This window comes from Rhodococcus sp. NPDC060086, from assembly GCF_042730275.1.
Taxonomy (GTDB): Bacteria; Actinomycetota; Actinomycetes; order Mycobacteriales; family Mycobacteriaceae; genus Rhodococcus.
Genome location: NZ_JBHWWZ010000033.1, coordinates 1 through 51,302 on the forward strand (window position 1 = coordinate 1; position 51,302 = coordinate 51,302).

General features: G+C 65.6%; 33 protein-coding genes. 28 read left to right on the top strand and 5 right to left on the bottom strand.

The features are described 5' to 3' along the window. The 6 genes from ACFWB0_RS17620 to ACFWB0_RS17645 all read left to right on the top strand — a co-directional run. The coding region (locus ACFWB0_RS17620; protein WP_378491762.1) for a condensation domain-containing protein at positions 1-2,643 on the top strand (2,643 nt) is incomplete at its 5' end. Between the two features lie 206 nt (positions 2,644-2,849). Continuing rightward, positions 2,850-10,358, top strand: a complete 7,509-nt coding sequence (locus tag ACFWB0_RS17625; RefSeq protein ID WP_378491763.1) for an amino acid adenylation domain-containing protein — start codon at positions 2,850-2,852, stop codon at positions 10,356-10,358. A 223-nt stretch (positions 10,359-10,581) separates the two neighbouring features. Then, entirely contained in the window at positions 10,582-13,131 is a 2,550-nt protein-coding gene (locus tag ACFWB0_RS17630; RefSeq protein WP_378491787.1) for an amino acid adenylation domain-containing protein, read from the top strand. A 173-nt stretch (positions 13,132-13,304) separates the two neighbouring features. Further along, positions 13,305-19,133, top strand: a complete 5,829-nt coding sequence (locus ACFWB0_RS17635; RefSeq protein ID WP_378491764.1) for an amino acid adenylation domain-containing protein — start codon at positions 13,305-13,307, stop codon at positions 19,131-19,133. A 225-nt stretch (positions 19,134-19,358) separates the two neighbouring features. Beyond that, positions 19,359-33,023, top strand: a complete 13,665-nt coding sequence (locus ACFWB0_RS17640; RefSeq protein WP_378491788.1) for an amino acid adenylation domain-containing protein — start codon at positions 19,359-19,361, stop codon at positions 33,021-33,023. Positions 33,024-33,193: 170 nt separating this feature from the next. Next, positions 33,194-34,258 carry an alpha/beta hydrolase gene (locus ACFWB0_RS17645; protein WP_378491765.1) on the top strand — a complete coding sequence of 355 codons (1,065 nt, stop codon included), beginning with the start codon at positions 33,194-33,196 and terminating at the stop codon, positions 34,256-34,258. 85 nt (positions 34,259-34,343) lie between these two features. On the opposite strand, the gene ACFWB0_RS17650 is transcribed toward ACFWB0_RS17645, so the two are convergent. The 5 genes from ACFWB0_RS17650 to ACFWB0_RS17670 form a co-directional block, all read right to left on the bottom strand. Then, positions 34,344-35,384 carry an esterase/lipase family protein gene (locus ACFWB0_RS17650; RefSeq protein ID WP_378491766.1) on the bottom strand — a complete coding sequence of 347 codons (1,041 nt, stop codon included), beginning with the start codon at positions 35,382-35,384 and terminating at the stop codon, positions 34,344-34,346. A 100-nt stretch (positions 35,385-35,484) separates the two neighbouring features. After that, a complete protein-coding gene (locus ACFWB0_RS17655; protein WP_378491767.1) occupies positions 35,485-36,315 on the bottom strand; it encodes an ABC transporter permease in 831 nt (276 codons plus the stop codon). A 40-nt stretch (positions 36,316-36,355) separates the two neighbouring features. Then, the gene (locus ACFWB0_RS17660; RefSeq protein WP_378491768.1) at positions 36,356-37,207 is read right to left on the bottom strand and encodes an ABC transporter permease; all 852 of its coding nucleotides are present in this window, start codon (positions 37,205-37,207) and stop codon (positions 36,356-36,358) included. Further along, positions 37,204-38,214: an ATP-binding cassette domain-containing protein gene (locus ACFWB0_RS17665; protein ID WP_378491769.1), complete on the bottom strand. Its 1,011-nt coding sequence runs from the start codon at positions 38,212-38,214 to the stop codon at positions 37,204-37,206. Before ACFWB0_RS17665 ends, ACFWB0_RS17660 begins: the two co-directional genes overlap by 4 nt. A 140-nt stretch (positions 38,215-38,354) precedes the next feature. Continuing rightward, a complete protein-coding gene (locus ACFWB0_RS17670) occupies positions 38,355-39,044 on the bottom strand; it encodes a GntR family transcriptional regulator (RefSeq protein WP_378491770.1) in 690 nt (229 codons plus the stop codon). Positions 39,045-39,257: 213 nt separating this feature from the next. Between ACFWB0_RS17670 and ACFWB0_RS17675 the strand changes: the two genes are divergently transcribed. The 22 genes from ACFWB0_RS17675 to rplO all read left to right on the top strand — a co-directional run bounded on the left by ACFWB0_RS17675 (position 39,258) and on the right by rplO (position 51,241). Next, complete coding sequence (locus ACFWB0_RS17675; RefSeq protein ID WP_378491771.1) at positions 39,258-40,931, top strand: amidase; 1,674 nt, start codon at positions 39,258-39,260, stop codon at positions 40,929-40,931. Between the two features lie 450 nt (positions 40,932-41,381). Beyond that, a complete protein-coding gene (gene rpsJ / locus ACFWB0_RS17680) occupies positions 41,382-41,687 on the top strand; it encodes a 30S ribosomal protein S10 (protein WP_003938093.1) in 306 nt (101 codons plus the stop codon). A 39-nt stretch (positions 41,688-41,726) separates the two neighbouring features. After that, positions 41,727-42,380, top strand: a complete 654-nt coding sequence (rplC, locus tag ACFWB0_RS17685) for a 50S ribosomal protein L3 (protein WP_378491772.1) — start codon at positions 41,727-41,729, stop codon at positions 42,378-42,380. Continuing rightward, positions 42,377-43,060 (top strand): 50S ribosomal protein L4, encoded by a 684-nt coding sequence (rplD, locus tag ACFWB0_RS17690; protein WP_378491773.1) that lies wholly within the window; start codon positions 42,377-42,379, stop codon positions 43,058-43,060. The genes rplC and rplD overlap by 4 nt, the downstream gene beginning before the upstream one ends. Next, a complete protein-coding gene (gene rplW / locus ACFWB0_RS17695) occupies positions 43,057-43,362 on the top strand; it encodes a 50S ribosomal protein L23 (RefSeq protein ID WP_378491774.1) in 306 nt (101 codons plus the stop codon). The genes rplD and rplW overlap by 4 nt, the downstream gene beginning before the upstream one ends. A 38-nt stretch (positions 43,363-43,400) precedes the next feature. Further along, positions 43,401-44,237 (top strand): 50S ribosomal protein L2, encoded by an 837-nt coding sequence (gene rplB, locus ACFWB0_RS17700; RefSeq protein WP_378491775.1) that lies wholly within the window; start codon positions 43,401-43,403, stop codon positions 44,235-44,237. Positions 44,238-44,256: 19 nt separating this feature from the next. Continuing rightward, positions 44,257-44,538, top strand: a complete 282-nt coding sequence (gene rpsS / locus ACFWB0_RS17705; RefSeq protein ID WP_072699610.1) for a 30S ribosomal protein S19 — start codon at positions 44,257-44,259, stop codon at positions 44,536-44,538. Continuing rightward, positions 44,535-44,927 (top strand): 50S ribosomal protein L22, encoded by a 393-nt coding sequence (gene rplV / locus ACFWB0_RS17710; RefSeq protein ID WP_378491776.1) that lies wholly within the window; start codon positions 44,535-44,537, stop codon positions 44,925-44,927. The genes rpsS and rplV overlap by 4 nt, the downstream gene beginning before the upstream one ends. Further along, complete coding sequence (gene rpsC, locus ACFWB0_RS17715; RefSeq protein ID WP_378491777.1) at positions 44,927-45,718, top strand: 30S ribosomal protein S3; 792 nt, start codon at positions 44,927-44,929, stop codon at positions 45,716-45,718. Before rplV ends, rpsC begins: the two co-directional genes overlap by 1 nt. A 4-nt stretch (positions 45,719-45,722) precedes the next feature. Continuing rightward, positions 45,723-46,139, top strand: coding sequence for a 50S ribosomal protein L16 (gene rplP / locus ACFWB0_RS17720; protein ID WP_169685532.1), 417 nt, complete (start codon positions 45,723-45,725; stop codon positions 46,137-46,139). Then, positions 46,139-46,375, top strand: a complete 237-nt coding sequence (rpmC, locus tag ACFWB0_RS17725; protein ID WP_378491778.1) for a 50S ribosomal protein L29 — start codon at positions 46,139-46,141, stop codon at positions 46,373-46,375. Before rplP ends, rpmC begins: the two co-directional genes overlap by 1 nt. After that, a complete protein-coding gene (rpsQ, locus tag ACFWB0_RS17730) occupies positions 46,372-46,656 on the top strand; it encodes a 30S ribosomal protein S17 (RefSeq protein WP_054716694.1) in 285 nt (94 codons plus the stop codon). Before rpmC ends, rpsQ begins: the two co-directional genes overlap by 4 nt. Positions 46,657-46,955: 299 nt before the next feature. Next, complete coding sequence (gene rplN, locus ACFWB0_RS17735; RefSeq protein ID WP_378491779.1) at positions 46,956-47,324, top strand: 50S ribosomal protein L14; 369 nt, start codon at positions 46,956-46,958, stop codon at positions 47,322-47,324. Further along, a complete protein-coding gene (gene rplX / locus ACFWB0_RS17740) occupies positions 47,324-47,641 on the top strand; it encodes a 50S ribosomal protein L24 (protein ID WP_054805956.1) in 318 nt (105 codons plus the stop codon). The genes rplN and rplX overlap by 1 nt, the downstream gene beginning before the upstream one ends. 1 nt (position 47,642) lies before the next feature. Continuing rightward, entirely contained in the window at positions 47,643-48,209 is a 567-nt protein-coding gene (gene rplE, locus ACFWB0_RS17745; protein ID WP_378491780.1) for a 50S ribosomal protein L5, read from the top strand. 4 nt (positions 48,210-48,213) lie between these two features. Continuing rightward, positions 48,214-48,399, top strand: coding sequence for a type Z 30S ribosomal protein S14 (locus ACFWB0_RS17750; protein ID WP_072845931.1), 186 nt, complete (start codon positions 48,214-48,216; stop codon positions 48,397-48,399). Positions 48,400-48,565: 166 nt separating this feature from the next. Beyond that, the gene (gene rpsH, locus ACFWB0_RS17755; protein WP_378491781.1) at positions 48,566-48,964 is read left to right on the top strand and encodes a 30S ribosomal protein S8; all 399 of its coding nucleotides are present in this window, start codon (positions 48,566-48,568) and stop codon (positions 48,962-48,964) included. 14 nt (positions 48,965-48,978) lie between these two features. Then, the gene (rplF, locus tag ACFWB0_RS17760; protein ID WP_378491782.1) at positions 48,979-49,518 is read left to right on the top strand and encodes a 50S ribosomal protein L6; all 540 of its coding nucleotides are present in this window, start codon (positions 48,979-48,981) and stop codon (positions 49,516-49,518) included. Between the two features lie 2 nt (positions 49,519-49,520). Next, the gene (gene rplR, locus ACFWB0_RS17765) at positions 49,521-49,928 is read left to right on the top strand and encodes a 50S ribosomal protein L18 (protein ID WP_378491783.1); all 408 of its coding nucleotides are present in this window, start codon (positions 49,521-49,523) and stop codon (positions 49,926-49,928) included. A 31-nt stretch (positions 49,929-49,959) separates the two neighbouring features. Beyond that, positions 49,960-50,616, top strand: a complete 657-nt coding sequence (rpsE, locus tag ACFWB0_RS17770) for a 30S ribosomal protein S5 (protein ID WP_378491784.1) — start codon at positions 49,960-49,962, stop codon at positions 50,614-50,616. Then, positions 50,616-50,795: a 50S ribosomal protein L30 gene (rpmD, locus tag ACFWB0_RS17775; RefSeq protein WP_378491785.1), complete on the top strand. Its 180-nt coding sequence runs from the start codon at positions 50,616-50,618 to the stop codon at positions 50,793-50,795. The genes rpsE and rpmD overlap by 1 nt, the downstream gene beginning before the upstream one ends. Positions 50,796-50,797: 2 nt before the next feature. Then, positions 50,798-51,241, top strand: a complete 444-nt coding sequence (gene rplO, locus ACFWB0_RS17780; protein WP_378491786.1) for a 50S ribosomal protein L15 — start codon at positions 50,798-50,800, stop codon at positions 51,239-51,241. Positions 51,242-51,302: the final 61 nt, after the last annotated feature.

A 51,302-nucleotide genomic window follows, 5' to 3' on the forward strand; every position in this document is an offset into this window, starting at 1 on the left:
GTGGTGAAGTCGCCGCAGATCAGTTTCAACTATCTGGGGCGGGTGTCTGCTGCGGATGTGCCGGAGGAGTTGGCGGCGATCGGGTGGGCACCGACGGACGCCCTCGGCAAGCTCGACGTGACCCAGGACGCCGACATGCCCGCGAACGCGGCAGTCGACATCAACGCCGTGGTCAGCGACGGCCCGGACGGTCCTCAGCTGGGCGCGAACATCGCGTTCCCGGTGGGCCTGCTCGACCGTGACGACGTCGACGAACTCTCACAGCACTGGATTGCGGCGCTGAGCGCGCTCGCGCAGTACGCGACGGGGCCGGATGCGGGTGGCCTCACCCCGTCGGATCTGCCGCTTGTCGACCTCGATCAGGCCGAGATCGAACATTGGGAGCACCGGTACCCGGCACTCGGCGACGTGTGGCCGCTCTCGCCGCTGCAGTCCGGTCTGCTGTTCCATGCCTCGATGACCGACGAGAGTCACGTCGATGTGTACACGATGCAGGCCGTGCTGGATCTCGAAGGTGCTGTCGATGCCGAGCGTCTGCGCGGCGCCGGTCAGGCGCTGCTCGACCGGTACCCGAACCTGCGCACCGCGTTCGTCACCGACGACGAGGGCGACTCGGTCCAGTTGGTGCTCGACGAGGTCGAACTGCCTTGGAAGCAGGTCGATCTCGGGGCTGTACCGGCAGACCGCCGCGAGGCGGAACTGGCGGAGGTTCTCGCAGCCGAGCAGGCACGCCGGTTCGACATGGACACCGCTCCGCTGATGCGGTTCCTGCTCGTCAAGGAAGCCGACGACCGGTACCACCTCGCGGTCACGAGCCACCACATCCTGCTCGACGGCTGGTCGATGCCGTTGCTCATGCAGGACCTGATGGCGCTGTACGTGTTGCGTGGGGACCAGTCGCTGCTGCCGCGTGTCCGGTCGTACCGGAACTTCCTGTCGTGGTTGGCAGAGCAGAATCGGGACGACTCCCTCGACGCGTGGGCCGACATGTTGCGCGGGCTGGAGGATCCGACGATCCTGGCGCCGGTCGTCCGCGACGCGGACAACGACACGATCGCGAAGGTGTCGGTGCTGTACGACACCGAACGCACCGCGCAGTTGACCTCACTTGCGGGGCAACTCGGCGTCACGGTCAACACGTTCGTTCAGGCGGCATGGGCGGTTCTTGCCGGCAGGCTGACCGGACGGGACGACGTGGTGTTCGGTGCGACGGTCTCGGGGCGTCCCGCCGACCTGCCCGGTGTCGAGTCGATGGTGGGTCTGTTCATCAACACCCTGCCGGTGCGAGTGAACGCCGACCCCGACGAGTCGGTCGAGGCCCTGCTCACCCGTCTGCAGGCGGAGCAGGCCGGACTGCTCGATCACCATTACGTCGGTTTGTCCGACATCGAGGAGCGCACGGGCACCCCGATCGGATTCGATTCACTGTTGGTGTTCGAGTCGTATCCGATCGACCGCGAAGCGCTGTCCGACGCGGCAGGCTCGATCGACGGGATGACCATCACCGGTGTGGGCGTCAAGGATGCGACGCACTACCCGATCACGTTGCTCACCGTGGCGGACACCGCGATCGACTTCACGTTCAAGTACCTCGAGCGCTTCTTCGACGAAGCCGCCATCTCGCGGGTCTCCGAACAGTTCGTTCGGGTGCTCGACGCGTTCGTTGCCGACCCGGATTCGCCGGTGGGAGACATCGACCTGCTCGGTGCCGACGAGGCGGCGCGCATCGTCGAGGAGTCGGGGCCGGCGGCTCCGGTCGTCGTGTCGGCGGCGCGCACGCTGGCCACCGTCCTCGGTGAGGTCATCGAGGAGGATCCGTCCGCGCCGGCTCTGGCCGTACCGGCGGACGCCGGTACCGGCGAGGAAGGAAGAGAGTTCTCGTATCGGGAACTCGACGAGCGGTCGTCGCAGCTTGCACGTGTGCTCATCGCGCGCGGTCTCGGCACCGGCGACGTCGTGTCGATCGCGATGCCGAGGTCGGTGCACTCGGTGGTTGCGCAGTGGGCGGTCGCGAAGACCGGCGCTGCCCTGACAGTGGTCGATCCGCAGCGGTGGACCACTGCCCTGCAGTCGGGTGCGGTGCTGGGCTTGACCATCGCCTCCGTTACGGACGGCGAGCCCGTCGGAGAATGGCTCGTGGTCGATGGCGAGGGCGTTGCGCAGGACGTCGCAGCAATGCCGTCGGACCCCGTCACCTATGCCGATCGTGTGCGTCCGGTCGAGCCTTCGGACCCGGCGGTGGTTCTCGATTCGCGGACACTGTCGAACGAAGAACTGGTCGACCTGCTCGGCACCCTCCGAGATCGGTACTCGATGACCTACGAGTCCCGGAGCGTCGCGGTCGCGCGCGCAGGGATCGACGGCGCGGGTGCGGAGGCACTGGCGCTCGAACAGCTGCTCGTCACCGCCGCCGGGGCCGTCGTCGTCCTGGTACCCGAGGGCATCGTGGGTGGTGAAGACCTCGACGGCGTCCTCTACAACGAATGGGTCACGCACGCGCATCTGCCTGCGTCGTCCTTGGAGACCCTGGAACCAGGCCTCGAGGACCTCGCGGTGGTGGTGGTGCTCGACGAAGCTCCCGCGGGAGTTCTCGCACAGTGGCGGAGTGCACATCACGTGCACATCGCTACTGACCAGCACTGATACCCGTGGGGCCGCCGAGAGGCGGCCCCACGGTCGTCCATCGGCCGGACGCCAGTGCGCTCGACGGTAACGTCGAAGCTGCCCGGAGAGATCAACCAAGAGGTTACTAACGGGTAAGGAATGCTCGCCGATCCGGATGACTATGCTGGCTCGGTTCGGATCAGGCGAGCTCAGAGGTACCGAAAGCGAAGGGTGTGGGCTTTTACATGCGTTCACGACACGACGGCGGCTCGGATGGGGTTACTCCGGATAATGCCACGCAGTCGAACGACCCGCAGCAGACAGTACCCGAATCGAGCGCCGAGCGTCCGGCGGAAGGCACCCGCAGCCGCAATGCCGATCGCAGCGGCGGGCGTGCACCCCGCCAGGCGCGTGCCCCTCGGGCTCCTCGGGTCGAACGTGCTGCGCGTGGTGAGCGTCGTGGTGGGCGTGGTCGTGGTGTGGTGTTGCCGCAGTTGTTGGTGTCTGCGGTGGAGTCGTGTGGTGATGCGGTGGCGGTGGTGGCGGGGGGTCGGTCGTGGTCGTATCGGGAGCTTGATGAGTGTTCGTCGCGGTGGGCTCGGTGGTTGATTTCTCGGGGGGTGGGTCCTGGGGATGCGGTGGTGGTGGCGGTGCCGCGTTCGTGGGAGTCGGTGGTGGTGTTGTGGGCGGTGGTGAAGTCGGGGGCGACTTTTGTGCCGGTGGATCCGGGGTATCCGGTTGAGCGTGTGCAGTTCATGGTGGCTGATTCGGGTGCTGTGTTGGTGGTGACGGTGTCGTCGGTGGTCGATGTGGTGTCTGTGTCGTGTCCGTCTGCGGTGCCGGTGGTGGTGTTCGATGATGTGGGGTTGGTTTCTGAGGTGGGGGGGTTGTCGTCGCGTCCGGTGTCGTATGTGGATCGGGTGCGGTCGGTGGAGTTGGCGGATGCGGCGTGGATGATTTATACGTCGGGGTCGACGGGGCGGCCTAAGGGTGTGGTGGTGTCGCATGCTGGTGTGGCGTCGTTGATTTCGGCTGAGCGTGAGCATTTCGGGGTGGATGCGTCGTCGCGGGTGTTGCATGTGTGTTCGCCGAGTTTCGATGTGTCGTTGTTGGAGTTGTTGGTGGGGTTTTCGGCGGGGGCGTCGGTGGTGGTGGCTCCGGCGGGTGTCGGTGGTGGTGTGGAGTTGGCGGAGTTGATTGCGGCGGAGCGGGTGTCGCATGTGTTCATGACGCCGGGGGCGTTGGGGTCGATGGATCCGGTGGGGTTGGATTCGTTGGTGTCGGTGGTGGTGGCGGGGGAGTCGTTTACGCCGGAGTTGGTGCGGCGGTGGTCTGTTCCGGGTGTGCGACGTTTTTTCAATGCGTATGGTCCGACGGAGACGACGATTTTGGCGACGAGTTCGGCGGAGTTGGTGCCGGGTTCGGTGGTGTCGATCGGGTCGGCGATTGCGGGGGTGGGGTGTTTTGTGCTGGATGAGCGTTTGCGTCCGGTGGCTGATGGTGTGGTGGGGGAGTTGTATGTGGCGGGGGCGCAGGTGGCGCGGGGGTATCACGGTCGGGTGGGGTTGACGTCGTCTCGTTTTGTGGCGGATCCGTTTTCGGTGTCGGGTGGGCGGATGTATCGGACGGGGGATGTGGTTCGTCGTGGTGTGGGTGGGGTGTTGGAGTATGTGGGGCGTAGCGATTTTCAGGTGAAGGTGCGGGGTTTTCGTATCGAGTTGGGTGAGGTCGATGCGGTGTTGGCGTCGTTGCCGGGGGTGGGTTTTGCGGTGACGGTGGGGTCGGTGTTGGCGTCGGGGGAGTCGGCGTTGGTGTCGTATGTGGTGCCGGAGTCGGGTGTGGTGCTCGAGTCGGGTGTGGTGCGTGAGCAGGTGTCGGGGGTGTTGCCGGGGTATATGGTGCCGGCGTTGGTGGTGGTGCTCGATGAGGTGCCGTTGACTCCGGTGGGGAAGGTGGATCGGGGGGCGTTGCCGGAGCCGGTGTTCGCGGTGCGGGAGTTTCGGGCGCCGCGGTCTGTGGTGGAGGTGTCGGTGGCGTCGGTGGTGGCGTCGGTGTTGGGGGTGGAGCGGGTCGGTTTGGATGATTCGTTTGTGGATTTGGGGGGGAATTCGTTGGGCGCGACGCGGTTGGTGGCGCGGTTGTCGTCGGTGGTGGGTGTGCGGGTGCCGGTGTCGGTGGTGTTCGAGGTGGGGTCGGTGGAGGAGTTGGCTGCCCGCATCGAATCACTGGCGGCCGGCGACAATTCGGTGCCGCTGGAAGCGCGGGAGCGTCCGGATCGCGTGCCGTTGTCGTTGGCGCAGCAGCGCATGTGGTTCCTCAACCGCCTGCAGCCGGAGTCGTTCGTCGACAACATTCCGATGGCCATCAGGCTCTCCGGAAAGCTGGATCATGCCGCATTGCGCGCAGCGATCAACGACGTCGTCGCCCGGCACGAATCGCTGAGAACCGTATATCCGGAGATTGACGGTACCGGCTACCAGCAGGTTCATCCGGCATCGGAGGCCCGACTCGACGTGGCGTCCGACCCGCTGTCCGCAGACGAGGTACCCGATCGTATCGCGGAGATCGTGACCACCGGATTCGATGTCACTCGTGACGTTCCACTCCGGGTGCGTCTGCTCGAGGTGTCGGAGCGCGAGCACGTGCTGGTTGTGGTCGTGCATCACATCTCCGCCGACGGGTACTCGATCGGGCCACTGGTGCGCGACGTGATCACTGCATACGACGCACATTTCTCGGGGAACGAGCCGTCGTGGACTCCGCTGGAAGTGCAGTACGCGGACTACACCCTGTGGCAGCGGGAAGTGCTCGGCGACGAATCCGATCCCGACTCACTGATGTCGAAGCAGGTGGAGTTCTGGAGCCGGACCCTCGCCGACCTGCCGGAAGAGCTCCCGCTTCCCGTCGATCGCCCGCGACCCGCAGTGGCGAGCAACCGCGGTGCATCGCTGCGTGTCGATCTCGACCGCGACCTGCGTGCAGGTATTGCTGATCTCGCACGTCGCAGTGGCGCAACGGAATTCATGGTCGTTCATGCCGCACTTGCTGTGTTGCTCGCGAGGATGAGCGGTACCGAGGACATCGCGATCGGCACGCCCGTTGCCGGACGCGGCGAGGCCGCCCTGGACGACGTGATCGGCATGTTCGTCAACACGCTCGTGCTGCGCACCGAGATCGACGGTGGGGAGTCGTTCGAAGACGTGCTGGGACGGGTGCGTGTTGCGGATCTGGATGCATTCGTGCACGCGGACATCCCGTTCGAGCGCCTCGTGGAGGTGCTCGACCCGCCGCGCTCGCAAGCCCGTCACCCGCTTTTCCAGGTGATGCTGACGTTCCAGAACATGGACGTGTCGAACCTCGAGCTGGCCGGACTGAGTATCGCGGGTGTCGAATTCGACGTGGCGACAGCAAAATTCGACCTCCAGGTCACCGTCGCCGACATTACCGGCCCGGATGGCGCACCCGGTGGGTTCGCCGTCGAATTCAACTACGCAACAGAGCTGTTCGACGACACTACAGTGGAAAGCCTCGCGCGCAGGTTCGAGCGGATCCTCGGTGCGGTGGTCTCCGACGAGCGGACCTCCATCGCGGATCTGCCGCTACTCGAAGAACGCGAACGCGACCGGATCCTGACCGACTGGAGTTCGCTCGGCGCCGGGTCTGCGGCACGGCCTCCGGTCACGCTGGCCGATCGCCTGGCCGAATCCGTGCTCGGTCACCGAACTTCGCCGGCGATCAGCTTCGACGGCACCACCGTCGACTATGCCGAACTTTCGATCCGGGCCAACCGGATGGCGCGTCGTCTCGTCGCCGCGGGCGTCGGTCCGGGGTCTCTCGTGGCGGTGGCGTTGCCGCGCTCGATCGATCTCGTCGTCGCGCTTCTGGCTGTGATCGAGTCGGGCGGGGCCTACCTGCCGGTCGATCCGACCTACCCGCAGGATCGCATCCGGTACATGCTCGATGATGCCCGCCCCCGCGTGATCGTCACCTCCGACGCGATCGGGCGGGACGGTGATGCGAAGGTGCTGTGGGACAGTGGAATCGACGTCGTGCATATCGACGGCGCGGACGAGGTCGCGGAGTCGGTCGCGCCGGGTCCGCTCACGGACGCGGACCGTCTCTCACCACTGAGTCCCGATGATCTCGCCTACGTCATCTACACCTCGGGTTCCACGGGCCGTCCCAAAGGCGTCGGTATCACCCATCGCAACGTGCTCACGCTCTTCGAGAACGCAGAACCACTGTTCGGTTTCGGATCGGATGACGTGTGGACTCTGTTCCACTCGTACGCATTCGATTTCTCGGTGTGGGAACTGTGGGGCCCGCTGCTCCACGGCGGCCGGCTCGTCGTCGTCGACTACCCGACGTCGCGGTCGCCGGAACTGTTCGCCGCTCTGGTGCGCACCGAAGGCGTGACGGTCCTCAATCAGACGCCGTCGGCGTTCTACCAGTTCGACGAGGCCGACCGCGTCCTCGCCGCGAGTGAGATAGAGGCTGCGCCGTCGACATTGCGGTACGTGGTGTTCGGCGGCGAGGCGCTCGATCCGGGACGACTCGAGGGCTGGTTCGACCGGCATCCCGTCTCGCCCCGCATGATCAACATGTACGGCATCACCGAGACGACCGTGCACGTGTCGTTCCACCCGATCGAACCCGCTCATGCGCAGGCCGGAGCGGCGAGTGCGATCGGACGATCCCTGCCCGGACTCACGGTGCGGGTGCTCGACCGGCGGCTGCAGCCGGTGCCGACGGGCGTCCCCGGGGAGGTCTACGTCTCCGGCGACCAGTTGTCGCGCGGATACCTCGGTCGTCCCGATCTGACGGCAGTGCGGTTCGTCGCGGATCCGTTCGGTGGCGCCAGGCTCTACCGCACCGGCGACATCGCCCGCTGGAACTCCGACGGCATCCTCGAATATGCCGGTCGCAGTGACTCGCAGGTGCAACTGCGCGGATTCCGCATCGAACTCGGCGAGATCGAGGCGGCGCTGCTGCAGGCACCAGGAGTTGCGCATGCCGTCGCTCTGGTTCGAGATGACGGTCTCGGTGAGCGTCTCGTCGGCTACGTCGTGCCGCGCGCCGGTGAGACCGTGGTTGCGGCAGAGGTACGTACCCGTGTGTCGGAGTTCCTGACCGGATATATGGTGCCCGACATCGTGACCGTGCTCGACGCGCTGCCCCTGACCGTCAACGGAAAACTCGACCGATCCGCTCTGCCGGCTCCGCGAATCGACGCCGTCGGCGACGACTACCGGGAACCGGTGACGGAGTCCGAACGCGTGGTGGCGCAGATCCTGGCACAGGTACTCGACGTCGAGAAGGTCGGCGCGGACGATTCGTTCTTCGACCTCGGCGGCAACTCACTCATCGCGACACGAGTGATCGCACGGATCAACGAGGCGCTGGGCGCCACCCTCGCGATCCGTGAATTGTTCGAGGAACCCACTGTCGCAGGTCTTGCGGCGCGAGCCGATTCCGGTCGCGGCGGCAGGGCCCTCCCCGAACTGGTGCGCGGACCACGGCCGGACCGGATTCCGTTGTCACTGGCGCAGCAGCGCATGTGGGTGCTGAACCAGCTCGACCCGGGATCGGCGACCTACAACATTCCACTCGCCATCCGATTGCGCGGAGACCTCGACACCGCAGCGTTGGCTGCTGCGGTTCGCGACATCGTCGAACGACACGAGTCGCTGCGCACGGTCTATCCGCAGGACGAGCAGGGCCCCCACCAGAAGATCCTGGAAGCCGACGCAGTGGATGCCCTCACGACGGTGAGCGTCGCATCCGACACGGACGCATTCGCAGCGGTCGTCGAGGTGGTCTCCCAGGGATTCGACGTTGCCACGGAGGTTCCGGTCCGCGGGCGTCTTGTGAGTGTTGCGTCCGACGACCACGTCCTTGCGCTCGTGGTCCATCACATCTCGGCCGACGGCGCGTCTTTGCCGCCGCTCGCCCGCGATCTGATGTCGGCCTACGTGGCGCGGCTCTCAGGGGTGGCTCCCGCCGCCGACGACCTCGAGGTCCAGTACGCAGACTTTGCACTGTGGCAGCAGGAAGTGTTCGGCGACGCCGACGACCCGCAGTCGCCGGCAGGCCTTCAGCTTGCGTACTGGCGTGAGCGTCTCGCGGAGGTCCCCGACCTGCTCGACGTGCCCACCGATCGGCCGAGGCCCGCGACACCCAGCCTGCGCGGTGCCACGCACATCACCGAGGTGAGTGCAGCAACCCGCCGCCGCCTCGACGAACTCGCGGCGGCACACCGGTCCACATTGTTCATGGTGGTGCACTCGGCGCTTGCTGTGTTGTTGTCGCGGCTGAGCAGCTCACGCGACATCGTCGTCGGCACGCCCGTGGCCGGACGTGGCGCACGCGCGCTCGATGATGTCGTCGGCATGTTCGTCAACACACTTGCATTGCGCACCGACATCGACCCCGGCGCCTCCTTCGATTCGGTCCTCGATGTTGCCCGTGCTACGGATCTCGAGGCGTTCGCGAACGCCGATGTGCCGTTCGAGCGGATCGTCGACGAGGTCGTCGCAGCACGATCGGCAGCGCGACATCCCGTGTTTCAGACGGTGTTGTCGTTCCAGAACATCGAACCGGCGCGACTCGAACTTCCAGGTCTGATCGTCGAAGCCCTCGACGGTGGAGAGCTGGCAGCGAAGTTCGACCTGCAGGTCACTGTGGAGCCGCGGGAAGGGGCCGACGGTGCGACCGGAGGGCTCGCAATCGCTGTCACCTACGCGACCGACCTGTTCGATGCGGGCACCATCGACACCTTCGCAGGCAGATTCGTGACGATTCTCGATGCGGTTGCGGCCGACGCCGCATCGGTGGTCGGTGACATCGATATCCGCACGGAACGTGAGCGTTCCGTCAGCATCACTGCGGCACCGGCAATATTGCCTGCGACGCAGACGAGCGTGGACCGCACCATCGCGCAGGAACTCCAGGTTGCCGTCGAATCGGATCCGGACGCTCCCGCCGTCGTCTTCGGCGATACGGAATCGAGCTTCGCGGAGATCGAAGCGCGCTCCTCGCAGTGGGCGAGATATCTGATCTCCCTCGGCGCGGTGCCGGGCGATGTCGTGACCGTGGACCTTCCGGTCGGTGTGGATCTGGTGGTCGCATTGTGGGCGGTGGCGAAGTCGGGGGCCGCGGTATCCGTCGGCCGGCAGACGCCCGCGCGCTGGGGGCTGTCCACGGCCGAGAGGGCTGGAGAGCTCACGGAGACGGCAACTGCTGCCGAGTCGACGTGGATCTCGATCGATGATCCGGTGGTCGCTGCGGCGGTGGCCGGGCTGTCCGGACGATCACTCGGCTACACAGATCGTCCCGAGGTGCTCGGTCCCGGTGACCGGGCGTTGCGCTTCGGTGATGTGCATCTCAGCCATGGTGAGGTGGTTGCCGCGTTGCGTCGGGGGCAGGAGGAACTGGCCCTGACCTACGATTCGCGCGTCCTCCCGCACAGATCGGAGGTCGATCGATGGACGGTGTTCGCGGTATTGGCCGCGGCCGTTGCCGGTGCGGTGGTCGTTGTTCCTGGTCGAGACGATGATCTCGGCGCGTTGGCACTCGACGAGTGGGTCAGCCACGTGTTCGTGCCCTCCGTCGACGTGTCGTCTCTGTCCGACTCCGAGGACCTCGCGGCTGTGATCGTCACCGACCGCCACGCCCGGGAAGATGGCGTTGTTTCGGGTCCTCTGGCAGGCAAAACTGTCGCTCCGGCTGATCCGTGGGTAGTGCGAGTGAAGTGACCGAACGGTAACTTGGCTTGCGGTCGAGCAACGTCGGGGTTGCTCGTCCGGAAGGAGTCGATTCGTGGTAAGTGCTGCCCGGGGGGCGCGTTCGGTTGAGCAGATCGAGACGGCAGAAGCGCGACATGGCGGTCGGACTCCTCGGGTCGAACGTGCTGCGCGTGGTGAGCGTCGTGGTGGGCGTGGTCGTGGTGTGGTGTTGCCGCAGTTGTTGGTGTCTGCGGTGGAGTCGTGTGGTGATGCGGTGGCGGTGGTGGCGGGGGGTCGGTCGTGGTCGTATCGGGAGCTTGATGAGTGTTCGTCGCGGTGGGCTCGGTGGTTGATTTCTCGGGGGGTGGGTCCTGGGGATGCGGTGGTGGTGGCGGTGCCGCGTTCGTGGGAGTCGGTGGTGGTGTTGTGGGCGGTGGTGAAGTCGGGGGCGACTTTTGTGCCGGTGGATCCGGGGTATCCGGTTGAGCGTGTGCAGTTCATGGTGGCTGATTCGGGTGCTGTGTTGGTGGTGACGGTGTCGTCGGTGGTCGATGTGGTGTCTGTGTCGTGTCCGTCTGCGGTGCCGGTGGTGGTGTTCGATCATGTGGGGTTGGTTTCTGAGGTGGGGGGGTTGTCGTCGCGTCCGGTGTCGTATGTGGATCGGGTGCGGTCGGTGGAGTTGGCGGATGCGGCGTGGATGATTTATACGTCGGGGTCGACGGGGCGGCCTAAGGGTGTGGTGGTGTCGCATGCTGGTGTGGCGTCGTTGATTTCGGCTGAGCGTGAGCATTTCGGGGTGGATGCGTCGTCGCGGGTGTTGCATGTGTGTTCGCCGAGTTTCGATGTGTCGTTGTTGGAGTTGTTGGTGGGGTTTTCGGCGGGGGCGTCGGTGGTGGTGGCTCCGGCGGGTGTCGGTGGTGGTGTGGAGTTGGCGGAGTTGATTGCGGCGGAGCGGGTGTCGCATGTGTTCATGACGCCGGGGGCGTTGGGGTCGATGGATCCGGTGGGGTTGGATTCGTTGGTGTCGGTGGTGGTGGCGGGGGAGTCGTTTACGCCGGAGTTGGTGCGGCGGTGGTCTGTTCCGGGTGTGCGACGTTTTTTCAATGCGTATGGTCCGACGGAGACGACGATTTTGGCGACGAGTTCGGCGGAGTTGGTGCCGGGTTCGGTGGTGTCGATCGGGTCGGCGATTGCGGGGGTGGGGTGTTTTGTGCTGGATGAGCGTTTGCGTCCGGTGGCTGATGGTGTGGTGGGGGAGTTGTATGTGGCGGGGGCGCAGGTGGCGCGGGGGTATCACGGTCGGGTGGGGTTGACGTCGTCTCGTTTTGTGGCGGATCCGTTTTCGGTGTCGGGTGGGCGGATGTATCGGACGGGGGATGTGGTTCGTCGTGGTGTGGGTGGGGTGTTGGAGTATGTGGGGCGTAGCGATTTTCAGGTGAAGGTGCGGGGTTTTCGTATCGAGTTGGGTGAGGTCGATGCGGTGTTGGCGTCGTTGCCGGGGGTGGGTTTTGCGGTGACGGTGGGGTCGGTGTTGGCGTCGGGGGAGTCGGCGTTGGTGTCGTATGTGGTGCCGGAGTCGGGTGTGGTGCTCGGGTCGGGTGTGGTGCGTGAGCAGGTGTCGGGGGTGTTGCCGGGGTATATGGTGCCGGCGTTGGTGGTGGTGCTCGATGAGGTGCCGTTGACTCCGGTGGGGAAGGTGGATCGGGGGGCGTTGCCGGAGCCGGTGTTCGCGGTGCGGGAGTTTCGGGCGCCGCGGTCTGTGGTGGAGGTGTCGGTGGCGTCGGTGGTGGCGTCGGTGTTGGGGGTGGAGCGGGTCGGTTTGGATGATTCGTTTGTGGATTTGGGGGGGAATTCGTTGGGCGCGACGCGGTTGGTGGCGCGGTTGTCGTCGGTGGTGGGTGTGCGGGTGCCGGTGTCGGTGGTGTTCGAGGTGGGGTCGGTGGAGGAGTTGGCTGCCCGCATCGAATCACTGGCAGAGGCCGACGAACCCGCCTCGGGTGGCGCATTCGACATGGTCATTTCGCTCCGTGCCGGCGATCCGGGCCTCGAAGCGGTCTTCTTCGTGCACCCCGTGGTCGGCCTCGCATGGAGCTTCGCGGAATTGGCGAAGTATGTGCCGGAGGGCAGACCCGTCTACGGACTCCAATCGCCCGCATTGTCCGGTACCGGCGCAATGCCCGAATCGATCGAGGAATGGGCCCGGCTCTACGTGTCCGAGGTTCGTCGCCTGCAGCCGCATGGATCTGTCCATCTCGCCGGGTGGTCGATGGGCGGCGTGATCGCCCACGAGATGGCCGTGCAGTTGCAGCGGAGCGGCGACGCGGTGGCCTCGTTGATTCTGCTCGATACGCAGGTTCCCGTGCCGTTGGAGGCGCCCGTCGACGTCGAGCAGGTCGCCCTCGCAGCATTGCAGGGCGGTGTAGGGCCAGGCCTACTCCGCGGGGATGATGTGGTGGCAGATATCACACGCGAATTGGACGCGGGTGTCGACGGGGTTCCGACGACGGCCGACTTCCTCGAAGGGATCGGGCGGTCGTTCGACGTTCTCGCGGAGCATCGGCCGGGTTGTTTCTCGGGGGATCTGCTCTTCGTGGCAGCTCGGGGATCCGCACCGGGAGCGGATCATTCCCTTCTCGACTGGTCCGCGTTCGTGGCGGGCGAGGTGCATCGTTACGAGGTCGAGGCATCCCACTGGGAGCTGACGGGAACCGATGCGTGTAGGGTGATCGGGCCCCTCGTGGAGGCATGGATCACGGTCAACGAAATGTCCGAATTGTTCACTCTTTCAGTGGATGTCGAATAGGCCAGACGCCATTCGAGTGGAAGAGGCAGTGTTCTCGTGTAAGACTCGCAATGGTCGGTGCACGTGACCCGGTTTGTCGGGGGCCTCGTTCACGTAACAGCACTCGACCCGTGTGTATCGCCGAACGCGCTGCCCACGAACGCATTCCGCCCCGGTGCAGAACGGGGAGTGGTATGACGGTGAAGGTCATCGAGTCCGGGGATGTCGATTCGAGCAACGCGGGCCGTGACGTCAGCCGTCGAAACGGTCGTATCAGACGAACGCGGCGACATGCTCCGGTTCCGCTGCTCCCGCACTTGCTGACCGCTGCTGTCGAACGCGACCCCGACGCTCCGGCGATCGTGTCCGATGACGGGGCCCTCGTCTATCGCGAGCTCGATGCCCGTTCCTCCGCGCTTGCGCGGTTGCTGGTCGGCCGCGGTGTGGGGCCGGAGGATCGCGTGGCCATCCTCATGACCCGCTCGCTCGAGTCGGTGCTCGCGACCTGGGCCGTCGCGAAGACGGGTGCCGCAATCGTTCCCGTCGACCCGAACTACCCGGCCGACCGCATCGAGTACATGCTTGCCGACTCCAGCTGCGGTCTCGTCCTGACTCTGTCGGCGCACGCGAAGACAATAGCGACCGATGCCGACGTCATCCTCGTCGATATACCGGCGACCGAGGCCGCGCTCGCCGCACTGCCGTCTACCCCCGTCATGTTCGATGAGCGGGTTCGGACGTTGCGGGTCGAGCATGCGGCGTATGTGATCTATACGTCGGGGTCGACGGGTAGGCCCAAGGGTGTGGTGGTGACGCATTCGGGTTTGGCGAATTTCTGTGCTGAGCAGGTGGAGCGGTACGGGTTGAGTGCGGCGTCGCGGACGTTGCATTTTGCGTCGCCGAGTTTCGATGCGTCGATGATGGAGTTGTTGTTGGCGGTGGGGGCGTCGTCGACGATGGTGGTGGCGCCGACGTCGGTGTATGGCGGTGTGGAGTTTGCGGATCTTGTTGTGCGTCATGGGGTTACTCATGCGTTTGTGACGCCGGCTGCGTTGGCGTCGGTGGATCCGTCGGGGTTGGATGTGCTCGGGTGTGTGGCGGTGGGTGGGGAGGCGTGTCCGCCGGATCTGGTGGCGCGGTGGGCGCCTGGTCGTCGGTTTTTCAATGTGTACGGTCCGACGGAGACGACGATCGTGATTACGATGTCGGATCCGTTGGTGCCGGGTGAGCAGGTGACGATCGGTGCTCCGATTCGTAATTCTGTTGGGTATGTGTTGGATTCGCGGTTGCATGTGGTTCCGGTGGGTGTGGCGGGTGAGTTGTATCTGTCGGGTCCTGGGGTGGCTCGGGGGTATCACGGTCGTGCGGGGTTGACGGCGTCGCGGTTTGTGGCGGCGCCGGGTGGTGTGCGGATGTATCGGACCGGGGATGTGGTGCGGGGTCCGCGTGATGCTCGGTCGGGGATCGTGTATGTGGGGCGCAACGATTTTCAGGTGAAGGTGCGTGGTTTTCGTATCGAGTTGGGTGAGATCGATGCGGTGTTGTCGTCGTGTGGGGGTGTGGATTTTGCGGTGACGGTGGGGCGTTCGACTGCGGCCGGTGAGACGCAGTTGGTGTCGTATGTGTACGGGGCCGACACGCAACTCGATATCCGAGAACTCACCGGCACGGCGGCAGCCAGTCTGCCTGCCTACATGGTTCCCTCGGCGATCATCCCCCTCGACCGCCTCCCGCTGACGCCGTCCGGAAAGCTCGACCGCTCGGCGCTTCCCGATCCGGGGCCGGTGGTCACCGAGTTCCGGGCACCGGAGTCGGCGACGGAGATCGCGGTGGCGGCGGTGTTCGCGGATGTGCTCGGTGTCGAGCGGGTCGGTCGGGGTGACGATTTCTTCGACCTCGGCGGAAACTCCCTGCTCGCAACAAGGGTGGTCGGTCGCCTCCGATCCGAACTCGGTGTCACGGTCACGGCGGCGGCATTGTTCGACGAGCCGACGGTGGCGGCCCTGGCGGCACATGTGGACGCTGCGCCGTCGACCGGACCCGCGCTCCTTGCGCCTCGGACCAGGCCCGATCACCTGCCGCTGTCCTACGCTCAGCAACGCATGTGGTTCCTCAACCGCCTGGAACCGCAGTCTTCGCTCTACAACATTCCGCTCGCGGTGCGGCTCACGGGCCATCTCGATGTGGACGCGATGCGCACCGCGCTCGCCGATATCGTCGGGAGGCACGAGACCCTGCGTACGGTCTACCCCGAAATCGACGGCGTCGGTGAACAGAGAATCCTCGAGCCTGCCGCCGTCGAATTCGATGTGGCCGTCGAAACCGTGCAGGCAGAGGACCTTCCGCAGCGACTCGCTGAGCTCACGGGTGAAGCGTTCGACGTCACGACGCAGGTCCCCGTGCGCGCATACATTCTCGCGACCGGTCCGAGTGAACACATTCTCGCTCTGGTGATGCATCACATCGCCGGTGACGGATCGTCGCTCGCCCCGCTCGTGCGCGACCTCGTATCCGCATACACCGCGCGCAGTGGAGGTGCTCGACCCGATTGGGTCCCGATGCCCGTCCAGTACGCCGACTACACACTCTGGCAGCGCGAGCTCCTGGGATCCGACGAGGACCCGCGTTCTCTCGCGGGTCGGCAGCTCGCCTTCTGGACCGAGACCCTCGAAGGAATCCCCGGAAGCCTCGAGCTCTGCACCGACCACCCACGTTCCGCAATCCTCGGATCTGCAGGCGACCGGGTGCGCGCTGAACTCGACCCCGAGATGTACCGGCGGATCTCCGAACTCGCACGTGGCAGTGGTGCCACTCCGTTCATGGTCATGCACGCCGCCCTCGCGGTGCTCCTGGCGCGACTGTCCGACACCACCGACGTGGTGGTCGGCACCCCGGTCGCCGGACGATCCGCACCCGAACTCGACGACGTCGTCGGGATGTTCGTCAACATGCTTGCCCTCCGCACGCCGGTCGAACTGGGGGACACGTTCGTCGACCTGCTCGAACAGGTACGAAAGGTGGACCTCGCAGCGTTCGACAACGCCGATGTCCCCTTCGAGCGGCTCGTCGAGGTTCTCGACCCGGTACGGTCACCCGCACAACATCCCGTGTTCCAGATCGGATTCTCGTACCAGAACTTCACCGTCGACTCCCTGGACCTGCCCGGGCTGAAGGTCGAGCCGCTCGACGCCGCCTCGACGTCGGTGCGGTTCGACCTCCACATCACGATCGTCGACCACGGCGCCGGTGGTGGACGGGACGGATTCGGCATCGAGTTCGGCTTCGCCACAGAACTGTTCGACCGGCCGTCGGTGGAACGGATGCTCGCCCGGTACGTGCGCATCCTCGATGAAGTGGTCGGCGATGCATCGGTCCCTGTCGGCGATGTCGACCTGCATGATCCGCGGGAACTCGAAGCCATGCTGCATGCGTGGGAAGCCGAGCAGCGCGCCGCCGGACCCGGCCGGACCCTGGCCGACCTGTTCGATGATCAGGTACGCGCGACACCGGACGCCGTGGCGCTGGTGGACGGGGCCGACACCATCACCTACCGGGACTTCGCGACGCGTGTGAACCGGTTGGCTCGGCTCCTCATCGAACGCGGTGTGGGCCCTGAGACGGTCGTGGCACTCGCCATGCGCCGCTCGACGGATCTGGTCGTCGCGATGTACGCGGTAGCCGAGGCGGGTGGCGCCTACCTGCCGCTCGACCCCGAGCACCCGGCCGAAAGAATCGGATACATCCTCGACACGGCGTCCCCCGCCGGTGTGCTCACCACCTCGCAGGACCGGATCGATCTACCTGACGACGCCTTCGTTCTCGAGCTGGATTCCCTCGATCTCGACACCTACGACGGCAGACAGATCCGCAACTCCGAGCGACTCGCACCCCTGCGCTCCGACAACGCCGCATACGTCATCTTCACCTCCGGCTCGACAGGCCGCCCCAAGGGCGTCATGGTGTCGCACGGTGCGATCGTCAATCAGCTCGTCTGGAAGCGTGAACACTTCGCACTCACCGCGTCCGATGCGGTGCTCCTCAAGACCGCGGCGACATTCGACCTGTCGGTGTGGGAATTCTGGTCCGCGCTGACCGCGGGCGCGAGGCTCGTGATCGCGGCACCCGACGGACACCGCGACCCGGCGTATCTCAACGACCTGATCCGACGCGAACACGTCACCACCCTGCACGTCGTTCCGTCGATGCTCGATGCACTGCTCGACGACGCAGGCGGCGAACTGCCCGACACGCTGCGTCAAGTCCTGGCGATCGGCGAGGCGCTGCCCGTCGACACTGCCGAACGGACGCTGGCGCACTCCGACACCGGATTGGTCAACCTCTACGGCCCGACGGAAGCCGCCGTGTCGGTGACCGCTCACGAGGTCGTCGACACTTTATCCGGCTCCGTACCGATCGGCGACCCGGTGTCGAACACACAGGTGTTCGTCCTCGACGAACGGCTCCACCCGGTGCCGCCGGGCGTGCCGGGTGAGCTGTACCTCGCCGGTACTCAGCTTGCGCGCGGCTATCTGGGGCGACCCGGCCTGACGACAGAGCGTTTCGTCGCGAACCCGTTCGGCGACCCGGGGGCCCGGCTGTACCGAACGGGCGACATCGTGCGGTGGCGACCGGACCACGACACCGGGTCCGGCACTCTCGAATACCTCGATCGCGCGGATTCACAGGTCAAGGTCCGCGGATTCCGCATCGAACTCGGTGAGATCGAGGTTGCGTTGCGCACGTTGCCCCAGGTACGTGAGGCAGTGGCCTCGGTGCAGTCGGGGGACCGTATCGTCGCGTTCGTGGTCCCTGCCGGTGACCATCTCGATGTTCCTGCGATGCGTTCGGAACTCGCTCGGATGCTGCCCTCCTACATGATTCCGCAGGGCTTCGTGACCCTCGACGCGGTGCCGCTGAATATCAATGGCAAGGTCGACAGAAAGGCTCTGCCGGAACCTGAGGTGACGCCCCGACCGTACCGAGCACCGCGCACCTCGACCGAGAACGTCGTCGCGGCTGCCTTCGCAGACGTGCTCGATGTGTCGGGGAAAGTGGGCCTCGACGACGACTTCTTCGAGATCGGGGGCACGTCGCTCAGCGCGGTGAAGGTGGCCGCCCGCCTGCGGGACTACCTGTTCACCGAGGTGCCGTTGCAGTGGCTGTTCCTGCAGTCGACCGTGGCGGAACTGGCTGTCCGAATCGACGCCGAAGTACTCGACGGCCGCGCCGACGCCACGGGTCCTTTCGACGCCGTACTTCCGTTGAAGACCGGAGGCACAGGTGCACCGGTGTTCTGTTTGCACCCGGTGACCGGCCTTTCCTGGAGCTTCGCAGGTCTTGCTCGCCATCTGGGCGACAATCGCCCCGTCTACGGGCTGCAGTCGCCTGCCCTGCAGGAAGGCACCGACCTGCCCGCCGATATCGAAGCCTGGGCCGACATGTACGTCCGGACGATCCGCGAGATCGCACCGCGCGGCCCGTATCACCTGGTGGGCTGGTCGATGGGCGGTGTGCTGGCCCATTCGGTCGCGGTCGCGTTGCAGCGTCAGGGCGAACAGGTCTCGACCCTGGCAATGCTGGACACGTACCCGGCCGACGCCGACATCGACAGCGATGCGGGTACGAGTGCTGTGCCGACACTCGCCGACATGTTCGGCAGCGGTGCCGACGTTCCGGAAACACCGATCACGGCACTCACACCAGAGGCTGCGATCGATCTGACCGAGTCTCTGCCCGCGCCGCTGGGCGATCTTCCCCCCGATCGTATCGAGCGCATGTTCGACGGGGTGCGTCACTCGTACCGCCTGCTGGCCTCGCACCGGCCGGGACGCTTCGACGGTGATCTGCTGATCTTCGTCGCGGGTGAGGACCGCAGCGCGTCCACTGCCGACGCCTGGCACCGCCATGTGAGTGGAGTGGTCGCCGCCGAGGTGGTCCAGGAGACCCACTGGCGGATGCTGTCGCGCGATGCCGCGGCCCATGTCGGCTCGGTCCTCGGCCGTTGGCTGGCGGGGCGCGCCTGACCGGTAACAACTGAAAACCCGCGAGATGGGGTGGTCCTTATCACGGATCACCCCATCTCGCTGTGTCCGACTCGCCCGTAACGTGAAGAACCGGAACCCGATGGTCTAATGGGGCTGGATAACGTCCGGTAGCCCGCCGGACCAGACGCGGACGTAGGTGCGAGGAAAACAGTGGTGAGTGACGCCTGGCGTGAGCACGGCACGGGTCAAGGGGACAATGCACGGATGAATCTCGATGATCCCCGTGGTGAACGTCCGTCGGCTGCCGGACGCCCGCGCGCCCGTCAGCGCCCGGCGCGGCGTCGCGAACCCCGCGCGTTGCTGCTCCCGCAGCTCTTGGCTGCGGCGGTGGAACGCGACCCATCGGCCACCGCGGTCGTACATGAGGATCGCTCGCTGACCTACGCGGAGATCGACGAAGCATCGTCGAAACTCGCCCGGCTGTTGATCGGTAGGGGAGTCGGCCCGGAGGACGTGGTTGCGCTCGCGTTCGTTCGCTCACTCGAGTCGGTGCTTGCGACCTGGGCCGTCGCGAAGACGGGTGCCGCATTCGTCCCCGTCGACCCGAACTACCCTGCCGACCGGGTCGAGCACATGACCGTGGACTCCGGCGCTTCCCTCGGATTGACTCTCGCCGCGACAGCACCGACGTTGCCGGCCACGGCGCAGTGGATCGCACTCGACGATCCGGCAACGGTGGCGGAGCTCTCGGAGCTACCTGCAGGACCGGTGTCGTTCGATGAGCGGGTTCGGACGTTGCGGGTCGAGCATGCGGCGTATGTGATCTATACGTCGGGGTCGACGGGTCGGCCCAAGGGCGTCGTGGTGTCGCATTCTGGGTTGGCGAATTTCTGTGCTGAGCAGGTGGAGCGGTACGGGTTGAGTGCGGCGTCGCGGACGTTGCATTTCGCGTCGCCGAGTTTCGATGCGTCGATGATGGAGTTGTTGTTGGCGGTGGGGGCGTCGTCGACGATGGTGGTGGCGCCGACGTCGGTGTACGGCGGTGTGGAGTTTGCGGATCTTGTTGTGCGTCATGGGGTTACTCATGCGTTTGTGACGCCGGCTGCGTTGGCGTCGGTGGATCCGTCGGGGTTGGATGTGCTCGGGTGTGTGGCGGTGGGTGGGGAGGCGTGTCCGCCGGATCTGGTGGCGCGGTGGGCGCCTGGTCGTCGGTTTTTCAATGTGTACGGGCCGACGGAGACGACGATCGTGATTACGATGTCGGATCCGTTGGTGCCGGGTGAGCAGGTGACGATCGGTGCTCCGATTCGTAATTCTGTTGGGTATGTGTTGGATTCGCGGTTGCATGTGGTTCCGGTGGGTGTAGCGGGTGAGTTGTATCTGTCGGGTCCTGGGGTGGCTCGGGGGTATCACGGTCGTGCGGGGTTGACGGCGTCGCGGTTCGTGGCGGCGCCGGGTGGTGTGCGGATGTATCGGACCGGGGATGTGGTGCGGGGGCCGCGTGATGCTCGGTCGGGGATCGTGTATGTGGGGCGCAACGATTTTCAGGTGAAGGTGCGTGGTTTTCGTATCGAGTTGGGTGAGATCGATGCGGTGTTGTCGTCGTGTGTGGGTGTGGATTTTGCGGTGACGGTGGGGCGTTCGACTGTGGCCGGTGAGACGCAGTTGGTGTCGTATGTGCACGGGGCTGCAGATACCGACCTCGATATCGACGCGATTTCCCTCGAGGCGTCGAAACATCTTCCCTCGCATATGATTCCGTCTGTCATCCTCGAACTCGAGACCATTCCCCTGTCGCCCACCGGAAAGCTCGACCGCTCGGCGCTTCCCGATCCGGGGCCGGTGGTCACCGAGTTCCGGGCACCGGAGTCGGCGACGGAGATCGCGGTGGCGGCGGTGTTCGCGGATGTGCTCGGTGTCGAGCGGGTCGGTCGGGGTGACGATTTCTTCGACCTCGGCGGAAACTCCCTCGTCGCGACCCGGGTCGCTGCCCGACTCGGAGAACACCTCGACACGCGCGTGCCCGCCCGCCTGGTCTTCGAAGGATCGACCGTAGTGGAGCTTGCCGCTCTGGTCGACGCACAGACCGGCGGCACCGCACGGATGTCCCTTGCGGCCGGACCACGACCGGATCCGATTCCGCTGTCGCCTGCTCAACAGCGAATCTGGTTCCTCAATCGCTTCGACACGGCCTCCGCCGCCGACAACATCCCCGTGGCACTGCGGCTGCGGGGCAGACTCGACATCGCGGCACTTCGGGCGGCCGTCCACGACGTGATCGAGCGGCACGAATCGTTGCGCACCGTCTATCCGGACCGCGACGGTGTCGGCTGTCAGGTGATCCTCGAGGCGTCCCAGGCCCTGCCGCCCGTCGAACCCGACATCGTGGATCCCACTGAGGTACCCGGCCGTGTGACCCGCGCAGTCACCACCGGATTCGACGTCACCGAAGAAGTGCCGCTGCGCGTCGAACTGCTGCAGGTGACCGAAGACGAGCACGTCCTCGTGCTCGTCGTGCACCACATCGCGGCCGACGGTGCATCCACGGGGCCGTTCGTCCGCGACCTCGCAGTCGCCTACTTCGCTCGTGCGGCAGGCGCCGCTCCCGGATGGTCTCCGCTCGAGGTGCAGTACGCCGACTACACGCTGTGGCAACGAGAAGTCCTCGGCCACGAGTCGGACCCCGGTTCGGTCGCGGCGCGAGAGATCGAATTCTGGACGGAAACGCTCGACGGACTGCCCGACCGACTCGATCTGCCGACGGACCGGCCCCGGCCTGCCGAGCCCTCCGGGCACGGGGGAACCGTGTTGTTCGAGATCGACCCCCCATTGCACGCCGCTGTCGCGGAGGTCGGGCAGGCGACGGGCTGTTCACCGTTCATGGTGGTGCACGCCGCGCTCGCCGCGCTGCTCGCCAGGCTGTCCTCCACTACCGATATCGCCATCGGCACCCCCGTTGCCGGGCGCGGCGAACGAGCCCTCGACGACCTCATCGGCATGTTCGTCAATACCCTCGTGCTGCGCACACCCATCGCACCGGGCGACACGTTCGCCGCGCTGCTCGACCGTGTCCGCACCGGCGACATCGATGCGTTCGCGCACGCAGAACTGCCGTTCGAGCGGCTGGTCGAGGTCCTCGATCCCGTGCGCTCGACCGGCCACCACCCTCTGTTCCAGGTCGCGTTGTTCTTCCAGAACATGGATCGACCCGACCTGTCGCTGCCCGAACTCGACATCGAGGCAGTCGACCTCGGCGGTGCCGTCGCCAAGTTCGACCTCCAGCTGACCGTGACCCCGCGACTCGATGCCGGGAAGCCGGCCGGAATGTCCGCGCAATTCACCTACGCCACAGATCTCTTCGACGAAGCCACAGTGCACGGCCTCGCAGACGGGTTCGTCGCGACCCTCGACGCGTTGGTCTCCGATCTCGATACCGTCGTCGGGGATGTCGACCTGCTGGCGCCCGAGACACGTCTCGAACTCGTCCACACGGTCAACGCCACCGAGCACGCGGTGGACAGCGGAACGCTCCTGTCCGAATACCGCGCCCAGGTTCTCCGCACCCCGGACTCGCCCGCCGTCGTCTTCGGCGACGAGTCGCTGACCTACGCGCAGTTCGACGCACGGGTCAACCGGCTCGCGCGGTACCTGCTCGACACGGGTGTCGGCCCGGAGTCGCTCGTCGCGATCGGTATCCGTCGATCCGTCGATCTCGTGGTGGCGATCTATGCGGTGATCACCGCGGGCGGAGCCTACGTTCCACTCGACCCGGACCACCCGGCGGAGCGGATCGGGCACATCCTGGACACCGCGCAGCCGGTGTGTGTGCTCACCACCGTCGCCGACGCTTCAGACCTGCCGTCCCACGCGAACGCGGTCGAGATCGACACACTCGACCTGAACAACCATGCGACACAGCCAGTGCGGTATGACGAGCTGAAGGGACCCATCCGGCCGGGAACACCCGCCTACGTGATCTTCACGTCCGGTTCGACGGGGCGACCCAAGGGCGTCGCCGTGTCGCACGAGGCGATCGTCAACCAGGTCGCATGGATGGTGCACGAATACGCGATCGGTGCGGACGATGTGTACCTCCAGAAGACGGCCACCACGTTCGACGTGTCGCTGTGGGGATGGTTCCTGCCGCTGCGCAGCGGTGCCTGCCTGATCGTGGCCGACCACGACGGACACCGCGATCCGGCTTACGTCGCCGACATGATCGATCGTCACGGGGTGACACTCACGGACTTCGTACCGTCGATGCTCACAGTGTTCGCCGCGCATGCTCCGGTCGGGAGCTGCTCGAGCCTACGTCACGTGTTCGTCATCGGTGAGGCACTTCCCTCGGAGACCGTCGCCGCCTTCCGCCGCATAGGCGCGAACGCCGCTGTGCACAACCTGTACGGACCCACCGAAGCCGCGGTCTCGGTCACCTACCAACCGGCCGACACCACCGGGGTCGTGCCCATCGGTCTCCCTGAATGGAACGTTCAGGTGTACGTCCTCGACGCGCGCCTGCAGCCGGTTCCCGTCGGCACACCGGGTGAGCTCTACCTCGGGGGAGTCCAGCTCGCACGCGGGTACGTCCGCCGGCCCGACCTGACCTCCGACCGGTTCGTCGCGAGTCCGCTCGGGCGGGCCGGCGACCGGATGTACCGCACCGGCGACCTCGTTCGATGGATACGCACCGCAGACGGCGCCGTCGTACTCGATTACCTCGGTCGCACCGACTTCCAGGTCAAGTTCCGCGGACAACGCATCGAGCTGGGCGAGATCGAAACCGCGGTTCTCGCCCAGCCCGGGATCACACAGACCGTCGCGCTCGTCGTGCCCACTCCGACCGGTGAACAACTCGTCGCCTACGTGGTCGGGAGGTCCGTGGACCGACAGGCGCTGATCGCTGCCGTGCGGTCGTCCTTGCCGTCGTACATGGTGCCGTCGGCCGTCGTCGTACTCGACGAGTTCCCGCTCAACACGAGCGGCAAGCTGGACCGGAAAGCGCTCCCCTCACCGACATTCGAGGCTCGGGAGTTCCGTGCTCCGACGACACCCGTCGAGGAGATCGTCGCACGAGTCTTCGGCGATGTGCTCGGTGTCGATCGGGTAGGCCGGGACGACGACTTCTTCGAGCTGGGCGGTAACTCGCTCGTGGCAACGCAGGTCGTGGCGCGTCTCGGCGCTGCCCTCGGCACTCGTGTCGCGGTGCGCGCGCTCTTCGAGCATCCCGATGTCGAATCACTTGCCGTGCACGTCGAATCCGCGTCACGTGACGTGGCCGTGGCACCGTTGTCGGCGCAGACCCGACCCGAGCGGATCCCACTGTCGCTCGCACAGCAACGGATGTGGTTCCTCAACCGGTTCGAGCCTGACTCGTCCGCGAACAACCTGCCGCTCGCGATCCGGTTGCGCGGTACGCTCGACGTCGAGGCTCTGCGCGCCGCGGTCGCCGACCTCATCCGACGCCACGAGTCGCTTCGCACCGTCTACCCCGAGTCGGACGGTATCGCACAGCAGGTGATCCTCCCCGCGGCGGCCGTGCCCGACATCGTGGTGGTCGACGTCGAGCCTGCGGATGTGGCGCGACACGTCGAATCCACGGTGACGTCCGGGTTCGACGTCACCGAACAGGTGCCCCTGCGGATCTCGCTGCTGCGTCTCGCCGCCGACGAGCATGTGCTCGTCGTGGTGCTGCACCACATCAGCGGTGACGGTTTCTCGATGGGTCCCCTCGCACGGGACGTGATGCTCGCCTACACCGCCCGCGCGGAAGGTCACGAACCCGACTGGGCGCCGATGCCCGTGCAGTACGCGGACTACACGCTGTGGCAGCGTGACGTGCTCGGATCCGAGACCGATCCCGAGTCGCCGATCACCCGGCAGCTCACCTATTGGCGCGAGACGCTGAAGGGCATCCCCGACCAGCTCGACCTGCCTGCGGATCGGCCCCGCCCCGCAGTCCTCTCGCATCGAGGCGCGAACACTGCATTCGAGATCGACGCACCGACTCACGCCGCACTCGAACGGCTCGCCCGCGACAGGGGCGCATCGCTGTTCATGGTCGTGCACAGTGCGCTTGCGGTATTGCTCGCCAGGTTGTCCGGCACAAGCGACATCGTCGTCGGCACTCCCATCGCGGGACGCGGTGAACAGCTGCTCGACGACGTGATCGGAATGTTCGTCAACACACTGGTACTGCGCACCGCGGTGAATCCGTCCGACGCCTTCGGAGATCTGCTGGCCAGGGTCCGCGAGACCGACCTCGGCGCATTCGGTCACGCCGATCTGCCCTTCGAGCGACTCGTCGAGGCCCTCGACCCCGAACGCTCCCAGGCCCGGCACCCGCTGTTCCAGGTTGCCCTCACGTTCCAGAACCTGGGGCAGTCCCGTTTCGACCTTCCGGGGCTGACCGTCGAACCCGTCGACTTCCCGATCACCGACGCCAAGTTCGATCTGCAGGTCACGGTCGTCGAAGCCTTCGGTCCGGACGGAGCGCCCGGCGGAATGGCGGTGGCGCTCGACTACGCCACGGACCTGTTCGACGAGGCCACGATGCGCGAATTCGGTGACCGACTCGGCCGGATACTCAGTGCTGTCGCCGCGGACCCCGACACGGTGATCGGCGATGTGCCGCTGCTTTCCCCGGAACAGCGCGCGACGTTGCTCGAAGCCTGGAACGAGCCGGGTACCCGTACGAGCGACCACACACTCGTCCAGCGTTTCGTCGATCAAGCGGCACGCACTCCCGCCGCGGTCGCCGTGACGTTCGGCGGCCGGGAACTGACCTACGGTGAACTCGCTGCCCGCGTGAACCGGCTCGCACGCGAACTCGTCGATCACGGCGTCGGACCCGACGCCCTGGTCGCTGTCGCGATGGCACGTACCGCCGACCTCGTCGTCGCGTTGCTCGCGGTGCAACAGGCCGGCGGCGGATATCTGCCGATCGACCTCACGTATCCGGCCGACCGACTCGAGTTCATGCTCGCCGATGCGACGCCGGTCGTCGTGCTCGTCTCCGGTGACCACGATGCGCTGCCCAACACCGGCATCCCCGTGATCGATGTCGACTTGATCGATCTGTCGACGCGCAGCGACGCACCCCTGTCCGACGAGGATCGCGCAGCACCGCTGCGCAGCGACAACCTGGCCTACGTCATCTACACATCCGGATCCACCGGACGTCCCAAAGGGGTGCAGGTTCCGCACCGTACCGTCCTCGAGCTGTTCGAGAACACCGCACCGGCCTTCGAATTCGACGGCAACGACGTATGGACACTGTTCCACTCGTACGCATTCGACTTCTCGGTGTGGGAGCTGTGGGGCCCACTGCTCCACGGCGGCAGGCTGGTCGTCGTCGACCATTTCACGTCCCGCTCGCCGGAGGACTTCCATGCCCTCCTCGTGCGGGAGCAGGTCACGGTCCTCAACCAGACGCCGTCGGCGTTCTACCAGCTCGCCGAAGCCGACCATGTTGCAGAAGAAAAGCACTCGACCCGGCTCGCGCTGCGGTACGTCATTTTCGGAGGCGAGGCACTCGACCTGCGTCGCCTCGCCGACTGGTACCGCAGGCACGCCGACGATGCGCCCCGCCTGGTCAACATGTACGGCATCACCGAGACCACGGTGCACGTCTCCCATCTCGAACTGGGTGCAGATGACAGCGGGTCCGCGGCGAGCCTTGTGGGACGCGCGATCCCCGGACTCGGCGTCTATGTCCTCGACCCGAGGCTTCGGCCGGTGCCTGCCGGTGTCCCCGGTGAGATGTATGTTCGCGGTGAGCAGCTCACCCGCGGATACCTCGGGCGCGGTGCGCTGACCTCCGGACGATTCGTCGCCGACCCGTTCGGCCCGTCCGGAACCCGTATGTACCGCACCGGTGACGTTGCACGCTGGTCCGCGTCCGGCCAACTCGAGTACGTCGGACGCAGCGATTCGCAGGTCCAGCTGCGTGGCTTCCGCGTCGAACTCGGGGAGATCGAAGCCGCGTTGACATCCGTCGACGGGGTCGCGCATGCCGTCGCCACGGTGCGGACCGACGAGCACACCGGCGACAAGCTCGTCGGATACGTCGTCCCACGCGCAGGCGCCACCGTGGTGCCGGCGGAGGTGCTCGACGAGGTCGGGAGATTCCTGACCGGATACATGGTTCCCGACACGATCGTCATCCTCGATGCTCTGCCGCTCACACCGAACGGCAAGCTCGACAAGAAAGCGCTTCCTGCGCCGGTGTTCTCGGGGGGCAAGGAGTTCCGTGCACCCGCGACACCGACGGAGGTGGCGATCGCCGAGGTCTTCGGCGACGTACTCGGAATCGGCAGGGTCGGTGTCGACGACTCGTTCTTCGCGCTCGGCGGCGACAGTATCGTCTCGATCCAGTTGGTGTCGCGGGCGAAGGCGCGCGGCATCGTGTTCACACCCCGTGAGGTCTTCGAGCAGCGCACCGTGGCCGGACTCGCCGAGGTCGCGCGAACAGGTACCGGCACCGCGCCGTCGCTCGTCGAACTCGACGGAGGCGGAGTAGGCGACATCCCGCTCACCCCGATCGTGCGATACATGGTCGAGCGCGGCGGCAGCTTCGACCGCTACACCCAGACCATCGCGCTCGAACTGCCCGAAGGAATTTCGCGTCCTCAGGTGGTTGCGACCCTGCGCGCCGTCGTCGACCGGCACGATATTCTGCGGGCATCCTTGCGCCGCAACGACACCGGTGAGTGGCTGCTGTCGACTACTGCAACCGGTTCCGTCGATGTGGACTCCCTCGTCTCCCGCGTGGAGGTCCCCGCCGACGCGGACGACGACCGGTGGCGCAGTATCGCGGCAGGCGAACTCGACACCGCAGAGGCACGGCTCGATCCGTCGCGCGGCACCGTCCTGCAGTTCGTCTGGCTCGACCCCGCTCCCGGCGCCGGCCGCACCGGACGGCTGATCGTGGTGGCCCATCACCTCGTGGTCGACGGTGTGTCGTGGCGAATCCTGGTACCCGACTTCGTGACTGCGTGGGCGCAGATCGACCACGGACAGGCCGTAGCGCTGCAGCCGGTCGGAACGTCGTTCCGGACCTGGGCCGATGCGCTCGTTCGCAGTGCCGGCGATCGTACGGCAGAGTTGCCGATGTGGACGTCGATCCTCGATGGACCCGACCCCCTCCTGGGCACACGTCCTTTCGACCCCGCGGTCGATCGTGCTTCGACCGTGCAGAAGGTCCGGGTCCGTGTCGCAGCGGAGGTCACCGACACGCTGCTCACCACACTTCCCGAGCTCTACCACGGCGGCGTCAACGACGTGTTGCTCACGGGTCTTGCACTGGCATTGGCCGGTTGGCGCCGTGACCGAGGCATGGACGAACTGTCGGCGCTGATCCAACTCGAAGGTCACGGACGCGAAGAGGGCGTGGTCCCCGGGGCCGACCTGTCGCGCACCGTTGGCTGGTTCACCGCGATGTTCCCCGTGCGGCTCGACCTGTCCGGCATCGACCTCGACGACGCGATCGACGGCGGACCGGCCGCGGGCTCCGCGCTCAAGACCGTCAAGGAACACCTGCGCACCGTCCCCGACAAGGGGCTCGGCTACGGACTGCTCCGGTACTGCAACACCGACACCGCCCCGATGCTCGCGCAGCTCCCGGCCGGTCAGGTCAGCTTCAACTACCTCGGGCGCCTCGATGCCGGTGAGCTGTCACAGGGCCAGGCCGCGGAACTGGGTTGGCTCCCCGCCGGAGACCTCGGCGACCTGTCCGGTCGCGACGACAGCGACGCCCCCGCGCTCGCCTCGGTGGACATCAATGCGGTGGTCATCGGAGGCGAATTGGGCGCGAACCTCGGATTCCCTGCCGGTCTGCTCGACCGCGACGAGGTAGAGGAACTCGGTCGGTGGTGGGTCCGCGCGCTCGAGGGGCTCGCTGTCCACGCGGCGCGCCCCGACGCGGGCGGGCGTACACCGACCGATCTTCCCTTGGTCGAGGTCACCCAGCGCGATATCGATGGCTGGGAAGCCGAGTACCCGAACGCGGCCGACGTCTGGCCGCTCGCACCGTTGCAGTCCGGATTGCTGTATCACGCGCTGCTCGCCGAAGGGCAGTCCGATGTCTACAGCACCCAGGTGCTGATCCATCTTGCCGGACTCGTCGATCCCGAGCGTCTCCGTGGCGCGGCAACGTCACTCCTCGACCGGCATCCCAACCTGCGCACCGCCTTCGTCGCGGGTGAATCCGGTGAACCGGTGCAGGTGGTCGTCGACGATGTCGTGCTGCCGTGGCGAGAACTCGACCTGACCGTCGAGGGTGGTACCGGGAAGTGCAACACCGCGGCCGATACGGCCGAACTCGACGCTGTACTGCGCGCCGACCAGGACGTTGCCTTCGACCTGGCCGCGCCGCCGCTGATCCGATTCACGCTGGTGCGGACCGGAACCGAATCCTGGACGCTCGCGGTCACGAGTCACCACATCCTGCTCGACGGCTGGTCGATGCCGTTGCTGATGAAGGATCTGCTGGTGTTGTATGCGACGTCGGGCGACGCCGCCGTGCTCGGACGAGTGCCGTCCTATCGCAGCTATCTCGAGTGGCTGGGTCGCCGCAACCACGAGGACTCGGTCGACGCATGGGTGCAGGCGCTGGACGGGGTCGATGAGCCGACCCTTCTGGTCGGCGCCGATACCGATGGTGCGGGAGCAACTTCGGCGGAACACCGAATCGATCTCGGACGCGACCGCACCGACATTCTGGGAGAGGTCGCAGCGAGGCTCGGCGTCACGGTCAACACCGTGCTGCAGGGTGCGTGGGCAGCGCTCCTCGCGCGCACGACCGGTCGCGACGACGTGGTGTTCGGTACCACCGTGTCGGGTCGGCCCGCAGACCTTCAGGGCGTCGAATCGATGGTCGGACTGTTCATCAACACGTTGCCGGTCCGCGTACGACTCGGCGACTCGGCGACGACCGAGGAGCTGCTCCAGCGCATCCAGGTCGACCAGGCCTCGCTCCTGGACCACCACCATGTGGGCCTGGCCGAGATCCAGCAGCGGACGGGTCTCGGAGCTCTGTTCGACACCCTGCTCGTGTACGAGTCGTATCCGGTGGACCGGAGCGGGATCGCGGAGGCCGGATCGATCGACGGGCTGATCGTCGCCGGCGTCAACACTCGCGACGCCACCCACTATCCGCTGTCCGTCGCCGTCACTGCAGAGGACACCGTGACACTCGGATTCAAGTACCGCAGTGACATTCTCGATGCGGACACCGTCACGACGCTCGCCACCCGATATCTGCGGATCATCGACGCCATCCTCGCCGACCCCGCGACGCCGGTGGACGCACTGCCGTATCTCGAAGTCGACGAACTCGAGGACCTCACCCACCGTCACGGCGGACCTGCTGTTCCGGCAGTGCCGTTGGGGGAGCTGCTGTCGGCAGCAGCCGCGGGCAACCCCGACGGCGTTGCGCTCGTCCACGACGGACGCGAATGGACATACGCCGAGCTCGACGGGTTCTCGTCGCGGTTGGCGCGGTTGCTCATCGCCCGCGCGATCGGAGCGGAAGATGTTGTAGCCGTGGGTATTACTCGATCCATTGAGTCGGTTGCAGCGGTGTGGGCAGTGGCGAAGACCGGCGCCGCCTACGTTCCCGTCGACCCGAGCTACCCGACCGGCCGTATCTCGCACATGGTCTCCGATTCGGGAGCAGTCCTCGGCTTGACCGTGGCTCGGCATCGCGACGGATTGCCCGGCAGCATCGAATGGATCGATCTGACAGCCGACACCACCATCTCGGAAATGTCGGCGCAGCCGGATCACCCGGTATCGCCGAGCGAGCGGGTACGGCCCGTGCGAGTCGACAACACGGCCTACGTCATCTACACGTCCGGATCGACGGGGCTTCCGAAGGGCGTCGTGGTCACCCATTCCGGGCTGGCCAATTTTGCGGCCGAGCAATGTGATCGATACGCATTGGGCGCCGACGCCCGTGCGCTGCATTTCGCATCACCGAGCTTCGACGCGTCGGTACTCGAACTATTGCTGGCATTCGCACCTGGCGCGACGCTCGTGATTGCACCGCCGAGCATCTACGGCGGGCGCGACCTCGCGGATTTCATCCGGACCGAACGCGTGACGCACGCCTTCATCACACCCGCAGCAATCGCTTCCCTCGACCCGGAAGGGCTCGACGAACTGCGCGTTCTGGTCGCGGGCGGTGAGGCCGTCTCTCCGGAACTGGTGTCGCGCTGGGCTTCGGGCCGTGCGTTCCACAACGGTTACGGCCCCACGGAAACCACGATCATGACCAACATCAGCGCACCGCTGACTCCCGGCGACGACGTGACGATCGGCGGACCGATCCGCGGGGTGGGTGCCGTCGTGCTCGACGCTCGGTTGCGGCCTGTTCCGGTCGGTGTCGCCGGGGAGCTCTATCTGTCGGGTATCCAGCTGGCGCGTGGATATCACCGGCGGGAGGGGCTGACGTCCGAGCGCTTCGTCGCTGATCCTTTCGGATCGGGGACGCGCCTCTATCGGACCGGGGATGTGGTCCGCTGGACCGAGAGCGGCGACATCGCCTACGTGGGTCGGTCGGACTTCCAGGTCAAGATCCGCGGATTCCGCATCGAACTCGGCGAGATCGACGCAGTACTCCGGCACGACAGCGCTGTCGGCTTCTCCGTCACGATCGCCCGGACATCCGAGAACGGCGTCGTGCGCCTGGTCTCGTACGTGACCGCAGCGACAGGCTCGTTCGTCGACACGTCCGAACTCCTCCGTGCGACCGCACGCTCACTGCCGAGACACATGGTTCCCGACGAGATCGTCGTCCTCGACACCGTGCCATTGACTCCGGTTGGCAAGCTGGACCGTGCGGCCCTGCCCGAACCCGAAATGTCGATGCGGACATACCGTGCTCCTCGCTCCGAAATCGAAGTACTGGTCGCGCGCATATATGCCGAGGCGCTCGACCTCGACCGGGTCGGACTCGGCGACGACTTCTTCGATCTCGGTGGCAATTCCCTCGTCGCGACGCAGGTGGTTGCGAGACTGCGGGACGAGCTCGGTGTGACGGTACGTGTGCCATGGCTCCTCGAGTCACCGATGGTGGAAGACCTCGCGGCCCGACTCGCTGACGGTGGTGACGGCGTCGGGGGTGCAGGCGGCGCGGAATCGGATGCAGCCCTCGAAGTCATCCTGCCGCTGCGTGCAGGGGATCCCGCGAACGCAGTGTTCTGCCTGCACCCGATGATCGGACTCGCCTGGCCCTACGCGCAGCTCGCGGCGCGCCTGGAGGTGCCGGGCGCTGTGTACGGCGTGCAGACGCCGGCACTGACCGAACCCGATTTCGCCGGAGCATCGCTGGACGATCTCGCGCGCAGGTACACCGACGAGATCGTCGCCACGGTGCCGCAGGAACCGTACCGATTGCTCGGTTGGTCCTTGGGTGGCGTGCTCGCGCATGCGGTGGCAGTGGAACTTCAGGCCCGTGGTCGGCGTGTGGAGAGCCTTGTGCTGATCGACAGCATCCCGCGGATCGACACAGGCCGGTTCGAGTCGGAGATCTCGGAGAATCTGCGCGTCCTCGGCATAGAGGTGGAACCCGAGACCCTCGACGGGCAGCTTCCCTTCGAGGCGGCCGCAGCGCTCGTGCGTGCGGTGCCCGCGGAACTGATCGACCTCGACATCGAGAGGGTGCAGCGCATCTTCGCCGCAGCGATGACATCACCGGATCTGATCAACCGTCACGAACCCGGAGTGTTCGCCGGTGACGTGGAGTTCTTCAGTGCAATGGAGGAGCATCCGACCGAGGCGGACGCCGCGGACCTGTGGACGCCGTTCGTTGCGGGACGTATCCGTACCCGGTTCGTCCCGGGAGGGCACGGAGAGATGATGGAACCATCCGCGCTCGACGTCATCGTGCCTGCTCTGGGCGATGATCATGTCGATCTTGATCCGCGGTGATCTCCGGGTAGGGTGTGCTCGCACAGGACTGTCGGATCGCGGATGCGCGGTCCACGGTAACGTGCACGGCTGAGCTGTAGATATACGTAGTGCTGCGCCGGACGGTGCGCCTCGGACGCACCGAGGTCTGGAAATCATGCTCGGAAGCGGGCCTGAGGAGGTTCAAGCGAATGAAGGTTGTCGAGTCGCGGACATGCACTCGAAGGACGAGGCTCGCCGCGATCTCGGCAGCTGTCGTAGCACTGCCGTTGTTCTTCGGTGGTGCCACGGCCGCGGCCGACCCGGTATGGGACACCGAGCAGCCGATCGAGGCGGTGGAGTCCGAGAACGGCTCCTACATCACGCGTATCGAGCAGTACGGCGATCAGCAACTCCTCGTCTACGTCCATTCGGCGTCGATGAACAAGGAAATCCTGCTGGACGTGTGGCGCCCCGCCGATACCAGTGAGCCCCGCCCGACCCTGTACCTGCTCAACGGTGCGGGTGGCGGCGAGGACAGTGCGACATGGCGGTTCCGCACGGATGCCATCGACTTCTTCAAGGACAAGAACGTCAACGTGGTCTCGCCGGTCGGTGGCAAGTGGAGCTATTACACCGACTGGAAGAACGAGGACCCCGTCCTCGGCGTGAACAAGTGGGAGACCTTCCTCACCAAGGAGATTCCGCCGCTGATCGACGCCGCGCTCGGAGCGAACGGCGTCAACGCGATCGCCGGTCTGTCGTCGTCCGGCACATCGGTTCTTCAGCTGGCCATCGAAGGAGGCGACCTCTACCAGGGTGTGGCGGCGTACAGCGGCTGCGCACAGACCTCGGATCCGATCGGTCAGCAGTTCGTCAAGGTCACCACTGAAACCTGGGGCGGCGGCGACACCCGCAACATGTGGGGTGAGCTCGACGATCCGATGTGGAGGGAGAAGGATCCGTACCTCAACGCGGAGCAGTTGCGTGGCCTCGAGCTCTACATCTCGAACGGCAACGGTCTGCCCGGCCCGTACGACACACTCGACGGTCCGGAGATCGACGGCCAGGTGGACGTGCTTGCGAACCAGGTCGTCGTGGGTGGCGTGATCGAGGCGGCCACCAACTACTGCACGCACAACCTGAAGAACCGCCTGAACGAGCTGGACATCCCCGCCACCTACAACTTCCGGGACTCGGGCAGCCACTCGTGGGGCTACTGGCAAGACGATCTGAAGGATTCCTGGCCGGTGCTCCAGCGCGCGCTCGGCCTGTGACCCTGGCCGGTCGTACCCGTCCCGGGATCTGACGAACAAAGCCCCTCCTGCAAGTAGGAGGGGCTTTGTCGGTCGTCGGGGGTGTCTATTCGGTCGCGTCGGCTTCCGGTGCAGCACAGGGCGCTTCGTGAGCGGCGGCGTAGGCGGGGTCGAGGGCGGACTTCACCAGATACAGCGATTCGGGCAGCATCAGCATCGTCGAATGATTCGCGGGGGAGGTCGGGCAGACGTCCTGGACCCATTTGTTGTGGACCTCCGCGTCGACTCCGGGTTCGAGGAACGAGCCCTCCGGCGGTGTCACGATCTCATCGTGCCGCGTCGCGATCGAGGTGTAGGTGATTCCCGGCATCGTCTCGGAACCGCTGTTGAGCGTTGTGAGCGTGCGTGAACCGATGAGCTGCTGCTGGCCGGCGACACCGAGATTGGTGCCGGCGAACAGCAACTGGGCGACGATGTCCCTCCCATTCGTCAGCCCGAGGATCGCGAGCGCCCCGTACAGCTGCTGGAGTCCGTTGAAGGACGTGCCGTGGTTGGTCGCTCCGAGCATGACGAGATTTTCGACCTTGTTGAGCGCCGGGTCCGCGGGATTCGCACCACCCTCGAACTTGAGGTATTGACGTGCGAGCATTCCGCCCTGTGAATGACCCACCAGGTCGACCTTGTCGGTGCCGGTGTGTTCGAGGACGGCCTCGACGAAATCGCGTACCTCCATTCCCGACTCCTCGATGTCGGTGACACCCCAGATCGTCGTCTCAGGATCGAACAAGGCCTTCGCGCCGCCGTAGTTCAGTGCGTAGACGCAGTAGCCGAGATCGGCAAGCTGTGGTGCGACGATGGGCCACGTCTGCATCATTCCCGACCCGGTGCCGTGCACGAGGACCACCGGTCTCGGGTGCTCGGGGGACGGGACACAACCGAGATCGTTCGAGCCTTCGGGGCTGGGGCCCATCGTCGAGAGCAGGTCGACGAGACGGCTGCTGCTCGTCGCGGCGGCACTTGTCGTGCCGGTGCTCGGAGGCAGGTCGGTGGGCTGGGCAGACGCCATCGCCGGTGCGGTGACCAACGACGCCGAGACGGCAAGGGAGGCGGCGGCGGTGGCCACAGCAATCCTGCGCGTAAATTTCATGGATACTCCTCGGGCGGACACGCCAGGTTGTGGCGTCCGTACCTGGTTCGACGCATGTGAGGTTATCAGCGGGTCCTGTGTTCGTCCGGGAAGTGCAAGGTCATCCCTGCTGGGCCGCACGCCGATACCCGCGGATGGCCGGAACCAGGAATACGAGGAACATTCCGAGCGACCACGCCACTGTCTTGATCATCGGTTCGGCCAGCGGCCCGCCCACCGCGAGCGCCCGCATCGTGTCGATCGCGCACGACATCGGCTGGTTCGCGACGATCGGCTGCAGCCACGCCGGATAGGCCATGACCGGCACGAATCCCGAATTGAAGAACATCAGGAGGGTGCACGCGATCGACACCATCTCGACGAGCGGGATCTTCGACGACAGTGTGGCCAGAACGGTCACCATCATGGCGAATCCCATCCCGAACACGATGGGTACCACCAACATCAACAACGTGGCCGGGATGCCTTGTGTGAACCGGAATCCCATGACGACGCCTGCGGCGAAGATCACAATCGAGGTGACGAGGACTCGAACGGCCTCGGCCATCAGGCGCCCCACCAGCCCCGCCGATCGGTGGATCGGCAGCGTGTAGAAGCGGCTCAACAGCCCGGACTCGCGTTCGGCGCGCAACCCGACCGCGCTGACGACGGAACCGAACATGGCACCGACCAACACGATCATCGGGACCGTTCCGAAGATCGACGGCTGCCCGGTCGCAGCCGTGATGCTGTCGCCGAGCACGATCCGGAACATCACGAGCGTCAACGCGGGGTAGATCAACGCCTGGATCATCGTTGCCGGATCGCGTGCCCAACGGAGAAGGAGCCTGCCGCATTGGAGGCGGCTGTGCTCCCACAACGCGGCAACGGAACGTTCGTCGACCACGGTGTGCGGTGGCGGATAGCCGAACGATCCGGTCTCTGTGCTCATCGCAGCGTCTCGGCTCATCGCAGTATCTCGGCTCATCGCGTCACTTCCGCCTCGTGTTCGCCCACACGGCGAGAGGGACACACACCACAGTCAGCCCGATCAGCCACAGCAGGCTCGGGAAGAACACCTCCCAGGTGACCCCACCGTCGGCCATGTCGCGCATCGCGAACGAGAATTGGGAGATCGGCTGGTTGCGCACGAACGGACGGATCCACTCGGGGAAACCCTCCTCGGGCACGAAACCGCACGACAGCATCCCGAGGATCAGCTGTGGAAGTGTCAGAGCCTGCGACGTTGCTTCGGGGCTCTTGGAGAGGCTGCCGATTGCGTCGGCGCCCAAGCACAACACGAGGCTGATCGCCAGTGCCGTCACTCCGAAGAGAACCGCTTGTCCGAGTCCGGCGGTGAACCGGAAGCCGATCACGTAGCCGAATCCGATCGCGGCGAACAGCGATATCACCGACCTCGTCATCCCCGCCGTCATACGCGAGATCAGCGGCACGGTCGCGCCCACCGGCATCGTCTTCAGCCGGGTGGTCAGGCCCGTCGTGGCTTCCTGCGCTGCCATCTGGGCCGCGGAGATGGCGGTGAACGCCATCGATTGAAGAACGATGATCGGCATCAGGAACTGCGCGTAGTCGATGCCCTGCATCTGCATCACGAACTTCAGCGGCAGATAGAAGCCGAGGCCGAAGACGAATGGCGCGATCACGGCGACGATCAGTTCGCCGTACCGAGCCATCGTCCGCAGGGTGCGCCCGGTCAGCGCCGACCACTGCGAGAGCGAGTTCGGGTGGATACGGCGGTGCGAGCCGGATCTCCCGTCGGGAACACGCACGTGCGCGTCGCCGGATATCCGACCCGCCCGAAAATGTTCCGTGCGGGCCGTCACGCGCCTCCTCCGGCTGCCGCGGCATCGAGTTCGGGGGACGTCGTCGAGGCGCTGTGCCCGGTGAGCCGGAGGAAGACGTCGTCCAGCGATGGCCGCCGCAATCCGATATCGGCCAGGTCGATGTCGAGCGGTGAGATCAGTTTGAGAGCCTCGGTGAGGGTTGCGGCTCCGTCGGGAGCAGGGATGGACACGCGGTCGACGTCGCTGGGTGCTGCGAGTTCGGCACGTATGGAATCGGGGACGAGGGACCCGAGGGCCTGCACGATCCGGGGGAGTGCCGCCGGGTCGACGGGGACGATCTCGCAGTAGCTGCCTCCGGTCGAGGCCTTCAGTTCGTTCGACGTTCCCCGGGCGATGACCGTTCCCTGGTCGATGACGATGATGTTGTCGCTCAGGACGTCGGCTTCTTCGAGGTACTGGGTGGTCAACAGGGTCGTGATGCCCTGTTTCTTCAGGGATTCGACCAGCGACCACACGCCTTGACGCGATCGCGGATCGAGTCCGGTGGTGGGTTCGTCCAGGAACACGACCTCGGGCCGGACCACGAGTCCGCACGCGATGTCGACCCGGCGGCGCATACCACCCGAATAGCCTTTGACCGGTCGGCGTCCCGCCTCGACGAGGTCGAACTCACGGAGCAGTTCGTCGGCACGGAGTTTTGCCGAGGTCTTGTCCAGCCCCATCAACCGTCCGAACAGGACGAGGTTCTCCCGCCCGGTGAGAGTGTCGTCCAGGGCAGCGAACTGACCGGTCATCATGATCGAGCGCCGGACCGCGGCGGGGTTGGTCTCGACATCGTGACCTGCGACGACGGCACGCCCGCTCGAGGCGTGGATGAGCGTGGACAGGATTTTGACCACTGTGGTCTTGCCTGCCCCGTTCGGGCCGAGTACCGCGAGAACGGAGCCTTCCGGAGCTGAGAAATCGACGCCGGCGAGTGCGTGAACATCCCCGAACGACTTGTGGACATCCTCCACGAGGACTGCATGGTCGTGGTTGCTTCGCATCCGCTACCCCACCGTCGAACTCGGTCCGTTCAGGACTCGGTCATGGCTCGTTCCGCGGGTGCACCCGCCTCCTGCGTCGAGATGCTACCGCTCGGAGGCGCTCCCGGCCGGGTGTCCGAGCAGGTCGGTGCGAGATGAGATCAGGACCAGATGCCGATCTCGTCCAGATGCCGGACGAGGCGGCGTGCTCCGTCGGTGAAATGTTCGCGGGTCTCGGTTCCTGCCGTATCGGGGTCGTGCGCGCGGAGAGCATCGAGAATCCGGTGGTGCGCGGCGACGGCCTCGACGCCCCATTCCCTGTCGGACGAATAGAAGTGCGCGGGCGTGTATCGCGTCGCGTTGTGCAGGAACCACGCGAGTTTTCGTGCGGAGGCGGCGCGGTTGAGCGTCCGGTGGAAGGCGAACTCGAGGGCCTCGATGCGTGCACCGTCACCGGTCTGCACCGCGTCGGTGAACTTGACGTTGATGGCGTCGAGGTCGGCGATCGTGTCGCCTCCGATGGTTTCGGCAGCGCGCGCGGCGAGCTTCTCGGCGATTCTCCCCTGCAGCCAGAACACGTCGTCGATGTCGGAACGGGTCAGCGGTGCGACGACATAGCCCCGGTGCGGAACGAGTTCGACCAGGCCCTCGCCGCGAAGGGTGAGCAGGGCCTCACGAACGGGGGTGACGCTGACCCCGAGTTCGGCCGCGGTTTCGTCGAGTCTGACGAAGTCACCCGGGCGTACGTCACCCGACATGATCCGGTTGCGCACGAACGACGCCACATCATCCGACAGCTGGGGTCGACGCCCCAGCTCACGAGGAGAGCCGGACCGGTCGGAGGGGGGCATCGGCTTCTCCTGTATCGGGGCATCGGTGTCGGGGCATCGGTGTCGGGGCATCGGTGTCGGGCTGCTCGTAAGACATGTCGGTCGGGGCATTATCGCGCACGGAGCACACTCGTGCTGTGAAATATCCCGACTGCGACCGTTCCCCCTTGATTTCTTTGCGTGCCCGGGTCTGTCGATTCTGCGCTCGTGCAGCATTCGTGCTTCCCTGTGCAGATGGGTAGTGCAGTCTCTCGTCGACGGATGTTGGGTTCGCTTGCGGGGGGTGCGCTGCTGCTGGGTACGGTCACCGCACAGCCGGGCCATGCCGCACCACGGCAGCGCAGCCATGCCGCACCACGGCGTCGATTTCCGGATCCGGGCACCGTCGATGTGACGGACCCTGCTCTGCTGAGTGCAGTCGAGGCGGCGAGTCTCCTGCACGCCGGGCAGTTGCATCCGAGAGAGCTGCTCGATGCGTGCCTGGCGCGGACACGCGAATTCGACGGCGCGATCGGCGCCTGGATCCGCCTCTATCCGGAGTTCGCCTACGCCGGCGCCGACGCGGCAGGGGAGGGGCTCGCACAGGCCCGAAGCGACGGAACTTCCGCCCCCGACGTCTGTGGCCTGCCGATCGCGCTCAAGGATCTGTTCGCGGTGTCGGGGCTGCCGCTCACCGCGTCGAGCAGAGTGCTCGAAGGGAACATTGCAGCCGGGAACTCCGGTGTGTGGAACAAGCTCGAGGACGCCGGTGCCGTCCTCATGGGGCACGCGCACACCGACGAATTCGCAATCGGTGTCGCGACACCTCAAGTGGGAAATCCGTGGAACACCGACATGTCACCGGGTGGGTCCTCGGGTGGCAGTGCCGCGGTCCTCGCTGCCCGCTTCGCCCCACTGGCGGTCGGCAGCGACACCGGGGGATCGGTGCGGTTGCCCGCGAGCGCGTGTGGGATCTCGTCGATCAAACCCACCTATGGACGGATCACCTCGCACGGCATGATCCCGCTGACCTGGACCCGCGACCACGTCGGGCCGATGGGGCGAAGTCTCGCCGACGCCTCACTGATGTTGTCGATACTCGCGACCGTCGACGCCGACGACCCGATCACCGCGCTGGGGCCCCCGGTTCCGGCCGGTGGGTACCCGCTGACAGCGAAGGGCGGTTCGTCGCCGCTCGCGGGGGTGCGGCTGGGTCTTCCGCCGTCGGAGCTCCCCCCGCCGTTGCAGACCCTGTTCGACGACACCATTCAAGTTGCCCGTTCGCTCGGTGCGCAGATCGTTCCCGTGGTGATGCCACCGACCCCGACCTCGCTCGTGACGGGCGATGTAGTCGAAATGGGTTCGTACCACAGACAATTCGCGGACCGGATCGGTCTGTACCGACCGGAGCGGGTGCCCAGTGTGGGGACGGCGGTTGCGTCGTTGGCGGTGCCCGTCGTGGACTACCTGATGCTGGAACGCGACCGACTGCGCTACCAGGTCGACTACAACAGGCTCTTCGTCGACAGTGATCTCGATGCGGTCTTGATCCCCGGCACGCGGGTGGACGGCGCGCAGCGCGAGGAGTTCCTCGGCGTCAGCGTGACCGAAGGCGTCATGGGCGACGTGAAGTGGGCCAACTACTCGGGTGCGCCGGTGGTGACACTTCCGGTGGGCCGGTCGTCGGCGACGGGGATGCCGTTCGGTGTGCAGCTCGGTGCCAGGCCCTGGCAGGACGAACGGATCATCGAAATCGGTCTCGAGCTGCAGGAGGCCTTCCCCGTCTGGCGGGATCTACCCGACCTTGCGCCTGCCCCGGGTGCCGCACCCGAGGTGGGGCGGGTCGCACCGGGTCCCGGGCCCGACCCGACGAACACTCTGGACGCGGCCGCGCCGTTGCGGACACCCCCGATGAACGCGATAGGCTAGAGGCCTCCCGACCGGGTGGGAATTCGTCGAAGTTGTACTCGGCGGCGTATTGCTGCATACTAGTCGGGTTGCCTTGACCGGGCCATGGATGTTTCGCGGCTCGGAACGGTGAAAGTAGTGACAGTCGCGGATCGAGCCCAAGGGCCAGGTCGCGGCCACATGCAAGACGGAAGCAGTACCAGCGTGCGCTCGTATGAGCGCATCCGGTCCCGTTCTGTGCGGTGTCGAAACGACAAGTTTCGGCGCCGAGGAACGAGCGGCGGAGCGACACGCCCGACCGCGTGGACCGGAGAACAATGACAGATGAACAGCGGCAGCGGATCGGGTCAGCCCGGATCGCGATGTGTATGAATGCTGTTCTCTGTCGCCGTTCCAATCGGAACTGTGCAGACGAGGTGGTTCCCGATTCGTTCGGGTGCTACGAAACGCGGCAAGAAAAGGACACTAAGCGTGGCGGGACAGAAGATCCGCATCAGGCTCAAGGCCTATGACCACGAGGCGATCGACGCGTCTGCGCGCAAGATCGTCGAGACGGTCACCCGTACGGGTGCCCGCGTGGTCGGGCCGGTGCCGTTGCCAACTGAGAAAAACGTGTACTGCGTCATTCGTTCGCCGCACAAGTACAAGGACTCGCGCGAGCACTTCGAGATGCGTACTCACAAGCGGCTGATCGACATCCTCGACCCGACGCCGAAGACGGTCGACGCACTCATGCGCATCGACCTCCCGGCGAGCGTCGATGTCAACATTCAGTGACTTACAGCGAGCTTGTAGAAGACGCAGCGGAGAGAACAGATGACTAACCAGATCAAGGGAATCCTGGGCACCAAGCTCGGCATGACCCAGGTCTTCGACGAGAACAATCGGGTCGTCCCGGTGACCGTCGTCAAGGCCGGACCCAACGTGGTCACGCAGATTCGCACCGAGGAGCGCGACGGCTACAACGCCGTGCAGCTCGCATTCGGCGCCATTGCACCCCGCAAGGTCAACAAGCCGGTTCGCGGCCAGTTCGACAAGGCCGGAGTGACCCCGCGTCGCCACCTCGTCGAACTTCGTCTCGAAGACGCCTCGGAGTACGAGGTCGGCCAGGAATTGACCGCAGAGGTGTTCGAGGACGGCGCATTCGTCGACATCACGGGCACCTCCAAGGGCAAGGGCTTCGCCGGCACCATGAAGCGTCACGGCTTCTCCGGTCAGGGCGCGTCGCACGGTGCGCAGGCTGTGCACCGTCGTCCCGGTTCCATCGGTGGCTGTGCCACCCCGGGTCGTGTCTTCAAGGGCACGCGCATGTCCGGACGCATGGGTAGCGACCGCGTCACGACGCAGAACCTCTCCGTCCACAAGGTGGACGCCGAGAACGGTCTGCTGCTTATCAAGGGCGCGATCCCCGGCCGCAAAGGCGGCCTCGTGATCGTCAAGACTGCAGTGAAGGGTGGTGCACGGGCATGACCAGCACCGAGACCGCAACCAAGCTGACGCTGGACGTCAAGGCTGCAGGTGGCAAGTCCACCGGCACCGTCGATCTCCCTGCCGAGATCTTCGACGCCCCCGCCAACATCGCGCTGCTGCACCAGGTGGTTGTCGCGCAGCTTGCTGCCGCACGCCAGGGCACGCACTCGACCAAGACGCGCGGAGAGGTCCGTGGCGGCGGTCGTAAGCCGTACCGCCAGAAGGGCACCGGCCGTGCACGTCAGGGTTCGACGCGTGCACCGCAGTTCGTCGGTGGCGGCGTCGTCCACGGCCCGCAGCCGCGTGACTACAGCCAGCGCACCCCCAAGAAGATGAAGGCAGCCGCTCTCCGCGGTGCCCTCTCCGACCGGGCACGCAACGAGCGCATCCACGTGATCACCGAGCTCGTCGCGGGTCAGACCCCGTCGACGAAGTCGGCGCGCAGCTTCCTCGGTGAGCTCACCGAGCGCAAGAAGGTGCTCCTGGTGGTCGGACGTGCAGACGTTGCCGCGTGGAAGAGCGTGCAGAACCTGCAGAACGTCCACGCGCTCGCACCCGATCAGCTGAACACCTACGACGTCCTCTACAGCGACGACATCGTGTTCAGTGTCGAGGCGCTCAACGCGTTCATCCACGGGCCGGCCGAGTCGGCTCAGGAAGTCAAGGAGGAGAGCAAGTGAGCACGATCGCCGATCCGCGCGACATCCTGCTGGCTCCCGTCGTCTCCGAGAAGTCCTATGGGCTGATGGAGGAGGGCACCTACACCTTCCTGGTCCACCCGGACTCGAACAAGACGCAGATCAAGATTGCCGTGGAGAAGATCTTCGGCGTCAAGGTGAGCAGCGTCAACACCGCCAACCGTCAGGGCAAGCGCAAGCGGACGCGGGTTGGTTACGGCAAGCGCAAGGACACCAAGCGCGCGCTCGTGACCCTCACCGCCGACAGCAAGCCCATCGAGATCTTCGGAGGCCCGGTCGCCTAGGCGCCGGAACTCGCGAGAGATAGAGGACGAGAAGACTCATGGCAATCCGTAAGTACAAGCCGACTACACCGGGCCGTCGTGGCGCCAGTGTGTCGGACTTCGCCGAGATCACTCGGTCGACGCCCGAGAAGTCGCTGATCCGCCCGCTGCATGGTCGCGGTGGTCGTAATGCGCACGGTCGTATCACCACCCGCCACAAGGGCGGCGGACACAAGCGCGCATACCGCTTGATCGATTTCCGTCGTAACGACAAGGACGGCGTTCCGGCCAAGGTCGCTCACATCGAGTACGACCCCAACCGCACCGCCCGCATCGCGCTGCTCCACTACGTGGACGGCGAGAAGCGCTACATCATCGCCCCCAAGGGCCTGGTGCAGGGCGCTCCGGTCGAGTCCGGCCCGACGGCCGACATCAAGCCGGGCAACAACCTGCCCCTGCGCAACATCCCGACGGGTACCACCATCCACGCGGTGGAGCTGCGTCCCGGCGGCGGAGCCAAGATGGCCCGCTCCGCAGGCGCGAGCATCCAGCTCCTCGGTAAGGAAGGCACCTACGCCACGCTGCGTATGCCGTCCGGTGAAATCCGTCGCGTCGACGTGCGCTGCCGCGCAACCGTCGGCGAGGTCGGCAACGCCGAGCAGTCGAACATCAACTGGGGCAAGGCCGGCCGTATGCGATGGAAGGGCAAGCGCCCGTCTGTCCGTGGTGTGGTCATGAACCCGGTCGACCACCCGCACGGTGGCGGCGAGGGCAAGACCTCGGGTGGTCGCCACCCGGTCAGCCCGTGGGGCAAGCCCGAGGGCCGTACCCGCAAGAGCAAGGCGTCCGACAAGCTGATCGTCCGTCGTCGCCGTACCGGCAAGAACAAGCGCTAGTCAAGGAGGGAGTTAGAGAATGCCACGCAGCCTCAAGAAGGGCCCGTTCGTCGACGACCACCTCCTGGCGAAGGTCGACGTCCAGAACGAGAAGGGCACCAAGCAGGTCATCAAGACCTGGTCGCGCCGTTCCACGATTCTGCCGGACTTCATCGGTCACACGTTTGCCGTCCATGACGGACGCAAGCACGTTCCGGTGTTCATCTCGGATTCGATGGTCGGCCACAAGCTCGGTGAATTTGCACCGACCCGTACGTTCAAGGGCCACATCAAGGACGACCGGAAGAGCAAGCGTCGATGAGTACTGAAACCACAAACCCGAGCGCTCGGGCTGTTGCGCGCCACGTGCGCGTGACCCCGATGAAGGCGCGCCGCGTCGTCGACATCGTTCGCGGAAAGTCCGTCGAGGACGCCCTCGCAATCCTGAAGTTCGCGCCTCAGGCTGCTGCAGAGCCGGTCGCCAAGGTGATCGCCTCCGCAGCTGCGAACGCGCAGAACAACCTGAACCTCGACCCCAACACGCTCGTCATCGCGACGGCGTACGTGGACGAGGGTGCAACCCTCAAGCGGTTCCAGCCGCGTGCACAGGGTCGTGCGTTCCGTATCCGCAAGCGGTCGAGCCACATCACCGTGATCGTGGAGAGCGTCGGCTCGAACTCGTCTCGCAACCGCCGGAAGGGAGCTCAGTAGTGGGCCAGAAGATCAACCCGCACGGCTTCCGTCTGGGCATTACCACCGACTGGAAGTCGCGTTGGTACGCAGACAAGCAGTACGCGGACTACGTGAAGGAAGACGTCGCGATCCGTAAGTTCCTGGCCTCCGGCCTCGAGCGTGCAGGCATCGCGAAGGTCGAGATCGAGCGCACCCGCGATCGTGTGCGTGTGGACATCCACACCGCTCGTCCGGGCATCGTCATCGGCCGCCGCGGCGCCGAGGCCGATCGCATCCGCGCCGAGCTCGAGAAGCTGAGCGGCAAGCAGGTTCAGCTCAACATCCTCGAGGTCAAGAACGCCGAGTCCGAGGCTCAGCTGGTGGCGCAGGGCGTCGCAGAGCAGCTCTCGAACCGCGTGGCGTTCCGCCGGGCGATGCGCAAGGCCATCCAGTCGGCCATGCGTCAGCCCAACGTCAAGGGCATCCGCGTGCAGTGCTCGGGCCGCCTCGGTGGCGCCGAGATGTCGCGTTCGGAGTTCTACCGCGAAGGTCGCGTCCCGCTGCACACGCTGCGCGCGGACATCGACTACGGCCTCTACGAGGCGAAGACCACCTTCGGCCGTATCGGCGTGAAGGTCTGGATCTACAAGGGCGACATCGTCGGTGGCCGTCGTGAGCTCGCTGCTGCTGCAGCCGCTCCCGCCGACCGCCCGCGTCGTGAGCGTCCGAGCCGCCCGCGTCGTTCCGGCGCCTCGGGCACCACCGCGACGAGCACCGACGCGGGACGGGCAGCTGACGCACCCGCTTCGGCAGAGAACAAGGAGGGCTGACGCAATGTTGATCCCCCGGCGGGTCAAACACCGCAAGCAGCACCATCCGAGCCGTTCGGGTAACGCCAAGGGCGGCACCCAGGTTGCCTTCGGCGAGTACGGCATCCAGGCTCTCGAGCCGGCCTACATCACGAACCGGCAGATCGAAGCCGCTCGTATCGCCATGACCCGGCACATCAAGCGTGGCGGCAAGATCTGGATCAACATCTTCCCGGATCGCCCGCTCACCAAGAAGCCGGCCGAAACCCGCATGGGTTCCGGTAAGGGCTCGCCCGAGTGGTGGGTCGCGAACGTCAAGCCCGGTCGCGTGCTGTTCGAGATGAGCTACCCGAACGAGGAGACCGCTCGCGAGGCCCTGCGCCGCGCGATGCACAAGCTCCCGTGCAAGTGCCGGATCGTGACGAGGGAGGAGCAGTTCTGATGGCTACCGATACCCCCGCCGCAGAACTCCGCGAGTTCACCGAGGAAGAGTTGACCTCGAAGCTTCGCGAGTCCAAGGAAGAGCTGTTCAACCTCCGCTTCCAGATGGCTACCGGTCAGCTGGACAACAACCGACGACTGCGCACCGTGCGTAACGAGATCGCTCGTATCTACACGGTTCTGCGTGAGCGTGAGCTCGGTCTGGCCACCGGCCCGGATGCGGGTGACGTGGCATGAGTGAGGAAAAGGCAGTGACCCAGAACGAAGAGCGCGCGAGCCGCAAGGTTCGCATCGGCTACGTCGTCTCGGACAAGATGGAAAAGACCATCGTGGTCGAGCTCGAGGATCGCGTGAAGCACCCGCTGTACGGCAAGATCATCCGCCGTACGACCAAGGTGAAGGCACACGACGAGAACAGCCTCGCCGGCGTCGGCGATCGCGTGCAGCTGATGGAGACCCGTCCGCTGTCCGCGTCGAAGCGCTGGCGTCTGGTCGAGGTGCTCGAGAAGGCCAAGTAGGCCTCTCACACCTCGCGTGACGATATTCCTCGGCCCGGCATCCATATTCGGATGCCGGGCCGAGTTCGCGTTCGGAGAGCGGGTCGACCCACGAAGTATCGTGCGACACACCGGCGCCCGGGTCGGGAGCGACGTCGCAGTTCGCTAATTTGCCCTGGGTACGGTATATGGCCTACTCTGGACGGGTTGCTTCGCGGGACCCGTGTGTCTTTTCGCACGTGCGCCGTGAGTAGCCGACGACCGCGTGCGTCCAGGTCGGAAATCTGACGTACATACCAATCCAGGTCAAGGAGAAGTAAGTGATCCAGCAGGAGTCGCGACTGCGTGTCGCCGACAACACGGGTGCCAAGGAGATTCTCTGCATCCGCGTTCTCGGTGGCTCGGGCCGTCGCTACGCCGGTGTCGGCGACATCATCGTCGCCACCGTCAAGGACGCCATCCCCGGCGGCAACGTCAAGCGTGGCGATGTCGTCAAGGCTGTCATCGTGCGCACCGCCAAGGAGCGCCGTCGGCCGGACGGCTCGTACATCAAGTTCGATGAGAATGCCGCTGTCATCATCAAGCCCGACAACGATCCGCGTGGCACCCGCATCTTCGGACCCGTCGGTCGCGAGCTGCGCGACAAGCGGTTCATGAAGATCGTCTCGCTTGCTCCGGAGGTGCTGTGATGAAGGTGCACAAGGGCGACACCGTTCTCGTCATCTCGGGTAAGGACAAGGGCGCGAAGGGCAAGGTCATTGCGGCCTTCCCGCGAGAGAACCGTGTCCTCGTCGAGGGCGTGAACCGGATCAAGAAGCACACCGCGGTCTCGGCCAACGAGCGTGGCGCCTCTTCGGGCGGCATCGTGACGCAGGAAGCCTCGATTCACGTTTCCAACGTTGCGGTCGTCGACTCGGACGGCAACGCCACTCGCGTGGGGTACCGGACCGATGAGGAAACCGGCAAGCGCGTTCGGATTTCCCGGAAGAACGGGAAGGACATCTGACATGACCACCACCGAGAACAAGATCCAGCCGCGTCTGAAGACCCGCTACCGCGCCGAGATCAAGGACGCGCTGAACGCGGAGTTCGACTACGCGAACGTCATGCAGATCCCCGGCGTCGTGAAGGTCGTCGTCAACATGGGTGTCGGCGACGCCGCCCGCGACGCGAAGCTCATCAACGGCGCGGTCAACGACCTCGCGTTGATCACCGGCCAGAAGCCGGAGATCCGCAAGGCCCGTAAGTCCATCGCACAGTTCAAGCTTCGCGAAGGTATGCCCATCGGTGCGCGTGTCACGCTGCGCGGCGATCGCATGTGGGAGTTCCTGGACCGTCTCGTGTCCATCGCGCTTCCCCGTATCCGCGACTTCCGTGGCCTGAGCGGCAACCAGTTCGATGGCAACGGCAACTACACGTTCGGCCTGAACGAGCAGTCGATGTTCCACGAGATCGACGTGGACAAGATCGATCGCCCGCGCGGCATGGACATCACTGTCGTGACCACCGCTACCAACAACGAAGAAGGCCGTGCCCTGCTCAAGCACCTCGGCTTCCCGTTCAAGGAGAACTGAGCCCATGGCTAAGAAGGCACTGGTCAACAAGGCCAACAAGAAGCCGAAGTTTGCGGTCCGCGCATACACGCGTTGCCAGCGTTGCGGTCGCCCGCACTCGGTGTTCCGCAAGTTCGGTCTCTGCCGTATCTGCCTCCGTGAGATGGCACATGCCGGCGAGCTTCCGGGAGTTCACAAGAGCTCCTGGTGACGTGAGCGGGTAGGCGGAGCGTCTCGTGCCTCCGCCTACCATCACGCTGTCAGGGGCCGGCCCACTTCGGGCCGGCTCGCATTGAAACCAAATTCGCTGCAGGCCCACGGCCGGTTCTACCGGTGTTGTATGGGAACCGCTCCGAGAAAGGTGTACAGGTCAGACCATGACCATGACCGACCCCATCGCAGACTTCTTGACGCGTCTGCGTAACGCCAACACGGCGTTCCACGACGAGGTCAAGCTCCCGTCTTCGAAGATCAAGGTGAACATCGCCGAGATCCTCAAGCGCGAGGGCTACATCTCCGACTACCGCACCGAGGACGCCGAGGTGGGCAAGACCCTCGTCGTCGACCTCAAGTACGGGCCTTCCCGTGAGCGCAGCCTTGCCGGCGTGCGACGCGTGTCGAAGCCCGGCCTTCGTGTGTACGCGAAGTCCACCAACCTGCCCAAGGTCCTGGGCGGACTCGGCGTGGCGATCATCTCCACGTCCTCCGGTCTGCTCACCGATCGCCAGGCGGCCAATCACAGAGTAGGCGGGGAAGTCCTCGCCTACGTCTGGTAAGGGAGGCCACCACAATGTCGCGAATCGGAAAACTCCCCGTTGCAGTTCCCTCGGGTGTCGAGGTGAACATCGATGGCCAGAACGTCGCAGTGAAGGGCCCCAAGGGCAACCTGTCGCTGACGATCTCTGAGCCCATCACCATCGCCAAGAGCGATGACGGGGCACTGAACATCAACCGCCCCAACGACGAGCGTCGCAGCCGTGCGCTGCACGGCCTGTCGCGGACCCTGGTGCAGAACCTCATCGTCGGTGTGACCGAGGGTTACACCATCAAGATGGAGATCTTCGGCGTCGGCTACCGCGTGGCGCTCAAGGGCAAGGACCTCGAGTTCTCGCTCGGCTACAGCCACCCCGTGCACATCGAGGCCCCCGAAGGCATCACCTTTGCCGTCGAGACCCCCACGAAGTTCTCGATTGCGGGCATCGACAAGCAGCAGGTCGGCCAGATCGCGGCCAACGTCCGCCGTTTGCGTAAGTCCGACCCGTACAAGGGCAAGGGCATTCGCTACGAGGGCGAGCAGGTCCGTCGCAAGGTCGGAAAGACGGGTAAGTGATCATGAGCCAGACCGAGAACCAGAAGGCCAAGCGGATCCCACGCGGCAAGGATGCGTCCACCACGCGTCGGCTGTCGAAGACGCGTCGTCATTTCCGCCTCCGCAAGAAGATCGCCGGAACGGCAGAGCGTCCGCGCCTCGTCGTCAACCGCTCGTCGCGTCATATGCATGTGCAGGTCATCGACGACCTCACCGGCACGACCGTTGCCGCAGCGTCGACCATCGAGGCCGACGTGCGTGCACTCGAGGGCGACAAGAAGGTGCGCGGCGCCAAGGTCGGACAGCTGATCGCAGAACGCGCGAAAGCTGCCGGCGTGGAATCCGTGGTCTTCGACCGTGGTGGACACACCTACAGCGGCCGCATCGCGGCCCTCGCGGACGCAGCGCGCGAGAGCGGGCTGAAGTTCTGATGATCATCATTGCGAACGGAAGGAACGTCTGATGCCGGGACGTCAGCGGCGTGACGGCGGAAACGGCCCCGCCGGACAGAATGGCCCCAACACTGGTGGGGACAACCGTGGTGGTCGCGGAGACCGCCGCGATCGCGACTCGCGCGGCGGCAACGCTGCCGAGCGGTCGAACCACATCGAGCGTGTCGTCTCGATCAACCGTGTGTCGAAGGTCGTCAAGGGTGGCCGTCGCTTCAGCTTCACCGCACTGGTGATCGTCGGAGACGGCAACGGTGTGGTCGGTGTCGGCTACGGCAAGGCCAAGGAAGTTCCCGCGGCCATCACCAAGGGTGTGGAGGAAGCTCGTAAGAACTTCTTCCGCGTTCCGATGATCGCCGGCACCATCACCCACCCCATCCAGGGTGAGGCTGCAGCAGGCGTCGTCATGCTCCGTCCGGCTTCCCCCGGTACCGGTGTGATCGCCGGTGGCGCTGTGCGCGCCGTGCTGGAGTGCGCGGGCATCTCCGACATCCTGTCGAAGTCGCTCGGCTCCGACAATGCCATCAACGTGGTGCACGCGACGGTTGCAGCTCTCAAGGGTCTGCAGCGTCCGGAGGAAGTTGCGGCTCGCCGCGGTCTTCCCCTCGAGGACGTCGCTCCCGCCGGTATGCTTCGCGCCCGTGCACTTGCTGCTGGGAGCGTGAAGTAATGGCAGAGCTGAAGATCACCCAGATCAAGAGCACCATCGGTTGCAAGCAGAATCAGCGGGACAGCCTGCGTACCCTCGGCCTGCGGAAGATCCGCCAGTCGGTGGTCCGTGAGGACAACTCGCAGAACCGTGGCTTGATCAACGTGGTGCGTCACCTCGTGACCGTTGAGGAGGTCTGAGAATGACCATCAAGCTGCATCACCTGCGCCCCGCTCCGGGCGCGAAGACGGACAAGACCCGCGTCGGACGCGGTGATGGTTCGAAGGGCAAGACCGCAGGTCGCGGTACGAAGGGCACCAAGGCGCGTAAGAACGTCCCGGCAGCCTTCGAAGGTGGCCAGATGCCCCTGCACATGCGTCTGCCGAAGCTCAAGGGCTTCAAGAACGCATTCCGCACCGAGTACCAGGTCGTCAACGTCAGCGACATCGCCCGGGTCTTCCCGGAGGGTGGCCAGATCGGCGTCGACGAGCTCGTGGCCAACGGCCTGGTTCGCAAGAACCAGCTCGTGAAGGTCCTCGGAGAGGGCGAGATCACGGTTTCCGTTCAGGTTTCCGCGAACAAGTTCTCCGGCTCCGCCAAGGAGAAGATCGCCGCTGCCGGTGGCACTGCAACCGAACTGGTCTGACCGGTTCGATCCTGCATGAATCACGGCTGACGAACGGCCGCGGTGCAGTCAAAGAAAGCAC

Excerpts from the sequence above, each read along its gene's own strand:
- rplB (WP_378491775.1), top strand. The coding sequence starts at position 43,401 with ATGGCAATCCGTAAGTACAAGCCGACTACACCGGGCCGTCGTGGCGCC.
- ACFWB0_RS17750 (WP_072845931.1), top strand. The coding sequence starts at position 48,214 with ATGGCTAAGAAGGCACTGGTCAACAAGGCCAACAAGAAGCCGAAGTTT.
- rpmC (WP_378491778.1), top strand. The coding sequence starts at position 46,139 with ATGGCTACCGATACCCCCGCCGCAGAACTCCGCGAGTTCACCGAGGAA.
- rpsE (WP_378491784.1), top strand. The coding sequence starts at position 49,960 with ATGCCGGGACGTCAGCGGCGTGACGGCGGAAACGGCCCCGCCGGACAG.
- rplC (WP_378491772.1), top strand. The coding sequence starts at position 41,727 with ATGACTAACCAGATCAAGGGAATCCTGGGCACCAAGCTCGGCATGACC.
- rplR (WP_378491783.1), top strand. The coding sequence starts at position 49,521 with ATGAGCCAGACCGAGAACCAGAAGGCCAAGCGGATCCCACGCGGCAAG.
- rpsQ (WP_054716694.1), top strand. The coding sequence starts at position 46,372 with ATGAGTGAGGAAAAGGCAGTGACCCAGAACGAAGAGCGCGCGAGCCGC.
- ACFWB0_RS17650 (WP_378491766.1), bottom strand. The coding sequence starts at position 35,384 with ATGAAATTTACGCGCAGGATTGCTGTGGCCACCGCCGCCGCCTCCCTT.
- ACFWB0_RS17640 (WP_378491788.1), top strand. The coding sequence starts at position 19,359 with ATGAATCTCGATGATCCCCGTGGTGAACGTCCGTCGGCTGCCGGACGC.
- rplV (WP_378491776.1), top strand. The coding sequence starts at position 44,535 with ATGAGTACTGAAACCACAAACCCGAGCGCTCGGGCTGTTGCGCGCCAC.
- rplO (WP_378491786.1), top strand. The coding sequence starts at position 50,798 with ATGACCATCAAGCTGCATCACCTGCGCCCCGCTCCGGGCGCGAAGACG.
- ACFWB0_RS17670 (WP_378491770.1), bottom strand. The coding sequence starts at position 39,044 with ATGCCCCCCTCCGACCGGTCCGGCTCTCCTCGTGAGCTGGGGCGTCGA.
- rpsS (WP_072699610.1), top strand. The coding sequence starts at position 44,257 with ATGCCACGCAGCCTCAAGAAGGGCCCGTTCGTCGACGACCACCTCCTG.
- ACFWB0_RS17635 (WP_378491764.1), top strand. The coding sequence starts at position 13,305 with ATGACGGTGAAGGTCATCGAGTCCGGGGATGTCGATTCGAGCAACGCG.
- ACFWB0_RS17655 (WP_378491767.1), bottom strand. The coding sequence starts at position 36,315 with ATGAGCACAGAGACCGGATCGTTCGGCTATCCGCCACCGCACACCGTG.
- ACFWB0_RS17665 (WP_378491769.1), bottom strand. The coding sequence starts at position 38,214 with ATGCGAAGCAACCACGACCATGCAGTCCTCGTGGAGGATGTCCACAAG.
- ACFWB0_RS17625 (WP_378491763.1), top strand. The coding sequence starts at position 2,850 with ATGCGTTCACGACACGACGGCGGCTCGGATGGGGTTACTCCGGATAAT.
- rplX (WP_054805956.1), top strand. The coding sequence starts at position 47,324 with ATGAAGGTGCACAAGGGCGACACCGTTCTCGTCATCTCGGGTAAGGAC.
- rpmD (WP_378491785.1), top strand. The coding sequence starts at position 50,616 with ATGGCAGAGCTGAAGATCACCCAGATCAAGAGCACCATCGGTTGCAAG.
- rplE (WP_378491780.1), top strand. The coding sequence starts at position 47,643 with ATGACCACCACCGAGAACAAGATCCAGCCGCGTCTGAAGACCCGCTAC.
- rplF (WP_378491782.1), top strand. The coding sequence starts at position 48,979 with ATGTCGCGAATCGGAAAACTCCCCGTTGCAGTTCCCTCGGGTGTCGAG.
- ACFWB0_RS17675 (WP_378491771.1), top strand. The coding sequence starts at position 39,258 with ATGGGTAGTGCAGTCTCTCGTCGACGGATGTTGGGTTCGCTTGCGGGG.
- rpsH (WP_378491781.1), top strand. The coding sequence starts at position 48,566 with ATGACCATGACCGACCCCATCGCAGACTTCTTGACGCGTCTGCGTAAC.
- rplP (WP_169685532.1), top strand. The coding sequence starts at position 45,723 with ATGTTGATCCCCCGGCGGGTCAAACACCGCAAGCAGCACCATCCGAGC.
- rplD (WP_378491773.1), top strand. The coding sequence starts at position 42,377 with ATGACCAGCACCGAGACCGCAACCAAGCTGACGCTGGACGTCAAGGCT.
- ACFWB0_RS17645 (WP_378491765.1), top strand. The coding sequence starts at position 33,194 with ATGAAGGTTGTCGAGTCGCGGACATGCACTCGAAGGACGAGGCTCGCC.